Origin of the sequence: Rossellomorea aquimaris (genome assembly GCF_020171925.1) — a bacterium.
Taxonomy (GTDB): Bacteria; Bacillota; Bacilli; order Bacillales; family Bacillaceae_B; genus Rossellomorea; species Rossellomorea aquimaris_F.
This window is the reverse complement of sequence record NZ_JAIVAR010000006.1, coordinates 57,672-115,342: the sequence shown is the minus strand read 5'-3', so window position 1 is coordinate 115,342 and position 57,671 is coordinate 57,672. Positions and strand designations below refer to the sequence as shown.

The following is a 57,671-nucleotide window of genomic DNA, read 5'->3' as shown; positions in this document are numbered from 1 at the left end:
ACATAAAGGTTAAGACCCTCGGACAATGGTTGTTGTTCCGTACATCTGTAACGGCCTATCTTACAAGCCTGGAGCGCCAGGAACGGATAAGGTTCTTCATTCATGAGAATGAACCGAGAGTCGCTGCACGTTAACTAATAACCCTGTACTAAAAGGGGTTCGTCCTCTTTCCATTCGGCGTAGAGCACGTCCTTTGATGATTGAAAGCCATGTTTCTTAATTTCGCTCACGAGCCAATCTTCCTGCTTGTGGACGATCTTTAAGTTATCATATACGATTTCGCCATCCACAATCAGTGACAGTGGGAGGCTGACACGAGTAGGCGCGATGTTCAAGTCCGCTCTCTGTACGTTCTCATATATCGATTTTTTAATGACACTTAATGTCCCATTGGACTCGAGCAAGGCATACTCACACTCTCCTACCGAGAAAATATCCTTAGCCCTGAGAAGATGCTGAAGTTGATTTAAATCCAGGTGGTTCTTTTTTAATTGTTGAAAATCTATTTTACCTTTATTGATAATGATTGCAGGGGTCCCTTCCATGATATGGCGGAATCGCCTCGACTTCTGAGTGAAGAACTCTGTCGAGAATATTAAAAATCCCCAGATTGAGATGGCCGCAAGGATGGACCAGACGCTGATGTCTTTATCGTACAAGGAATTACCCACCAATTCCCCCAATATCAATGCGGAAATGAAATCAAACGCTGATATTTGGGTTATTTGTGTTTTTCCCAGTATTTTGGTTAAGATCAGTAATGCAAAATAGCCAACGACAAGTTCCACGGCTATTGACATAATTTCCATAGGATTCCCCTCCCATACACTCATTCATTATCGTCGATTTGACGATTGTTTATACTACGGTGAATGGGATTCTCCTGTTAAAAATAAAAGAGGTTGGGACATAACTAAGAGCTCTACAAATAAAGACGAACAAGATCAGTTCCAGTTTTTAATGCCGCTAATGATTTCCGTGCAAGACTTCGCTTTCCGCGGGCGGTAGGTGAGCCTCTAGCCGCTGGAGCTGGACACGTCTCACCTAACTCGCTTTTCCCGCAGGAGTCTTCGTTTTGCACTCCAATCAGCCGCCAGATAGATTTAAAATCTAATCGTAAAGTTATGCAAATAGTTAAAAACCCGAACTGATTTGCCCATTAACAGACAAATTAGTTCGGGTTTTACTATGTCTGAAACACTTTTGTCCCAGCCTCTTTTGGTTATGTTTGTGGAATTGTTTTGACCATCGTCTTATGAGGGATTCCGGCGTCCATGAATTCTTCAGAAACCACGACATATCCCAGTCCTTCGTAAAAGGGGATGGCATAGGTTTGAGCATTTAGCTTGAGGGTCGAGATGGATTGCGTTTTTGCGTACTGCTCGATGGCTTTCATGATTTCTCTCCCGGCACCTTTACCGCGCATATCCCTCAGCACACAGATTCTTTCGATCTTCCCGGTTCCATTCACCAGCCGGAATCGGCCAGCCCCTTTAGGGGAGTCTCCATCATACAAGACGAAGTGCGTCGATTCATCTTCAAATCGATCGATTTCTTCTTCTAGCGGGACGTTTTGTTCATGAACGAACACGTTTTTCCTGATTTCGAATACGTCACTTACCTGTGATTCCGATACTGCCACTTCTACTTTCAAATTCAACTATTCCTTTCCTAACCGGAATGTTTCATAAACAGTCCAGGATCCATTCTCAAGTTGATACAATAGATGGAAGCGGTCAACTGTTTCTTCATGATCGACTCCCAACATGCTCAGTGAACCATAAATATCAGAGTGCTCATCATTTGAAAGTTTTTGTGCAATCGTAATATGCGGGACAAAGGCAAATTCCGGTTCGTCATTCAACGCATCGCTTTTATGCATTTCGTTATGAAGGCCTTCCAGTTCAGCATTGGGCTCAACCTTGAAGTAGATGACATTGTTGACAGGCTGGAACGAACTGACTTTATATGCTTTCAACGTAAAAGGGTCGTATTTGTTTGCAATTGTCCTTAGCTTATCCGCAATTTCTTTAATCTGTTCATCATCAGCCGAGAACACATTTTTTAATGTCAAATGTGGTGGAATCAAAGCATAATGGGGATCATACCGTTTTCGATATGAGTTTGCTAAATCTTGAAGCTTTTTTGATGGGAAAATGACAACACCGTAATTCATTTTCTTCAATCCTCCTCTGTATGGATACTTCAACTTTGAAATCTTTTATTATAGTATAGCAAATTTTTCAAAAATTTAATATAGGGCGAACGGAAGGGAGTGCATTCAATTTTACCACTCATGATTCTCCAGATTAAGATGAAAAAAAATCCTGCGGCGTATGGTCTCTGAACATACGCCGCGAGGATCTATTCGCGGTCAGGGTGGATACCCGCTTAACCAAACATCATTTTCAATGCTCTTTTCAAATCAGGCTGCCAATACTTCCATGTGTGATCACCATCGAACTCTTCATAGAAAGCAGAGTAGTTCTTTTCCGTGAATACTTCATGAAGCTTGCGGTTCGGTGCCAGAAAATCCTTCACACTTCCGTCGGTCGTCTTCACTTCGGTTTCTTCATTGCCGATTACATGATAGATATTCAAAAGATGAGGCTCCTGGAAACGTTCAGCTTCGCCCAGTACTTTATCATCCACGAGGGGAGATTGCAGAATCACTTTTCCAAACGTATTGGGATATTTAAGTGCAGTCATCAGTGATACGGTCGCACCCAATGAGTCCCCGATGAGCGCTCTACCCATTCCCATGTGATAGGTTGGGTATGTCTCGTCCAGGTATGGGACCAGTTCATGGGCGAGAAAACGGATATACGCTCCATTTTGTTCCCCATCAGGATGGTATTTTCGCCTTCTGTCTTGAACGTCTTTATAAGGAACCCCCACAATGATCATATTCTCAATCTCTTTATTATCCAATAATTCATCTGCGAGGCGGGGGATTCTCCCCAGTTGGAAATAATCTTTCCCGTCTTGTGCGATCAATAATGAATATTTATATAGAGGAGAAAACGAGGCAGGCAGATATACCAACATCTTCATCTCCTCATCCAATTCTTTACTGTAGAGGTTTATTTCATTTATCGTGCCTCTATTCACTGTCATACGAACCCCTCCGATTTCTTTCGGTAACGTTTACAAAAAGATTGTATCATATTTGAGCGTCAAATCCCTTATGCAAAGTAAGGCGGGAATATTCTAAAAAGTGTTATAATTTTAGTGTAGACGTTAATGAAGGAAGGGGACCTACCATGCAAAAGCCGATTCATTCAAAAGAAGTCACCAAAGCTGCCATCAATAAACTGACAGAAAGGGGCGTATCGATCGAGGCCATCGCGGAAATCGTATTTGAGATGCAGTTTCCATATCATCGTGAACTGAAAATGGAAGACTGCATCGATAGCGTGAAGAAGGTCTTATTGAAAAGGGAAATTCAGCACGCCATTTTAGTGGGAGTCGAGCTTGATCAGCTTGCCGAGAAAAAAATGCTTTCGGAACCTCTTCAATCAATCGTTGAGACGGATGAAGGCCTGTTCGGGGTCGATGAGACGATCGCACTTGGTGCCGCTCTAGGTTATGGCAGTATAGCTGTCACGACCTTCGGACACTTGGATAAGAATAAAATTGGCATCATCCATGACCTGGACACGAAAAGAGGGAAGGGGGTACATACCTTCCTTGACGATATCGTTGCCAGTATCGCTGCAAATGCTTCCTCAAGGATTGCCCATCGTTTAAGGGACAAGGAGGAGAATATTTCTAGTGAAGATAAAAAGAAATTTGAAGATGAGGAATTAATCGGATAATACGCTGATATATAACAGGGAGACTGAAGGGAGCAACCGATTCTTCAGTCTTTTTGATGTGGACATTCATCTTCATGAGAAGGCTGAAATGGGCCGAAATGAAATCGCTTTATACATTTTGCATACAATCCCATTTCAATGTGGGAGCGAGTATAAGACGGAGTGGAGGCACTTGGTGGTGTTCATCGTGTAGTAAAAAACGTAATTTTTATAAAAGAAATGATAAGATTATGTATCCTGTTTGACAAGAATATTACAGTTTGTGATACAATTGATTACGGGAAAGTAGAAAATTTAATAGGGGGATTAGACTATGAAAAAACGCGGTTTATTCTTAAGCACTGCACTTCTTCTCATCCTATCTGCCGTACTGGCAGCATGTGGAGGCGGAGCAGGTGGTGGAAGCTCCGATGGCGATGAGAAAGTTGACTTCATCGGAATCGCTACAGGTGGAACGGGCGGTACATACTATCCGCTTGGAGGAACGTTCGCAAAGATCATTGAAGATGAAACCGGTATCAAAGCATCGGCTTCAACTTCAGGTGCTTCAGCCGAAAATATGGCTGCCATCAAAGATGGAAAAACAGAAATTGCATTCACACAAACAGATATAGCTTCATATGCATCCGAGGGCTCTCAGATGTTTTCCGATAACAAAGTAGAGAATGCACGTGGAATCGCTACTTTATATCCTGAAACGATTCAAATCGTAACGACGAAGGATTCAGGGATCAAATCGGTTGAAGATTTGAAAGGGAAAGTTGTCTCAGTTGGTGAAGCTGGTTCAGGTACATTGCTGAATGCTGAGCAGATCCTTGAGATCCATGGTATGAAACTTGAAGACTTAGAAGCTCGCAATCTATCATTCGATGATTCCACTACAGGAATCCAGGATGGAACGATCGACGCTGCATTCATCACATCAGGTACACCTACAGGTGCGGTAGAAGGTTTAGCTGCCACTGAGGATATCAGCATCGTCCCTGTTGACTCCGCTAAGATCGCAGAACTTATCGAGAAGTATCCTTACTATGCAGAGGATGAAATCCCTGCCGGCACTTACAGCAAAGTGGATGAGGCTGTTACGACTGTAGCGGTCCGTGCGATGTTAGTGACAAGTGCAGATATCTCGGAAGATGTCATTTACGATGTAACGAAAGCCATCTTCGAAAACACAGATCAAATCACTCATGCCAAAGGTAAATTGATCAAAGCCGAAAACGGCTTGAAGGGCATGGGGATCGAATTGCATCCGGGAGCAAAGAAATACTTTGATGAAAAAGGAATTTCAGCAGAATAATACACCCCGGCAAGAACAAAGGATAGGCCGCTTATCACGGTCTATTCTTTTGTTTTGAATTCATGAAAAAGGGGGCTCTTTATGATAAAGAGACTGGCAATGGGATTTCTCCTCCTTCTTCTTATTCTCTCATCGATCACTTTCATTCCCCTGCATTCGTTCCTCGTGATAGAACCACTGGATGAGGACGGGGAACCTGCTTACATCCCGATTGGGGAGGATGAAACCTTCTCGATCCGATATACACATTCCATCCATCTGTCCGAGGTGGAGGAGTTCTATCGCTTGACATCTTCTGATGAAATTCAACAAACAAAGTTGCTTTACGAGGATACCGCAATCGGCATGCCTTCAGATGCTGAAGGCGAGGAAGTATTCCAAAGGACATCGGATGGGAGGTACCTCATTACGAATATGGACAGGAGGTTCCCATTTATCGATATCCGGATTGGGCAAGTGGTCGCCAACCACCGCCTTGTTTTTCGCGGCGAAACGTACCCGTTAAAGGATTACTTTACAAAAGGGTCTATCGTAAGACTTCAGTTTAAGAAAGTATCACTATTCAGCAAATGGAAAGGAGTGGTTGTTGTTGGAAAAGGATAAAAAATTTGAATCACTCAGTGCAGAACAACAACAAGAATTACTGGAAAAATTCGACCCTGAATCTTCAACGAGGAAGCTGGAACATGGTCTGTTCAAATGGATTATATTCTTTGGTCTTCTGGCATTTTCATTGTTTCAATTAACAGCTAGCATTTTTCAATTCATCCCTAGGCAATTATTACTATCCATTCATTTAGGATTTGCATTATCCTTGGTCTTTCTTTTATTCCCAGCCAGGAAAAAGAATCTGAAATTGAACAAGCTGGCTTGGTATGATATCGTGCTGGCCGCGATATCAATCGGAGTCGGGGCATACTGGCCGATCATGCAGGACGATATCGTAAGCAGGGTCGGGATTATGACAAGCCTTGATTTTTATGTGGGACTTGCCGCGATCCTTCTTGTCTTGGAAGCGACAAGGCGTGCTGTAGGATTGCCGATTACCATCATCTCTTCAGCTTTCCTCCTGTATATGTATTATGGAAGGCAGATGCCGGGATTCCTTGCTCATCGAGGATATGATTTCGATGATATCGTCAAGACGATGTTCTTTACGTCAGAAGGTATACTCGGAACACCTTTGTATGTTTCGGCAACTTTCATTTTCTTATTTCTACTGTTTGGAGCATTCCTTGTGAAAACAGGGGTGGGACAATACTTCAATGACTTAGCTGTATCCATTGCAGGGAAGAGGACGGGAGGACCTGCGAAGGTTGCGATCTTCTCGAGCGCCTTGCAGGGGACGATTAGTGGAAGTTCCGTTGCGAACGTTGTCACATCAGGTTCCTTTACGATCCCGATGATGAAAAAACTGGGTTATCGCAAGGAATTTGCGGGCGGTGTAGAAGCAGCTGCTTCTACAGGTGGTCAGCTTATGCCGCCAATCATGGGGGCTGCAGCTTTCCTGATGGTTGAATTCATCGGGGGGATATCTTACTGGGATATTGCCAAAGCAGCGGCGATACCGGCTGTCCTGTATTTTACAGGCATATGGATCATGACGCATTTTGAAGCAAAACGTCTGGGACTCCGTGGACTTTCTGATGAAGAAATGCCGAACCGGAAAGAAGTTTTCAAGAAAATTTACTTGCTGCTTCCGATCCTAACCGTCATCATATTACTCGTAAGCGGCATGAGTGTCATGAGGGCTGCACTCTGGTCGATTGTGGCTACCATCGTCATCAGTTCGATTCGTAAGGATACAAGAATCGGTTTCAAGGATGCAGTCGATGCATTGGTCGACGGTGCCAGAACCGCTCTTTCCGTAGCCGTTGCAACGGCAGCTGCCGGGATCATTGTCGGTGTTGTAACAAAAACTGGATTGGGACTGACATTAGCCAATGGACTGGTTGACCTGGCGGCAGATTTGACAAATTCCGCTCAAGGTAAACTCCTGTTGACCCTTTTCTTTACGATGATTGCATCCATCGTACTTGGTATGGGTTCACCGACGACTGCGAACTATGTCATCACGTCAACAATCGCTGCGCCTGCCATCATTCTATTGGGTGCGCCTGAGCTTTCTGCACACTTATTTGTGTTTTATTTCGGTATCATTGCAGATATCACGCCTCCGGTTGCTCTTGCTGCATTCGCAGCAGCTGGTGTCTCAGGGGGGGAACCGATACGGACTGGGGTCAATTCGGCTAAATTGGCAATTGCGGCATTCATCATTCCGTATATGTTCGTCCTGTCTCCTGAATTGCTCATGATCGATACAACGATACCGCAATTAATATGGGTGATTTTCACGGCGGTGACCGGGATGATCGCGATCGGTGCTGGAATGATCGGGTACTGGTTCCGCAGATTATATGTGATTGAGAGATTCCTCTCCGTCGGTGCAGGATTGATGCTGATCTATCCGGAGGGTATGAGTGATATCTTTGGATTGATCGCTTTTGGCGTGTTGATCGCCATTCAATTCTTCATCAAGAGGGAAGACAAACTTCAGAAGCAGGCTACTGCATAAAAGAAAAGGATGGCGTCCCGTGACGCCATCCTATTTTTTATCCGGACAGTCATTATCGTTTTGATAACAGTTCATTAAATGATAGTTAAGTAATCATCATCTGTTTTTCTGTAAGGGTTCAATGGGGCGGCGGCCAGTATATTCTCGATTAGAAATATCCGGATTTGCCTTCGCAGGTGACAGTAAGCGGTGATTCTGTCTGAGTGTATCGTTTTCACGATGATCTTCCTGCAGGTGAAGTCCTGCTGTTCAGCCATGTAAATGATCTCAATGGTGGTTTGCTTGTTTAACGAATGAAAGAATAGTTTATGATTCATTATTTATGATCACCTTTCAAGGGAGTATCATCAGTATATGCGAACGTTCGTTCCTGTATACTTTGCATCAATAATTTTCGACAAAATTTTAGAAGAAATCATTGACTTTTCTTCAATCCCCGCTATAATAAAGTATGTAGTTAAGACGATCTGTTAGCTCAGTTGGGAGAGCATCACCTTGACAGGGTGGGGGTCGGGGGTTCAAGTCCCTCACAGGTCATATAAGAAAGCCGTGATTCCAGTGAATCACGGCTTTCTTACTTCTAGAGGATCTTTCATGGATTTAAATGAAAAGCTGTTATAGTGGGGTTCAGCCCAGTTCATTTAGTGAAGTCATAGCTGTTTTTTTATATGTAGGTCGTCTGACTTTAAGGAGTATTCACTTGTTTACTTGCTTATTTTGAAGAATCCTGTTATTCTATAGAAGAATTATTTTTGTCCGGTATACGAGGGAAGAACATGATTTGGTTTTCACCTGATATCGCAAGAATAGTAATACATTGTGTGGCAATCACACACTAGGAGGCATTTTTCATGGAAAATGGTAAAGTAAAATGGTTTAACGCAGAAAAAGGTTTTGGATTCATCGAAGTAGAAGGTGGAGACGACGTATTCGTACACTTCTCAGCGATCCAAGGTGAAGGTTTCAAATCACTTGACGAAGGTCAAGAAGTTTCTTTCGACATCGAACAAGGTGCTCGTGGACCACAAGCAGCTAACGTTGTTAAGAAATAATTGATTTTAAACTTCTCAAACAGGCCCATCATTTGATGGGCCTGTTTTTTTTTTGCAATCATTTTTATTTCTTCAGATCTTTTTTCGTTATTTCACTGCGAATATCTTTTTCCCTAGAAAATTCTGTATCCTGCGCTTTATTGTTGGGATATTTATTTTTTCTCTCTCGATTGTCATTTTTATTGGTCATGATGATCCCTCCACATTGAGTATGAAAAACATTCTTATCTTGCTCATGATAAACAGTAAATATTACGCCTTTAATACACTGAATATTTTTAAAATTATTTCTTTTTCTTCCGCACAACGATAAAATATAGGTATTACGACATTTGGTTTGGAGGAACGATGAATGAAAATGAAGGATTGCAGGGCCCTCGTAACAGGTGGTGCTTCCGGACTTGGCGAAGCGGTGGTCAGGAATATTGTTGGCAAAGGGGGAGGGGCACTCATCATCGATGTCAATGAGAAGAGGGGAAGGGAACTAGATCAAGAGCTAGGGGATCGTGTGAAGTTCCACTATGCTGACGTAGCAAACGAAACGGACGTGGAAAGGGCAGTGAATGATGCCATCGATTCGTTCGGTACCATCAATGCCGTGGTCAATTGTGCGGGTATAGCTCCCCCGGCAAGGGTGGTTTCAAAGGGCGGACCCCATCCGTTGGAACAATTTCGTAAAGTAATCGAAATCAATTTGATTGGTACATTCAATGTCATTCGTTTAGCCGCCGAAAAAATGCAGCTGAACGAGGTGAATGAATTCAGTGAGAAAGGTGTAATCATCAACACGGCATCTGTTGCCGCTTTCGAAGGTCAAATCGGTCAGGCGGCATATAGTGCTTCCAAAGCAGGAGTGGCAGGTATGACACTCCCCATTGCCAGGGAGCTTGCAAGGGATGGGATCAGGGTGATGACAATTGCCCCTGGCTTATTCGATACCCCCATGTTTGAGTCGTTGCCTGAGGAAGCTAGAACATCGCTAGGAAAGAACGTCCCGTTCCCGTCAAGGTTGGGTTCGTCTGCAGAATACGCACAACTGGTAGAAGCAATCATCGAGAATCCGATGCTGAATGGGGAGACAATCAGACTGGATGGTGCCATCCGCATGCAACCAAAGTAAAGAGGATTGAATGGGTAATCATTCATTATGGTTCATAGACCTCGGATGGAAGGGGGAAAAGGAAGTGGATCATCCATATTTAACGAAAGAACATGATATATTTCGAAGTTCTTTAAGGAAGTTCCTGCAGAAAGAGGCGTATCCTCATTATGAGCAATGGGAATCTGACAGGGGAATTCCAAGGTCATTCTGGCAGAAGCTTGGGGAACAAGGCTTTTTATGCCCTGATATTGATGTAGAGTATGGAGGCAGTGGAGCAGATTGGGGGTTCTCTGTGATCATAAACGAAGAACTGGAACGAGTAGGTTCCGGGTTGATCGGAATAGGTCTGCATAATGACATTGTCGTGCCATATATCAATGAATACGGTACAGATGAACAAAAACAAAGATGGCTGCCTTCTTGTGCAACAGGGGAAACGATCACCGCCATCGCGATGACTGAACCAGGGGCTGGCTCGGATTTGGCTGCAATCAAAACCACCGCCCGGTCAGAGGGTGAGCATTATATCCTTGATGGCCAAAAAACATTCATAACGAATGGGATACAATGTGACCTGGTCATCGTAGCCTGTAAGACGGACATTGATGCATCCCCCCCACATAAAGGGATCAGCCTCCTTGCAGTCGAGACGGATACAGTGGGTTTCTCACGGGGAAGGAAGCTTGAGAAGGTCGGTCTTCATTGTCAGGATACAGCAGAATTGTTCTTCCAAGAATGCAAAGTGCCGAAAAGTAATTTGATTGGAGAAGAAGGGAAGGGCTTTCAATACCTGATGAAAAAGCTGCAGCAAGAGCGGCTGGTCGTCGCCATCGCTGCCCAAACATCCTGTGAACGCATGTTTTCGCTCACACTGGATTATATAAAGGGCAGGGAAGCGTTCGGTAAAAGAATTAGTCAATTTCAGCATATACAGTTTAAAATGGCTGAAATGGCAACGGAAATCCAAATGGGAAGGGCGTTTCTTGATGGCTTGATCTCCGAACACATACAAGGAAGGGATATCGTGACAAAGGTATCCATGGCAAAATATAAATTGACTGAGACCTCAAGGAAGGTTGCTGGGGAGTGTATGCAGCTTCACGGGGGATATGGATATATGGAAGAATACGAAATAGCCAGAAGATACCGAGATGTCCCGGTGGCAAGTATATATGCCGGGACCAACGAAATCATGAAGTTGATCATTGCTAAAAACTTGGGGCTCTAAAGGAGGATGGGTATGAGAGAAGTAGTCATAGTTGAAGGGGTAAGGTCTGCGGTCGGAAGGAGAAACGGTGCTCTTAAGAATATGAGGCCAGATGACTTAGCGGCAGAAGTACTTAAGGAATTGGTGACAAGATCGGCAATCGATCCGTATATGATTGATGATGTCATTCTTGGTTGTGTGACTCAATCTGGCGAACAGGCGGGGGATATTGCCAGGGTGTCGGCATTGATTGCCGGCTTCCCGGATGAAGTACCTGGGACAACCATCGACCGCCAATGTGGCTCAAGCCAACAGGCAGTCCACTTTGGTGCTCAAGCAATCCTTGCGGGTGATATGGATGTCGTCATAGCTGGCGGGGTAGAGAGTATGTCCAGAGTGCCAATCGCATCGAATTATCAAGGGGCAGATTTCAGTGAAAAGCTGAAAGAACGACATGAGATCATCCATCAAGGGTTATCGGCAGAGAGGATTGCTGAGAAATATGGCTTAAGCCGTTCACAACTTGACCAGTTCGCGTACGATAGCCATCAAAAAGCGCTGAGGGCACAAGAAGAGAAACGTTTTATCAGAGAAATCCATCCCCTTGAAATCATAGGTGAAGATGGCAACGTATCCATCTTCGCTCAGGACGAAGGACCGAGGAGGGATACGACTGAAGCAGTCCTTAACTCGTTGAAGCCTGCATTCAAGGAAGACGGGATGATCCACGCGGGTAATTCCAGCCAAATCAGTGATGGGGCAAGCGCAATCCTTCTCATGAGTCGTGAAAAGGCAGATGAGCTAAGCCTGAAGCCAAGATTTAAGGTGCATACCCGTGTTGTGACCGGCTCGGATCCTACATTGATGCTGACAGGACCGATCCCTGCAACAAAGAAAGCACTTGAAAAATCTGGACTTTCACTGAATGAAATCGATGTATTCGAGGTTAACGAGGCATTCGCACCGGTTGCCCTCGCATGGTTAAATGAAACAGGAGCGGATCCTTCAAGATTGAATCCAAATGGCGGGGCGATCGCACTTGGACATCCATTGGGGGCAAGTGGGACGCGTATCATGGTGTCGATGATGCACGAACTCGAAAGGACCGGTGGCCGCTACGGGTTACAGACCATGTGCGAGGGTCACGGAATGGCAAACGCCACGATCATTGAAAGACTTTGAAGTAACTGAAAGATGAAAGAACTTCGTCCCAACAACAAAATGGGGGAATGACAGATACTCTGTCGTTCCCCCATTTTTAGGATTGTTTACTCATAATCTTAATAAAATCTTTAATAAAAGCATCATAATCAAGGGAAAGGTAGATATTTGCCTTCGTAAGGTCCTCCTCCCCTTCGATCGGGGCTTCTGATCCGACCCTGAAATTTGCAAGTGACTGACCCCTTGCCGCTCCAATGGATTGCACTGAAACCCTTCTAGTAAGAAATTGTCCCATCCCTGGATTCATTAACAGTGATAATGACACCACATCGTGAAGAGGGGCTCCCTGGATACCAGGAACCAATTTCTTATATGCCTCGTAATAATAGTCATACACTTCATCCAGGATGGAGATGAGCGCGCTTGAGGACTGATCCTGAATGGCTAAAATGTGTTCATGCTTCACAATGGCTTTATTGGTAACGTTCAAGGGTACGGAGTACACGTTATCGATTTCAGACATAACAAAATTACTTGCGATGGGGTCTCCATAGAAATTCGCTTCTGCAGCTTCGGTTACATTTCCTGGGACCAGAAAGGCTCCACCCATGACATAAAATCCTTTTACTTTTTTCTGGAATTCATTGTCAAGGATCATCGCTACTGCAAGTGAGGTGTTCCTTCCCACGTCTACAACGAAGACATCACTGTGTCTTTCTATAACCTTGAAGACTTCCGAAAAGTTGAGGAGCTCGCCTTTGATCGTGTCGGGAGGCCTGATTGGCCCAAGGCCGTCTTCTCCATGTATTTCAGGGTAATAAATGGGTGCCTCACCCGTGCATGACCTTGTGGCCCCCCCTATGATGGGGATTCCCTTTTGATTGGCCAGATCCATCAGATACGCCACATTATTAGTGGCTTGCTTTTTGTCTACGTTTCCATACCCCGAAACGACGCCCACTAAATTGATGTCAGGGTGTAACAAAGCATACATAATGGCGATACTATCATCTATACCTGGATCGCAAAACAGTAGAACGTTCTTCATAGCGTATCCCCTCTGCTCCATTTGTTCAATATATATGTCCCCTTACCCCACTTATGTCTGGGTCGGAAGTTCTAAACCATTAATAGATGGCATTTGATCATTCACAGATGATGATGAGACTAAGGCGCTGGCATGGAGGGGTAAAAGTGGATAATATGCAGGAATGAAGCTGATAATACTTATGACTAAGTATAAGAAAAGTGTCTGCTATAAAACTTTTTTCATGAAATGTAAGCATGAAAATTTATTTCGTATTATAATATATACGGTGAAAAAATGTTTTTTAGCAGTGAAAGGAAGGATATTATGTCTAAACAACAAATTGGTGTTGTTGGAGTAGGAGTAATGGGGAAAAGCCTTGCTCTGAATTTTGAAAGCAGAGGATACTCGGTTGCGATCTATGATGTTACTGAGGAAAAAGTGAATGAAATTCTGAAAGAACATAGTGATAAACAATTTACAGGAACAAGTGACGTTAAAGCATTTGTTCAATCATTGGAAACACCGAGGAAAATAATGATGATGGTACCTGCAGGTGAAATCACGGACAAAGCAATCGAGTCCCTGCTTCCTCACTTGGATAAAGGAGATATTTTGATCGATGGCGGAAATACCTACTTCGAGGACACGGTTCGTCGTAATAAAGCCCTTGAAGAGAAGGGGATCAACTTCATTGGAGCAGGGGTGTCAGGTGGTGAAGAAGGCGCCCTATACGGACCTGCGATCATGCCGAGTGGACAAAAAGAAGCGTACGATTTAATTGAACCATTCCTGACAGCCATCGCAGCAAAAGTAAACGGAGACGCATGCAGTACATATATCGGGCCAGATGGATCGGGCCATTACGTGAAAATGGTACACAACGGAATTGAATATAGTGATATGCAGCTTATCTGTGAAGCGTACTATTTAATGAAGAATGTCTTGGGGATCGAGGCTCAGGAGATGCATGAAATCTTCAAGGAATGGAATGAAGGGGAACTCGATAGCTACCTCATTCAAATCACCGCTGATATCTTTACAAAGGTCGATGAAGAAACGGGTAAACCGCTAGTGGAAATGATCCTTGATACTGCTGGACAGAAAGGTACTGGCAAGTGGACAAGCATCTCAGCATTGGAACTTGGAGTCCCGCTTTCCATCATAACGGAATCGGTTTTCGCCCGCTTTATTTCGGCAATGAAGGAAGAACGGGTGAAAGCAAGTAAAATCCTTAAAGGACCAAAAAACAATGAATTCCAAGGAAATAAAGAAGAATTTATTGAAATGATCCGAAAAGCACTCTATTTAAGCAAAATCTGTTCTTACGCTCAAGGGTTCGCCCAATTGCAATCGGCATCAAAGGAATACAACTGGAATCTGAAGCCTGGCGAGATCGCTATGATCTTCAGGGGTGGATGCATCATCCGTGCTGGTTTCCTACAAGAAATCAAGAAAGCGTATGATCGTGATGCAGAACTAACAAATTTACTTCTCGATCCTTACTTCAAAGAAATTGTTGAGAACTATCAGGATGAAGCACGTGAAGTCGTAGCAACTGCGATCAAGCTTGGAATCCCGGTTCCGGGGCTTGCAAGTGCGCTTGCCTATTATGATAGCTACCGTACAGAATCACTGCCTGCAAACCTCCTTCAGGCGCAGCGCGACTACTTCGGTGCCCACACGTATCAGCGTAAAGATAAAGAGGGGACATTCCATACCGATTGGTTAAATAAATAATCGGATATAAAAATAGCCCTGGACCGCGAAAACACGGCCCAGGGCTTTTATATATGCTCGAACAAGTTTACTCTTCGCTGGAAGAATCATCTTTAGTATGATGATTCTCTTCTTCTTCTCGCTGTTCCTTCTTTAAATCCTCCAAAGGGATGGCGTCGACGTGTTGTTCTTCTTCATGCATATCCATAATTCCTTTAGTGTCATTGTTTATCTGCTCTGGTTGGTCGTTTGTACGATCGTTCATTCGTTCCAGCTCCTTTTTAAAAAAATTAGAGGATTTAAATAAACAAGCTGACCTATTTTTTTCTTCATCGCAGTTATTTGAGGGGGATGGTAGACTGTACCCTGTTAGAGTAAGAAAAAACATAAAAAAAGAACAAACCCACAGAAGGGCTTGTTCTCTATTCTTATATTTTGATATCGATTTTTGCATTCTTTTTCAGTTCTTCTACATGCTTCACTAGTTGTTCCTGTTTCTTTTGCTGTTCTAGTTGGGTCTTGATCTGAGGTTTGACTTCTTCAAACTTAGGAGCTTTCTGGTCATCTCCCTGTTGACCGGCATATTGATCGTAGACTTTCTTCATTTCGTCTTCTGTTACTTCGTCTACTTTTATTTCCTTTTCAACATAGTTCGTATATTTGATGTTTTCGGCGACTTGTTTCTTTAACTCTTCCATTGTAAATCCTGCTTCTTTCATCGCCTTTTCGAATTCTTTCTCGGTCTTATATTGTTTCTTCACCTGATCCAACTGTTTGTTGATTTCTTCATCAGTGGCTTTGTATCCTTTTTCATCTGCTTGTTGCATGAGCAATGTTTGTCCGACAAGGCTATCAATTGTTTGTTTCTTGATTTGTTCGGCAGCCTTTTTACTTGTAGGGTCTTGTCCCATTTGCTGGAACTGCATTTGGGAAGAAGAAAGGATGCTATTGTAATCTTCACCTTTCAGCTTCTCATCATTTACGATCGCTACAACTTTATCTTTCTCAACTTTTTGCTTATCCATCTTTTTTTGCATTTCTTCCATTTGTTTCGCTTGTTCTTTTTGGTCAGCCTTTTGTTCAGTATTTGATTTATCGTCAGCCTGTTTTTTGGCTTCTTCTCCGTTTCCGCATGCAACCAGAGCAATGGCCATGATTGTAATCAGTAGAGCACTCATGAATTTTTTCATATTTTTTGTCTCCTTTCAAAGAGGTGATGTAAATAATCACTTAATGCGCATTCTATATGATTCTCATGAAAAAATAAACCTTTTTGGCTGATTTAATCACTTTGTAACAGCTCTGAAATACACCAATTTCTCGCCGGGTGTCTGGAAGGAACAGGTTCTGTATGGAAAAAACTAGTTCTTCAGACAAAAAAAGAGGCTGCTTACAACGGATCGACCGTGTAAGCAGCCCGTCAATATATTGGGGACCAAAGAATACTGTCAAACAACCTTCTAAATGGATTATAAGTTGTTTCAGGTGGGAGCTCAATCCATGAATAACCTTAGGAAGGCCAATAATCAATGCTCTATGGTCCTGATTCAAAGATGTTCTTTCATTTTTGTTGAAAAAAATAATTATAGGAATATTTTATGATAGAGAGGATCGATTGCCCGCTTAATCCATTGATTCATGCACGTATGGAAGAGGGTATAAATAGAAACCATTGATTTATTTCGCCTATTGAAAAAAACATCGAACTCGATTATTATGGATGAGAGCACAATGTATTGTGTCTATTGATAATAAAATAACTATATATTGATTCAGTTCATGATAATCTGTAAATGCGGTGTCTAGTAAGACTTAATAGGGAATCTGGTGGAAATCCAGAACTGTCCCCGCAACTGTATGTGACGACGAAATAAGGATTTGCCACTATCTGTTAGAAGATGGGAAGGCCTTAAAGTAGGATGAAGCACAAGTCAGGAGACCTGCCGTATTTATCACGTATGATCTTCTTCGGGAATTGGGGGGATAATACGAGGTTTGAAATAATAGATAGCCTAACTGTCTGTTAAATCATTTCATCGTATTTTCTATAAGCCCATCCTTAAAGGATGGGCTTTTTGTATCCTTTTCCTAAAGTCTTACGGTTGGATTGCATCAATACGGGAGGAATGAAAGAATGATTGAAATCACTAGGATTGAAAAAGAGGCATCAACCATTTCGGGGGATTTGATAAAAAGTCTGAGAGCTCACTTTCCTGAATTATACATGGACGAATTCGAGGAAAAAGTAGAGAGCTTAATCATGGTCAAAAAAGATTACACGGAAGAATATCTGATTGGACAAATGGTTTTAGCAGCCATTGAGAGAGTTTCTGCTGCAGAACCGGAGTGGACTTACGCAGCAGCATTTCTGCATCTCCAACAGCTTTACAGGTCGTCCAGTCGCTCCAGAGCAGGAGTAAAGCCATACACCTCATTTTACGAGTGCATTCGTGACCTTGTACATATGAATCTGTATGATCCTCAGTTATTGAATTGTTATTCGGAACAAGAAATCCGGCAGCTCGAAGCGATGATCGATCCCTCAAATGATAGGCTTTTCACTTATATCGGGATCCGGACGCTATCGGACAGATATTTGACGAAGACTCACGACGGCAAGTGTTTCGAACTTCCTCAGGAACGATTCATGATCATTGCGATGACGTTGATGATGAACGAAGAACGGGATAAAAGGCTATCATTGATAGAAGAGGCTTATTGGGCCCTTTCCAATCTTTACATGACCGTTGCAACACCGACCCTTGCCAATGCGGGGAAGAGTTATGGACAGCTTTCAAGCTGCTTCATCGATACGGTGGGTGATGATTTAAGAAGTATATTTGACAGCAACACGGATGTTTCCACGTTAAGCAAAAATGGCGGGGGAATCGGCATCTATCTTGGGAAGGTCAGGAGCAGGGGAAGTGACATCAAAGGCTTCAAGGGAGTCGGTTCCGGCGTGATTCCATGGATGAAGCAGTTGAATAATACGGCTGTCTCAGTCGATCAGCTGGGTCAGCGTCAAGGAGCCATCGCTGTGTATTTAGACGTTTGGCATAAGGATATCCAATCATTCTTGGATGTGCGGTTGAACAATGGGGACGAGCGTCATCGCACCCATGATTTGTTCACGGGCGTATGCGTTCCCGATCTTTTCATGGAGGCTGTTGATGAGAGAGGGGACTGGCATCTGTTCGACCCCCATGAAGTCAGAAATGTGATGGGCTATTCACTGGAAGATTTTTATGATGAACATGAAGGGGATGGATCATTCAGGGCGCGATACAGGGAGTGTGTGCAGAATGTAGATCTAACCAGGAAGACGGTCCCAGCCATCGATATCTTTAAAAGAATCATGATTTCGCAATTGGAAACCGGTACACCGTTCATGTTCTACAGGGATACGGTCAATCGCCATAATCCCAATTCGCACAAGGGGATGATCTATTGCAGCAATCTTTGTACCGAAATCGCCCAGAATATGAGCCCAACCTATCTAGAAGATGAATCCATCGTTGATGGGAAAATCATCTCAACGAAACAACCCGGTGATTTTGTCGTGTGTAATCTTGCTTCCTTATCCTTGGCGAAGGCCATCGGGCACAATGTGTTACCAAGATTGGTGAAGATTGCTGTCCGGTTATTGGATAATGTCATTGAACTTAATAAGATTCCTGTCCTTCAGGCTGAATTGACAAATAAGCGCTATAGGGGGATCGGACTCGGTACTTTCGGGTGGCACCATCTGCTCGCCTTGAAAGGGTTGCGATGGGAAAGTGATGAATCGGTGGAGTACTGCGATGCCCTATATGAAGAAATTGCATACCATGCCATTGAAGCGAGTCATTCACTTGCGAAGGAGAAAGGCGCATATCCATATTTCAAAGGCTCTGATTGGGAGAACGGTAACTTCTTCTCGAGTAGGGGATACGAAGGTGGACGGTGGGATGGGTTAAGGAAAGAAGTGGCTCAGTCAGGTATACGGAACGGTTATCTGATGGCGGTTGCTCCAAACTCATCTACTTCTCTTATTGCAGGTTCCACTGCAAGCATAGATCCCGTATTCCGTCATTTCTATTCCGAAGAAAAGAAGGATTATAAAATTCCGGTCACTGCACCGGATCTCTCTGATGCCACACGCTGGTATTACAAAACAGCGTATCATCTCGATCAGCATTGGAGCATCAGACAAAACAGTAGAAGGCAAAAACATATCGACCAGGGAATCTCGTTCAATTTCTATGTAAGAAATGATATCAGGGCCAAGGAGTTATTGGATCTGCATCTTGACGCTTGGAAATCCGGGTTGAAAACTACCTATTATGTCAGGTCCACTTCCGATACCGTAATAGACGAATGCGAAAGCTGTCATAGCTAAAGGGGGGGAAAGAGCAATGTCTACTTTACACAAAAGAGAGCTGCTGGATGCTTCAGCCCCGAATCAATCCACTTCCATCATCAACGGAAAGAGTTCAAATGTGTTGAATTGGGATGATGTGAGGTTTCCATGGGCGTACCCGAAGTACAAAAGAATGTTGGGAAACTTCTGGACTCCGTTTGAAATCAATATGTCTAAGGACATCAATCAATTTGAGTCACTTTCCCCGAAAGAACAAGATACGTTCCTGAAGACTATCGGATTATTGGCACTTCTTGATAGTGTCCAGACAGACTATGCCGGAAAAGTGGCGGACTACTTGACTGATTCAAGCTTGAATGCGTTGATGATCATCCTTGCACAGCAGGAAGTGATTCATAACCATTCATACAGCTATGTTCTCTCAAGTATCGTCCCTAAACAGAAACAGGACGAAGTGTTTAATTACTGGAAGACAGAACCAATCCTGCAAAAACGCAATGATTTCGTGGTAAAAGGTTACCAGGACTTTGCGGAAACACCGACGGTCGAAAATCTACTGAAATCCATTATTTACGATGTCATTTTGGAAGGATTATTTTTTTACAGCGGATTTGCTTTCTTCTATAACCTTGCACGAAATCAAAAAATGGTGGCCACCAGCACGATGATCAATTATATCAACAGGGATGAGCAGCTCCATGTCGGCTTGTTCGAGAAGATATTCAAAGAAATACTGACGGAATACCCTGATTGTAACACCGAAGAGCTTATGGAATTTGGACAACGGACATTCATGGAGGCGGCAGGCTTGGAAATCGAGTGGGCGAAGGAAATCATCGGGGATGATATTGAAGGGCTGTTGATGAATGAAGTGGAGTCTTATATTAAATTCATGGCAAACAAGAGATCGAAACAGCTCGGGTTCCAGCCGCCATTTGATGGTCATCAGCATAACCCATTGAAATGGATCATCGCCTACCAGGAGGTCGACTTGGGAAAGACCGATTTCTTCGAGCAGAAATCGAGACAATACACAAAAACGACAGATGCCAATGGATTTGACGACTTATAAAATGAATACTCTCTTTCTACTTTACTATTAATAATAATGGATCATTCTTGCATTGAAAAAGGTGTGATTAGTGATGGAGTGTAGACTTTCTTGATTAATGGTTAAAAAATGCTCCTTTGTTCGTTGATTGGAGCGGAAGTGCGCGGAAAGCGGGCACCTGGCGTGCAAATCAACCACTATTCCCCGGTTCACAAGAGCAGTTTTTACGAAAATAGCCCTTTGAGAAATCTTCTCCGAATTCTTGATATTCGGTTTATTATTACCTCTTTCGGGAATATAGAAACTAACGTTAAGAGAGGAGAGATTTTACAAATGGCTAATTCTTCTACAGACAAAATGGAACATAAGGTAGACGACACATTATCACGTATGTCTCAGGACAAGAAAGAAGAAATCATGTCAAACTTCGATCACTTCAAGGAATACTTAGGAAATAAAGTCTCACTAGCGGATAAACTCGGTATGAACGAAGAACAACAGGCAAAGGCAGCACAAAAAGTAGGGGATTACCTAGCAGCACATGAAGAACCAAAGAATAGGGAAGAAAAATTATTGTATGAATTATGGAAAGCAGGCAACGAAGATGAACAGCACATGCTTTCACACATGCTCGTAAAGCTCGTCCATTCAGAGTCATAAAGACATACGAAAGGCGCCTCACACACAGAGGCGCCTTTGTGCTTTTTAAGCACTTGGTATACTAAGGGACAACCATTTACCTTTTAATCTCATACCTCAATTCTCAATATGAATGGTTTCTTCCAATTCCACCTCGACATTTCCTTTGATTGCCCTTGTGATCATGCATGATTGTTCAGCTTTAACGGCAAGTCTCCGTGCTTTGCTCATTTCTTTTTCTGTACACTCTTTTGAAAGAACGAGAGTGGGTCTGTGGATGATTTTCTTATAAGTAATGATCCCTTTCTCCACTTCTACAATTCCTTCCGACTCCATGGATAGTGATTCCTTTTGAATATTGCTTCTTTCAAGCATTGCGGCAAGTGTGATGATGTAACATGTTGCAGCGGCACCGAGTAGCATTTCATCGGGATTTGTACCGATTCCAGGTCCATCCATTTCAGGGGGGATGGAAATCTTGCTGCTTAGAGTCCCGGATTCCAACGTTCCTACATCATTGCGGAGTCCAGGCCAGTTCGTCTTAATATGGAAAGAATGTTGAGCCATGTGTGTCTCTCCTTTTAGTCAATTTATGTGACTAGGATATCCCAGAAAGGGCAATCCGGCAAATCAAAGGGACTCCACTTTGTAAGCAGAGTCCCAAAAGGATGATCAACCTTGATGTACGCATCTGTAGCAACAGATGAATTATAAATTTGTCCTGACATTCCATAGTTCAGGGAAGAAGCGGTGATCCAGTACCTTCTTCAAGTAACTTACGCCGCTCGAGCCTCCAGTTCCTATTTTATGCCCAATAATCCGTTCAACTGTTTTCATGTGACGGAATCGCCATTGCTGCAGCCAATCTTCCAGATCGATCAGCTTCTCGGCCAATTCATACAAGTCCCAGTATGTTTCTGTGTTTCGGTAAACTTCCGTCCAGGCGGCAAGCACGGTATCGTTTTCCCTGTATGCTATTGTGAAGTCCCTTGTTAATACCTCTTCATCGATCTCGAAGCCTGCCTTTGACAGGGCACGTATCGATACATCGTACAGTGACGGTGCTTCAAAAGCCTCCTTCAAATCGGCCAAAAGAGCCGGGTCCTTTTCATAAATCTTTAAAACGTGCGGCGTCTTGTAACCCAATGCGAATTCAATCATGCGATATTGATAAGATTGAAAACCCGATGCCTGCCCCAAATCATCACGGAATTGAATATATTCGGATGGTGTGAGTGTAGATAATACGTCCCATGCATGGATGATTTGGGATTGGATCTTAGACACGCGCGATAGCATTTTAAATGCCGGTGACAAGTCACCCGTTTCAATCGATTGAATGCTCGTCCTTAACTCATGGAGAATCAATTTCATCCATAATTCACTAACCTGATGAATGATGATGAATAACATTTCGTCGTGATGCCCGGATAATCTTTTTTGGCTTGATAACAATGTGTCCAGATGCAGATAATCACCATAGGTCATATTGTTGATGAAATCAGTATGTACATTCTCATTGCCAATGGATTGCTCATTCTTCTTTGACACCTTCATCTTCCTTTCTATCTATCAGAGTGACCTGTGAAAACACTTCCATTACTACTTCTAGAAAGGGAATATAAATCCCTTTCAATTACGAGAAGTGAATAGTGATTGGAGGATAAGGTCCTTTATTTCTGAACCTCGATGGCCATTAACATGATTGAATCTCAAATATTGGGGAACATATATGTATCCTTTGTGAGTAAGGAGTAAAACGAAATGAAGTTATTGGTATATCCGAAGGAAGTCATAGGAAGATTCTTCAAGGAGCGCTTCTTTGATCAATCGGCACAACTGGCTTACTATTTGCTTTTATCCATTTTTCCGTTTTTATTATTTGTGTTTTCATTGCTGAGTTATCTCCCGATTTCAGAGACGAATGTGCTTCTCCTTATCAAGCCGTTCGCTCCGGAGAAGTCATATTCCATCATCCATGACAACGTAGAAAGGATCTTATATAACCAGCGTGGAGATGTCTTATCCATCTCGATCATCTTTACATTCTGGCTTGCTTCAATGGCCGTACAGTCAATGGTCCGATCGTTGAATCAGGCATATAAAATCGAACGGAAAAAGCCGTTCTTCATCGCATTATTTTACGACTTGTTATTGACCGTGGGGTTCATGGTCCTGATTTCTTTTTCACTGGTGGTTCCAGTAGTGGAGGAATATATACGGCATGCCAGGTTTACGAGTGGGAAATTGCAGGGAGAATGGAGCCAGCTATGGGTCATGGGGAAGTGGGGGCTAAGCTCGATCTTTATGCTATTATTGTTCATCTTCCTTTACATGGTAGTCCCTAGTAGGAGGATTTCATTTATGCATGTTCTTCCAGGTGCATTGCTGGCCACATTTGGTTGGCAAGGGGTATCATGGTTGTATGGGACTTATGTTAAACTGAATGATTATACCCAATTCTATGGACAACTGGGAAGCGTCATTACGCTTGTTGTATGGTTTTATATTTCTTCCACCATCTTGTTGATCGGCGGGCTACTGAACGGAAGTGTAGCGGACCGGAATTGATAGAAAAGATTAAACCCTGGAAATGGTCATTTCCAGGGTTTAATGATGTTATACTGCGTTTTCATCCTTCATCATTGAAACGAGTTTCTTTGATATGGCCAGAAGAATCAGGCCAAGGATGATTGCCACTGTACCGATTGTCGAAAATATTTCCAAGTATCCGAGTGTTGCAGTTAAGGAAGCGAGTTGACCTGCAAGCAGGCTTGCAACCCCGATCGCGGCCATCCATACCCCCATCAGAAGCGAGGCAATCTTTACTGGTGCCACTTTGCTGACTAGGGAGAGGCCAACAGGAGAAAGGAACAGCTCCCCTAAAGTATGAAATAGATAGGTAAAGATGATGAACAAGATATTTGCGCGACTGACGATGTTCTGTTCGTCGGATCCTGTTTGAAGCACGGCGGGTATCAGAATCATGAAACCGATCCCCAGAAGGATCATGCCGAACCCCATCTTGGTCGTCATATTCAAGTCCCCACGTTTTGAGTGGGAAAGCTTTAACCATAGTCCAGATATGATAGGGGCTAGAATGATGATGAATAAAGGGTTGACCGATTGGAACCAGGCAACAGGGATTGTATATCCGAATACGTCCCGATCGATGAAGTTCTTTGTATATAATGTGAATGAACTACCTGCTTGTTCGAACCCCGCCCAGAAAAATACAACGAAACAGGCAAGAATCAAGATTGCACGTGTACGCTGCTTTTCTTTCGTAGAAAGAGGCACGTTTTCATTCTCATTGGACTCCTCGACCAATTGCTTATTCGGTTTCAGTCCGACTTTTCCGAGATATCTCTTACTGAGGGAACTGAATATGATCTGTCCTGTGATCATCCCTATGGAAGACGCCAAGAACGCCCATTTGAAGCCATAATGCATCGTCCCGTCCCCAAGTGGTCTCAGAAAAAGATCTTCAGCTAGGAATCCTGCGATCAACGGAGCGAAAAATGCGCCGAGATTTATTCCCATATAGAAAATCGTGAATGCTGCATCCTTCCGTTTATCATTCCTTGGATACAATTCACCAACAAGCGTAGAGATATTCGGTTTGAAAAAACCGTTCCCAAGTACCAGCAGCCCGAGCCCGATATATAGCCCGATCTGTGAATGGGTGAGGAAGATGGTGAAGTCTCCACACGCCATCGTGATTCCGCCTATTGTAATCGCTTTACGCAATCCGATATACCTGTCAGTCAACCAGCCTCCAAGAATCGGGGTGAAATAAACAGAACCTGTATAAATGCCGTATATGGATAATGCTTGGGCAGGCTCAACACCCAATCCCCCACTCACAAAGGCAGTCGTTAAATAAAGGACCAATAATGCCCTCATCCCATAGTAGCTGTACCTTTCCCAAAGCTCAGTGAAGAATAGCAGATACAGTCCTTTTGGATGTTTTTTTCCTTGAGGTAATGAATCCAGCGTTGAAGAATTCAAACGAATTCCCTCCCATTCGAAAATGATAAATCCTACTTTAATGTTTCTCTTAAGCGTAGAAAATATGTTAAAGATGGACAGTTTTTTTCCTATACGTAACAGTCATTTGTAGAAAGACTACAGGAGGCGATATAATATGGTTGAAAGGGAGGGAGTCAAATGACTACATATCCAGATACATCCAAAACGATCCAACTCATCAAGGAGCTTGTGGAAATCCCAAGCCCGTCCGGGAATACGGAAAGGATCATGAAATTCGTAGAAGAATATCTATCTGACCTGGAGGTGGAGATGGCGAGGACACGAAAAGGTGCCCTTGTCGTAACGATTCCGGGAAAGAATTCGGAGAGTCATCGTATGCTCACGGCACATGTTGATGCCTTGGGGGCCATGGTTAAAGAAATTAAGGGGGACGGGCGCCTGCGTTTGTCTATGATCGGGGGATTCAGATGGAATGCCGTCGAAGGTGAATATTGTCAGATTGAGACTTCAAGTGGCAAAACATATTCCGGAACCATCCTGATGCATCAAACTTCTGTGCACGTATATAAAAATGCAGGAGAAGCAAAACGGGATGACATGAACATCGAAGTACGCATCGATGAGAAAGTGAGAAATGCAAAGGAAGTACGGGAGCTGGGCATTGAAGTAGGGGACTTCGTCTCATTCGATCCGAGGGCGGAAATCACTGACAGCGGTTTCATCAAATCCCGTCATCTTGATGACAAAGCCAGTGTCGGAATGCTGCTCACGTTGATCCGTCAAATCAAGAACTCGGGAACAGTCCTCCCCTATACGACTCATTTCCTGATCTCCAACAATGAGGAAATCGGCTATGGAGGGAACTCCAATATCCCACCTGAAACCATTGAATACCTGGCGGTTGACATGGGAGCGATCGGGGATGGGCAATCGACGGATGAATATACCGTATCCATCTGTGCGAAAGATTCAAGTGGCCCATATCATTACGGACTAAGAAAGCACTTAGTTGAATTGGCCGAGAAAAATTCAATCGATTATAAAGTGGACATCTATCCTTTTTACGGTTCAGATGCTTCTGCTGCAATCAGGGCAGGATTTGATATCGTCCACGGCTTGATCGGGGCAGGGATTGACGCTTCCCACGCGTATGAACGTACGCATGAATCCTCCATTATGCACACAGAAAACTTGCTTTGGCACTATGTGCAATCAAAAATGGTCATTGAATGAACCAATAAAGCCTTTCTTGTATTCACAAGAAAGGCTTTATTGGTTCATCATGACACTCGAATCGTTATTTTGTTGTGTTTCGCCCAGTTGAAGAGTATTGTTTGTTTTAAAGTCGGTTCCAACTGTTCACCCGAGTCCATGCCTACTGGGAAAAGCGAAGTTCTGCACGGAGCCGGGCAACGGTGATGACCAAAGCCAATGTTTAAGGACAATCGTATAGGGAAGAAAAATAGAAGTCGGAGGTTGTCCTAGATCAAATTAGGAGGTATTTCTCTTATCAAAGCACGGTGGATAAGGTAAAATAGAAACAATAAATAATTTACTAACTATCAATGTGAGGGTATGACTGATGAATACATACAATCTTTTAGAAAGTATAAAATTAAAAACTGTATATGGACAATTGCCTAGTGAAATAAAGGATCTCTATGTGGATTCGAGAAAGGTAACGGAAGGCAGTGTGTTCATTTGTACGAGAGGTTACACGGTGGATGGCCACGATTTCGCCGCAAAAGCGGTAGAAAACGGTGCGACTGTCGTCATTGCCGAGAAGCAGCTTGATATCGACTTGGATAAGGCCGCCCTTGTGGTGGTGAGGGATTCTTTCAAGGCGCTTGCGCAGCTTTCAAATAAGTATTATGACTACCCATCAAAGAAGCTGAACGTCATCGGTGTTACCGGAACGAATGGCAAGACGACCGTGACGAATCTTATTCATTCGATGTTGAGAATGGATCATCAAAAAGCCGCTCTGTCTGGTACGATTGGATTTAATTTGGACGGAGAGCTTCTTCCGAGTGAAAATACGACTTGTGATAACCTGACCAATCAGCAGATGCTGAATCTTGCAGTGGAAAGGGATATCCAGAACTTCATCCTAGAAGTTTCTTCCCATGGCTTGAGCCTGGGCCGTCTATGGGGAGTGGATTTTGACGTTGTGGCATTCACAAACCTCAGCCACGACCATTTGGACTACCATGAAACGATGGAGCACTACGGGTATGCAAAGGGATTATTGTTTTCCCAGTTAGGCCAGGACCTTGAAACGCCTAAATACGTTGTACTGAATGCAGATGACGAATGGTATGATCGATATCGCTATATGACGCCTCACGAAGTGATCAGTGTCTCACTTGAGTCAAGTGCTGACTTCAAAGCGGAGGATATCGAGTACGCTAACGATAAGACGACATTCACATTGCAATCCCCAGAAGGGTCTTACCATGTTGAAATGAAGCTTCTTGGTCAATTCAATGTGTATAACATCCTTACTAGCATGGCTTGTTTATATGCAAGGGGAATGAAGGTGGAAAGGCTGGTGGAAATCATCCGTGAGCTCCCGCCTGTCAGCGGAAGGATGGAGAAGGTGGAGATGGACGCCCCGCTGTCTGTTTACATCGATTATGCCCACACACCGGACGCAATTGAGAAAGCCATTGAGTCAGTCTTCCCGTTCAAAGAAAATAAGATTATTTTCCTAGTCGGGACCGGTGGGAATCGTGATAAATCGAAGCGCCCGACGATGGCGGAAAAAGCATCGAAAGCCGACTATGTCATCTTAACGACAGATGACCCTCGCTATGAGGAGTACGACAGCATCCTTCAGGATCTCGAAAAAGGCATGCAACACGATCAATATGCATTGATCGGAGACCGGGCGGAAGCCGTCAAACATGCAATCGAAGTCAGTGAACCGGGTGATATCATCATCTTTGCCGGTAAGGGCCATGAGGATTATCAAATTGTTGAGAATACCAAATACCCTCACAGCGATAAAAATATCGCCATTGAGGAAAGTAAAATAAAGTATAGAGCAGGTCACTGAGCTTGCCGTAAACAAAGGGACCAATGATTAACATTGGTCCCTTTGTTTCAAGAATGTTCAGATATTTGCGTAGACTTCCATGCTTGTTTCTGCTACATTTGAATTATTACGAAATTATGTAAAAGAAAGAATGAAAATCATGAAATTAACATTGTATTTAAATGACTATGAAACTGAAAAGCTATTTTCTTATCTAAGGTGGCTGTTTGTCCTACTATCCGTCATCCTTTTTTATGTGCCTCCTTTTTCTGAGAATGTTGCTACGAACAAGGATGTATTTCCATACTTGCTCGCTTCTGGTTGCTTGTATATGCTCATCACCCAAATTGCATTATTCCGGATGAAAGATGATAAAAAACATTTGAAAATGGTGTTGAAGCTAGGAATTGCTTTCGATTATATCGCCTTGATTTGGTTAATGGCCCTCTCAGGCGGGATTCATAGTCCATTATATCCGATTTCAATTTTATTCGTCCTTCATGCCACCATTTACTGGAGAACACGCGGTGCATTCATTTCAATGCTGATGTTCAGCGGTGCGTATATCATCATGGGCTATTTCATGGTAGATCTCGCTCAATTCGAGAATTATTATCCCGCTGCGCTCAATTTATTCTTCCTTAGCATCATTGGGCTATTCGGGGCATTGATCATGCTGAGGGAACGTACCCATTATATCCAGAAAGAAGCGTATCATGACCTTGTGCATCGCGACTACCTCTCAGGGTTATTCAATCATCGTTCCTTTCAGGAAAAGTTGAAACAAAATTGTACTTCTGGTAAGCGCTTCTGTTTGCTCCTTGGGGATATTGATGATTTTAAAAAGGTGAATGATGAACAGGGGCATCAAAAAGGAGACGAAGTCATCAAGGCTGCCGGTGAAATATTTGAGAGCATCTGTGACCGCTACAACGGACAAGCATTTCGTTATGGCGGTGAAGAGTTTGCATTGATGTTTCCTGAGAAAACCATTCCCGAAATGAAAGGCTTGATGGATGAACTATTCGCTACCTTTGCTAAAACCACGATACTTCCACTTTCGATGAGCTTCGGCGAATCTTGCTCGGATGAGGGAAATGTTCCGGAAGAGTTGCTATCGCTCGCTGATCAAAGGCTCTATAAAGCAAAGCAAGCTGGAAAGAAGAGGGTCTGTCTGAGGAACGGGGAATTGTTCGAGGGAGTTACCGAATCGCCAACACCCTATCTCGTTTCAAACTGATAGCTCTTTAGAAAAGAACCAAAACGGGGTTTGGTACAAAAAAGAGCACGAACTAAAGGATTTCTCCTCTTAGTTCGTGCTCTTCTTGTAATTAAATGAACATTCCGGCAATCGCCGCACTCAATAATGAGGCGAGTGCACCGGCAATGACTGCTTTGATGCCAAGACGGGCAATGTCACCTCTACGGTTAGGTGCGAGGTTTCCAAGTCCACCAAGTAAGATACCCAATGAGGAAATGTTTGCAAATCCACAAAGTGCAAATGAAATGATGGCAACCGTCTTATCAGACAAGCTTCCGATTTCTGGAGCGAAAGCAGAGTAAGCTACGAATTCATTCAGTACAAGCTTTTGACCGATGAAGTTACCGGCCATGACTGCTTCATTCCATGGTACACCGATTGCAAATGCAAGTGGTGAGAATAAATAACCAAGAATCAATTCGAGGGATAGATTCTCTGCACCGAATAGCCCGCCGATGCCGCCAAGGATCCCATTGATCAATGCAACCAATGCGATGAAGGCAAGTAGCATCGCACCGATGTTCAGTGCCAATTGGAGACCGACGCTTGCGCCATTGGCAGCAGCATCGATCACGTTCGTTGATTCTGTATCCGCTTCCATGTCGAACTCTGCAGGCTCTGGTTTATCATCTGTTTCTGGGACGAATAATTTCGCCATGACTAGTCCCGCAGGAGCTGCCATGAAGCTTGCAGCAAGCAAGTATTCAAGAGGGACACCAAGTAACGAATATCCAATTAATACGGAACCGGCAACAGATGCAAGTCCTCCGGTCATAACCGCGAATAGTTCAGATTCTGTCATTTTTGAAAGATAAGGACGAACGACCAGTGGTGCTTCTGTTTGTCCTACGAAGATGTTCGCAGCTGCTGACATTGACTCAGCTTTGCGTGTTCCTAATAGCTTGGATAATGCACCACCAAGAATCTTAATGAAGAACTGCATGATCTTCAAATAGTAAAGGACTGAAATCAAAGCCGAGAAGAATATGACAACTGGCAGGACATTAAGAGCAAATACAAATGCGATATTTGATTCCTTCGTATACAACCCACCGAATAGGAAATTGATCCCTTCGTTAGAGTAATTGATGATTTGGTTGACTCCCATTGTCAAAGCTTCTAATCCATTCTGTCCCCAAGGAGTCTTAAGGACTAGAAATGCAAACAACAATTGTATGGCAAGACCGCCGAGAACCGTTCTGAAGTTGATTTTCTTCTTGTTGGAAGAAAACAGGAAAGCGATTCCAAGGACGACCACTATACCTACGATACCCCATAAATACTGCATTCTTTTCACCTCATTAATTATAATGTAACAAACTTGATGCTTTCGGTTTTTTATTTTACAATTCTTTCAGAAGTCTGACAACCTACATTTAAAGGTTTTTCGAAAAGTTGTACGAACAAGTTCGTCACTAGTATGCGCTATAATAACGTTTTCATGAAAGGGGATTCAAAATTGAAGATCAGAAAAAATTTCTTGGAAGGTCTGGAACAAAAAGTATACATCTATGAAAATAAGAGAGAAGAACTGATATTAATCGCGATCCCTGATCTAGAATGGTCCTTTTCTATTACATATGAAGAGGAAGATCCTAAAGGGCAGCTGATGCAGTCGCTTAAAAAGCTGATTGGGGAAGAAAGTGCAGACGTGGTGAGCGAAAGGATCCTGCAGTGGACGAGGGAGATGTAAGCGAGCCGCCCCCGCTTTTGGTTCATCCAGCTCCGGCGGCTAGCCCCTCGAGGTCATAAGTCAAGAAACACAAAAAGGCAAAGAGCGCCTTTGTGTGTTTCCCGTCTTATGCTTGTCGGGGCTGAGCGAGCCGCCTCCGCTTTTGGTTCATCCAGCTCCGGCGGCTAGAGGCACATGGCATAAGCCAAACCGGTCAAGAAGGCAAAGGACGCCTTCCCGCCCGGCTCGTCTTATGCCACCCGCCTCTATCCAAGCCGCCTCCGCTTTAAGTATTGCATTCTCTTTTCACAAGGAATATGATGGGAAGGGAAGACTGACGAGAAAGGATTATTTGAATGAAAAAAGACTTTAAAGATGAGGTTCAATCAAGAAGGACCTTTGCGATTATATCCCACCCTGATGCAGGGAAAACAACATTGACGGAGCAGCTACTATTGTTCGGAGGAGCGATTAGGGCAGCTGGTACGGTAAAAGGTAAGAAATCCGGGAAGTTTGCCACTTCCGACTGGATGGAAATTGAAAAACAAAGGGGGATCTCGGTTACGTCCTCCGTGATGGCATTTGATTATGATGATTACCGGGTAAACATTTTGGATACCCCGGGTCACCAAGACTTTTCAGAAGATACGTATAGAACGTTGATGGCGGTCGATAGCGCCGTCATGATCATTGATTCCGCGAAAGGGATCGAAGCCCAGACACTTAAGCTATTTAAAGTATGCCGGATGAGGGGGATCCCGATCTTTACGTTCATTAACAAGTTGGATCGTCAGGGACGTGAACCTCTTGAGTTGTTGGAAGAGCTTGAAGAAGTACTTGGCATTCAATCCTATCCAATGAACTGGCCGATCGGCATGGGGAAGGAATTCCTCGGGATCTACGACCGGTTCCATAATAGAATTGAGCAGTTCCGCGTAGAGGAAGAAGATCGTTTCATCGCATTGGACGAAGATGGTGAAATCGATGGAGAACATCCAATGAAGGATAGTAACCTCTACAACCAAACACTGGAGGATGTCCTGCTCCTTAATGAAGCAGGGAACGAGTTCTCCAGGGACCGCATAGCCAGCGGAGAACTGTCGCCTGTATTCTTTGGGAGCGCGTTGACTAATTTTGGCGTGCAGACGTTTCTGGAAACATATCTCCAATTCGCACCATCACCGCAGCCTAGGAATTCGGATATTGGCGCAATTGAACCGACAAACGATGAATTCTCAGGGTTCATCTTTAAGATTCAGGCTAATATGAATCCAGCTCACCGTGACAGGATTGCCTTCCTGAGGATCTGTTCTGGGCAGTTTGAAAGAGGGATGTCGGTCAATCTGCCCCGTACTGGGAAAAATATCAAGCTTGCACAATCAACCCAATTCCTGGCAGACGACCGGAGTACGGTCAATGAAGCGGTAAGTGGTGATATCATCGGGATTTATGATACAGGAACCTATCAGATTGGTGATACGCTCATCGAGGGCAAAAAATCATTCCAATATGAGAAACTTCCACAGTTCACCCCTGAGTTGTTTGTCCGGGTTACGGCTAAAAACGTGATGAAACAGAAGCATTTCCAAAAAGGGATCCTTCAGCTAGTGCAGGAAGGTGCCATCCAGTATTATAAAACGCGTACGGAAGATATCATCTTAGGAGCGGTCGGACAGCTTCAGTTTGAAGTTTTTGAACACAGGATGAGAAATGAATACAATGTCGATGTCCGGATGGAGCCGATCGGTTCAAAAATTGCAAGGTGGATCGAAAACGAGGAAGATGTAAAAGAATCAATGTCAAGTTCTCGCAGTATGCTAGTGAAGGACCGCCACGACAACCTTGTCTTCCTATTTGAGAATGACTTTGCGATGAGGTGGTTTGCGGACAAACACCCTGATATCAAATTATTTAGTTTAATGTAGGATATAGAGGGATAGACCTTTTCAATTTGAATTGAAAGGGTCTTTTTTTATGACTAAAGAAGGGATATTGTTGGTAATAAACAGTAGTAAAGGCTTATTATGGATATAAAAGAAAATGGAAATAGAGGTGTTCACTTTTGAATTCTTTTTGCCCGAATTGCGGTATCACCATGGATTTTCATGATGCTGGAAATCTTTATTTATATAATCAGCATAGTGATCGATTACCATTTGAAGGCTTCACACCGTTTGGCACACATTCGTTTGTCATGCCATATGACAATCTGGAAAAGCTCTCAAGAGAGCTGCAGCCATATTCAGAAAAGTTGAATGATGAAGGATGGACATGCAGTATTTCTCCTTCAGAAAGACCTGGCGATTACTACTCTGTGAAAGAATTCATTAATCGAGTGAAACACAGGGACATGATTGGCATCATCCAGAAAGGGGAGTTTGTCAGTTACTTGCAGCCAATCATCAGCCTTCAGGATGATCGCTTGTATGGTTACGAGAGCTTGCTCAGAAGTGCTGACTCCAGCGTAAGCTTCCATCCTGGGGAGTTATTCCATGCGGCTTCCGTCACTGGATTTCAATCCATGCTGGATCAACGCGCAAGAAAAGCGGCGATTGAAAGCAGGATCGGAAATATTGAGCCTGGAGTAAAGAGCTTCATTAATTTTCTTCCGTCAACCATCTACAATCCTGAGTTCTGCTTAAAACATACCTTCCAAATTGTAGACAAGTATGATGTCAATCCGGAAGATCTTGTTTTCGAAGTAGTTGAAACGGAAAAAATAGATGATATCAATCACCTCAAGGGCGTTTTGGATGTATATAAGCGAGAAGGAATGAAGGTGGCGCTCGACGACGTTGGCGCCGGGTTCGCAACGATTGAGATGCTTTCATTGCTTCAGCCAGATTATGTGAAAATCGATCGTTCTTATATATCCGGATGCGATGGGGATGTTGAGAAACAATCATTTTTGAAGCAAGTATGTGCCACGGCACAGGATCTTGGGATTGCGGTTTTGGCAGAGGGGGTTGAAAGGAAAGAGGAACTCTCACTTTGCAAAGAGATCGGAGTGAAGTTCGCACAAGGCTATTTAATCGGTAAGCCTGACATACGCGCAAAGAGCCCATTGAAACAACTTTTTGTATAGTCATAATCAGTTGATGTATGCTCCATGAAATCATGGAGTTTTTTTAATTTATGATTGACATCTATCATGTACATGATAAAATGAGTCTACAAACGATTACTTTAGTGCATAAAAGCTTAAAAGCGTTTAAGTGCGAAAATATATGATTGTCCCGAACAACTCAGTAAGGCATTCTTTGACAGCAACCAGAGACTAAGCGGAAGGTGAAAGCTTAGGTCATGGATGACCCCAATTACATTGTTCACAGGAGTTCTTCCAAGCCGGCGGATGGACTTGTAAACAGGGACAAACCTTCTACAAGCGGGAGATCATCAATCGAACTATCCTCACAAAAGCTGGGGAAAAAACGTTGATTCTCCAATTAGGGTGGTACCGCGGAGAAACTCTTCGTCCCTATACCAGGGATTGAAGGGTTTTTTTCTTTTTTACCTAATTTATGCACTATCCCGGATTGACTATGGTACCCGTCGAAACGGCATGCTAAATGATAATTGACATTAAACATTAAACATCCCCATTAAAGGAAGTGACATCAATCATGTTAAATATAAAACCTGTGCAGCAACCGAAGTTGATGGAGGCAATTGCCATCTTACTATTCATTCTTTCGACCATCAGTATAAGCATTATCAAGCTAGGTGCACCTCCGCATATTCCCATCATCATTTCGTTATTCATCTTGATGATGTATGGCTTTTATCGCAAGCTAACATTTAAAGATATCGAAGAAGGGATGATTGAAGGTGCACGCGGAGGCCTAGGTGCCATACTATTGTTCATGTTCATCGGACTTCTGATCAGCAGCTGGCTGCTCAGTGGTACAATCCCGACACTCATGTTTTATGGTTTTGACATCGTTGTTCCTCAATACTTTTATGCGATCACATTTTTATTGACTGCGTTAAGTGGAATCATGATCGGAAGTTCATTGACGACCGCTGCCACCATCGGAGTCGCTCTCATGGGTGTTGGAGAGGCGATGGGCGTGTCCATGGCCGTAACCGCTGGTGCGATCGTATCCGGGGCATTCTTTGGAGATAAGATGTCGCCTCTATCCGATACGACAAATCTTGCGTCATCCATTGTAAAAGTGGATTTATTCACCCATATCAGGAATATGGCCTGGACAACCGTCCCGGCATTCATCATCACTCTTGTCGTATTCCTTATCCTATCTCCTGGGTCTCAGGAGATCGATTCAATGAAATTAGATGAACTCCAGAGCGGGTTGATGCAGACAGGACTGATTCACTGGTATAGCATTATCCCTTTGCTCCTGCTCTTAATACTGATTGCATTCAAGGTCCCGGCATTGCTTGCACTCTCAATCAATGTTGTCATCTCCATTGGGATATCCGCGTTTCATTCTTCAGTGGGTATCAAGGATCTTTTTTCAGTATTATTTGCAGGATTCACATCGGAAACGGGTGTAAAAGCGGTAGATTCACTCTTAACGAGAGGCGGCATCGAGAGTATGATGTTCACCATCTCATTGGTGATTCTCTCATTGAGTTTAGGAGGACTTTTGTTCAAGCTTGGCATCATCCCGGTACTGCTTACTAATATCTCTTCTGTCATTGGATCTGCAAAACGCACAATCCTTGCAGCCGCCCTTTCCGCCATCGGGATCAACCTTGTAGTAGGAGAACAGTATTTATCCATCTTACTGACAGGGGAGGCATTTCAGAAGCAATTCAAGAAGTTGGGCTTGCACCCTAAGAACTTATCGAGGACCCTGGAAGATGCAGGGACTGTCGTAAATCCATTAGTACCTTGGAGCGTATGTGGGATTTTCCTGACCGATGTACTAGGAGTGTCGACGTTGGATTATCTTCCGTTCGCTGTATTCTGTATCGTCTCCCCGATCATTACGATCCTATATGGCATGACGGGTTGGACAATCAAGCGCGAGTCATCGGGTACGAAGCCAGCAGTGAATTAAAGGGGATTGAAGGAAGTAAAAAGACTGTTCCAGCTACTAAACAACTTTCTAAAGAAAGAAATGGTTGTTTAGTTAAGACGGAACAGTCTTTTTTTCTGTGCTTTGATAAAACTCGGGGAACGCCCTACCCACAATATATTTTCCAACTTGAAGAAACACGAGATGCAGGGCAGGAAGGACAAAGATGGAGTATGGATTTTTTAATCTTAAAATACCTTGGTTCACCATCAAGATTTCGATTGTCGTAAGAAACACAAGGGTCATGATTGTATATGCTAGGTCGTTTCTACGGTAGTAAATGTTCAACATATAAAAATACGTTGAAAAAAACAAATACAAACCATTACCTGCAATCATATCTTTCTGTACGGAGTCGAAAAACCCCATCGGGAGCCCGTATAATCCTATTAGCGATGACAGGATCCAACCAGCTGTCTGCGTCAGTGTCATCATCGCTAAATAGAGGGTCACTAAATGGATGTAATGGTAGGGCTTCGAATTAAGATGTCTCCACCATATTTTAGAAAGAATGATGGTCAAAACCAAGAAAAAAATCGTATAAATCGATTTCCACCAATGATGTTCGTATATGTCTAAATGTAAGAACAAGGTTTCAATGAGGAAAAATAAACCTATAATGAAGAAGATCCATCTTTTTCTAATCTGAAAAACGACAATGAACACGATTGCGACGGGTACTGCGAGAGCTTGCGAAATGATGGATCCGACAATGCTGTCATTGTAATCGCTTATCAGGATGCCAGGTCTATACTCATAGCTTTCCAGAAGAATGAATATGACAAATTCGAAAAGATACGCGACTCCGCAAATAAAGAGCCAAAATAATAAAATAAGAGAAGCATTTTCCCGGTTTTTGACCAAGGTGTAACCTAACAGACCAACGCTGATAATGACCAAAGCTATAAAAGGAACCCAGTTTGGCATAATGATACTCCTTACTTACATGAATATCATTAGTGTTGACTAATAAGCTGAAATTATTATTGGTGTCGAATGTGTGAATTTTTAAGCGTGAAGAAGGTTAATGATTGAAGGTTGCAGAAGAAGGATTTATAGTAAAACTAACCATCATTCAAAAGGATTGCCGAGAGAGATTCATTCTTACATAGAGGAGCCCTGAGAAAGGAGATCAGCACCATTGAGAATCAGTGATTTTTCAATACGTCGACCGGTTTTTACGGTTGTAACGATGCTATTAATATTGATATTAGGGGGAGTTTCGTTAGTCAGGATCCCCCTGAAGCTCATCCCGGAATTGAGTCCCCCTGTCGGAGTGGTGGTGACCAATTACCCTGGAGCCAGCCCGCAGGAAGTAGTGGAAAAAGTGACAAAGCCGCTTGAAGAAAATCTTTCCACCCTCCCAGGGATGAAGAATATTCAATCCACCTCGAGGGAAGGGTCGAATTTCATCTTGCTTGAATTTTCCTGGAGCACGTCGATTGATGAAATCGAGAACGATGTGCTTCAAAGGATTGACCAGTCCCCTCTGCCAGACGGCGCACAGAAACCAAGGTTTTTAAAGTTCGATCCAGCTCAATTCCCGATCATTCAAGTCTCACTCAGGGAAGAAGGGAATGCGAACAATCTTAAAGCGCTTTCCGAGAAGCTTAAATTGGAGCTGACACGTGTAGAAGGTGTTGCAAATGTGAATGTGTCGGGTTCATTTAATGATGAGATTGTCATCGAATTGGATCAGGAGGCATTGAAGAAGAATGTTCTTAACCAGTCGGATATCGTCAATTCCATAAGGGCCAATAACATTACGTCCCCAGGTGATACGATTGAAACAGATGGGAAGTCGCTTACCACGCGCGTTGTCAGTCAGTTGCAAAACCTCGATGACATGAAAGGACTCGTTGTCGGGATCAACCCCAAAACAGGGAAGGAAGTATCATTATCAGAAGTAGCGAGTGTCGAAAGGAAGGAAGAAAGCACTTCGACTTCGACACGAGCAAATCAGCAGCCAGCTGTATTATTCAGTGTCCTTCAACAATCTGATGCCAATACCGCTTCTGTTTCCAAGTCCTTTCAGAAAGAATTGGATCGATTGCTGGACCAAGAACAGTATAAATCGATCAAAGCCAACGTCTTATTCGATCAAGGAGATTATATTACAGAAGCGATCGGTAATATAGCCAATTCGTTATTGATTGGCGGTGCTTTTGCGATGTTGGTGTTATTCTTATTTCTGCGAAACGTTAAAAGCCCTTTGATCATCGGTGTTGCCATCCCTTATTCTGTCATCGTGACATTTGTGCTGATGTTCTTTGCGGATTTCACGTTGAATATCATGACTCTAGGGGCTTTGGCACTTGGCATTGGGATGCTTGTCGATAATGCCATCGTTGTCATCGAAAATATCTACAGACATTTAGCGATGGGGAAAGATGCCCGGACTGCTGCGAGTGACGGCGCAAAGGAAGTGGGCGGGGCCATCACCGCGTCAACGTTGACGACGGTAGCAGTCTTCCTGCCGGTTGTATTCATCTCGGGACTATTGGGTGAGTTATTCACAGAATTCGCTTTGACCATCTCGTTTAGCTTGATTGCCTCTTTAGTAGTGGCACTGACTGTCATCCCGATGCTCGCAAGCAGGCTCTTAAAGAAACCAAAAGGAAACCTCGAAGCAAGGCGCAGACGCTCTAAGACACGCAAGCAATTCACCCTAAGCATAAAATGGGCTTTAAGGCACAGATTCGTCATCTTGTTCATCACCGTCCTCACATTGGCCGTGGGAGGATATGGGCTCACGACCGTCGGAACTCAATTTCTTCCACCGACGGATGAAGGATTCTTCAACATGAGGGTGGAGCTTGAGAACGGCACGTCGATCGATGAAACGAATAAAACAGTCGAATCGATTGAGAAAAATCTAAAAGGCCAGGAAGACGTGGAGGTGTTTGTGAGTCTTGTAGGGACGACACAGGAAGAATCGTTCAGGGGTTCAGAAAAAGCGAATGTCGCTGAAGTGTATGTGAAGATGAAACCACTGAAAGAAAGAACGCGATCCATCTTTGAATTTGCAGATGATATTAAGCCTGAAATTGAAAAAGCGGCCAGGAAGGTAAATGATTCAGCAGAAATTTCATTTAACCTTCAGTCGACTTCCGGTACAAGCCCTCAGACATTGACATTCAACGTACGGGATACCGACCCGGGGAGGCTCGATCAATCTGTCGACCGACTGTATCAATCATTAAAAGGGATGAAAGACGTCACTGCAATCAGTACGGACAAGATGGAGACAGTAAAAGAGGTACAAATGGCTGTTGATGAGGATAAGGCGCTTAAGCAAGGACTCACTCCGGCTCAAATCGGCAAAAACGTCCAAGACATCACAAGAGGGGTGATGGCAACTCAGATCGTGACAAAGGATTCAGATGTTCTCAGCGTATTCGTTCAATATGATCGGAACATTACCGAGAATCTGGATTCTTTGAAGAAGCTGCTCATCCCAAATGGCAAAGGAAAATATATCTCACTTGACTCTGTGGTGGACTTCAAGATTTCAGATGGTCCAGTCAGTATACAAAGAATCGACCAGCAACATGCCGTTCAGTTCGATTTGACTTATTCTTCGTCAACGAATCTCGGATCGATTTCAAAGAGGGTGGATGAGCAGATAGAGAAACTGGATCTTCCAGGTGCAACCCAGGTGACGTTCAGCGGTGATCGAGAGCTGCTCGAAGACTCCATTGATGACATGGCCCTCGCATTGGGGCTTGCGATCGTCCTCGTATATTTAGTCATGGCCGCACAATTCGAGTCATTTAAGTATCCGTTTGTCATCATGTTCACCGTACCACTGATGGTAATAGGGGTGGCAGTGGCATTGACACTCACTCAAACACCGATTAGTATCTCGGCCATCATAGGTGTCATCGTTCTGGCAGGGATCGTGGTGAATAATGCCATCGTGATCGTGGATTACATCAATCAGCGAAAAGAAACGGCAGCAAACAGTTTCGAGGCGATCGTTGAAGCTGTCCAAGATCGAACGCGCCCTATATTGATGACCGCCCTTACTACCATCCTTGGCCTTCTCCCTTTGGCACTTGGGTTGGGGGAAGGGACAGAAATCAATCAGCCGATGGGGATTGCAGTAATTGGTGGGCTTGTCAGCAGTACGTTACTAACCATTTATGTCATTCCTGTCGTTTACAGTTTCTTTGATAAGGAAACAAGGCGGATGAAGACAAAGAAAAAAGCATCCTTCAAGTTCTAATATTAATAAAGCTTACCCGGATCAAGATTCCATCACGAACTTCATCCTGGGTGAGCTTTTTCATTCTGAATCGTGGAAGTTTATGTGTAAAGGCAATAATTGAATACCCGTGAAACAGAGGGTGTCTCCATGACCAACTAATCGGCGAAGCTTTTCAGTCATATGCACCCTAACTTGGCCATATGATGAGTGTAAGGCACGCCTTCGAACAAGATCCATATAACTTAAAGGCGAAGAGTCGTAATAAATGGGAGAAGAATGGTAAAAATAATTGAAGATACACCCATAGGAGGACTACCCGAGATGCTACTTTCCCTTGAAGTACATACCTGCCAGTCATCACAACCTCATACAAGCTTCTTAAAGATGTATCAGAAGTATTTATTTCTAATAAGGCGATCTTTATGATGAAATCCATTACGAAAACGGAAGGGATCCTTTGGAGTATCGCCCTCCCAGGATTTCCTCAATTACTTGTCGGCCTATGGTTCAAGGGGACATTATTCGTTTTACTTGAAATCATCATCAATGTTAAGAGTCGATTTAACGAAGCAATCATGTATAGTTTCCTGGGAGAAACTCATAAAGCTGCAGCGGTTATTGATTATCAGTGGCTCATGTTTTATCCCTGTCTGTACATGTTCGCGATGTGGGATGCGTATAAAATTGCTCAGACCACGGAAGAGAAATACGCCTATCTGCCTTTTGTTATGTCAGCCTACCTGGTTACCGTCGGTCTCATGTATTCACCAAGGGTATACGTATTCGGGAAATTCATCGGACCCATCTTTTTTCCGATGATCTGTGTCATCCCTGGGGTTTTTATTGGGTTAGCGCTTCGTGAGCTACTGCTTAGGGTGCGGTAAGGAAATATCTTTACGGATTAGAAAAGATAAGGTAAAATAAAAGTATAAAATCATACGTTTTCTACCTGTCAAAGGGGAGTAGCTATAGGCCTCGGCCTAAACAAAGTCGTCAATTCATGGAATATTCCATCGGCTTTGTTGGCATTATCCAAGATGCTAAGCAAGACCTTTGCCTTTATTAGGCAAGGGTCTTTTTTATGTTTATAAAATTCCTTGCCGAACGGAAAACTACTTTCGATAACAGGAGGGACTTTATTTATGGATGCATCGATGTTGTTAGAGTATGGGTGGGTATTACTGATACTGGTAGGACTTGAAGGGATCCTTGCTGCCGATAATGCAGTGGTCATGGCTGTCATGGTGAAACACCTGCCACCCGAACAACGAAAAAAGGCACTATTCTATGGACTTTTCGGGGCGTTTCTGTTCAGATTTTTAGCACTCTTCATGATTTCTTTCCTAGTGGACGTCTGGCAAGTCCAGGCAGTAGGAGCAATCTATTTATTCTACGTGGCCATCAATCATTTTATAAAGAAAAAGCGAGATGAGGGTGCCGTGGATGGAGAGGAAATCAATGCTAAGGGATCTGGTTTTTGGACGACAGTCCTGAAAGTGGAACTGGCAGATATAGCGTTCGCCGTGGATTCCATGTTAGCCGCCGTTGCACTTGCCGTTACCCTTCAACCTACAGGATGGTTTCATATCGGAGGAATAGACGGAGGTCAATTCACTATCATGTTCCTTGGGGGGATCATTGGATTAGTCATCATGAGATTTGCTGCGACCTGGTTCGTAAAACTACTTGAGAAGTATCCGACACTTGAATCCACTGCCTTCCTGATCGTAGGATGGGTAGGAGTGAAGCTAGCCGTCTTCACGCTTGCACACCCCGAGGTAGCATTACTGGATCAACATTTTCCAGAATCAAAAGTTTGGAAGTCAGTTTTCTGGAGTATCCTGATCCTCCTCGCGGCAGGAGGCTATCTACTCTCTAAAAAGAAAGCGGCGAAGGCAGAAGGAAAAGAATTGGAAACAGAATAAACGGTAAAAGATGAGCCGATGGTGCAATTATTGCATCATCGTTTTTTTTTATTAAATGCCCGCCACGGCAGGGTTGATGAGCATTTTCACTTTTGCGTTTTTTAAAAGATTTAGACTTTTTTCATGAAACCCCCTTAAACAAAATCGTTTTAACGTAAACCTTTTAATAGAGCGATCGCTTACAAAAAAAATTAGAGGTGCTACATATGACAAAACAAAAACAATTAAAAATCATGAAATCCACACTTGCAGTATTGCTTGCAAGTTCAGTTACGTTCTCAGGAACTGCTGCTTTTGCGAACTCAGACAGTGAAGAGTACGATACCGTAACGGTTGAACAGAACGACTCAGAAGAGACGAACGTGCAGGTAAATGACGAGGCAACGATGGACTCTGTAAAGGATGAAATCGAAAAGATGGAAGAGTCGACAGAAGCTCCTTCTTTATTGCCTGGGGACTTCTTTTACTTCGCAAAGCTTGCTCTTGAAAAGGTGAAACTTGCTTTCACGATGGACGACAGCAAAGAAGCTAAGTTACTGGCAGAATATGCTGCAGAGCGTTTAGCGGAAGCCGAAGCTTTATTCCAGGACGGAAAAGAAGAGGAAGCGATCGAAGCAATCAATAAAGCGATCGAGATGATGAATTCGGTAGATGAAAAATGGTCGGAAGATACTGAAGAAAATGCTGAAGATAACAGCGAAGCAACAGAAGAAGATACAACAACCGAAGATGATCAGTCAAAAGAAAATGATTCTGATGATACTTCAGCTGAAGACGAAACAGAAGTAGAAGACGGCGAGCAGTCTGATGATGATACACAATCTGAAGAGACAGACCAAGAATCGACAGATGCAGATGACGAATCAGAAGAATCGACAGATGAATCAACTGAAGAAGATACCGACAATGAAGAAATGAAGGAAATGATGGCTCAGAATATTGTGGCTTTAAGTGCTGCAATGGAGAAGGTGAAAAATCCTACAGCCAAGGCTGCTTTACAGAAAAATATTGAAAAGAGCTATGCGAAATTAGCTGCAAAGCTTGCTAAATTCGAAGAAAAATGGGCTAAGGAAGAAACAGAAGAATCATCAGAAGAAGAAACAGAAGAACCAACAGAAACAACGTCTGAAACGACAGATTCAACTGATGTTCCATCAGAAGAAGTGAATGAAGATTCAAAAGAGCAGACATCAACTGAAGATTCATCTAGTGAAGAATCAACAGAAGGTAAAGAAGAAAGTGAAGCAACACCTGCACCAGCTAAGCATGAAGAAAAGAATGAAATGAAAGTAGAGCGTAAAGCTGAAAAGCAACAAGTGAAAGAACAACGCATCGAAAGAAAAGAAGAAGCAAAAGCTCAACATGAAGAAAGAAAAGAAGAGAGAGAACAAGAGAAAGAAGAAAGAAAACAATCCAAAAAGCATGATGAAAAAGGTGAAGGCCATAAACAAGAACATCATGAAAATGGAAAAGGCCAAAACGGAAACGGACATAACTAATTGTTCTACTGTAAAGAGAAGTTTGAATCATCTTGCACGATGATCAGCTCGTCATCATCAGTCTGAAGGGGAACACTCAAGCGGATATCACCAGTTTATAGTAAACTAAGGGAAGCGTATGTTTATTGGAATTGGTGAATAACCGATGGAGAGGGCCCCTTCCTCTCTATTTTCCATTGAAAAATGGCGACTACTTAGTATAATAGTTTGCAGAGTGGGGTGAGACTGATGCTGAATTTATTATTATTTCTACTAACAAAGAAAAAGAATAACTCATCGCTGGAAGACGCTGTCATCGAGATTCAACAAGGTGATGAGGAGTTGCTCAATAAGATAATAGATGATTATAAACCGTTTATAAAAAAAACCGTCTCTTCTGTTTGCAAGAGATATATATACGAAAGTGATGATGAATTCAGCATCGGCCTCATAGCTTTTCATGATGCCATCTTTAGCTATAATCAAGAGCGTGGTGCGTCCATGATCAGCTTTGCAGAAGTGATCATCAAACGGAAGGTCATTGATTACATCCGTAAAAATGGGAAGTTACAGGATATCAGCATTGATCGGAATCTGCTGGATGATGAGGATGAAACCGGCGCTTTGACGATTGAGCAAGTCGTTTCCGTCGAGGAATATGAAAAACAGGAAGACAGCTTGAAAAGAAGAGAAGAAATCATCGCTTTTCAAGATCAGCTTACTCACTATAAACTGTCATTCATGGATCTTGTCGACCAGTCACCGAAACATGAGGATGCCAGACTGAATGCAATTCAGATTGCAAGGACAGTCGTCACGTCAACCGACTTAATGGATTACCTGATTGAAAAAAAACGTTTACCGATAAAAAAACTAGAGAAACAGGTGAACGTCAGCAGAAAGACGATTGAGAGAAATAGAAAGTACATAATTGCCATTTCATTGATCATGGCAGGGGATTATGTGTATTTAAAGGATTACTTAAAAGGGCGTGTAGATAGATGAAAAAAGGGATCATTATGGAAATAAGACGTGATGTACTCATTATGATGACGCCGGACGGACAGTTTATGAATGGAAAAAGAACACCCAACTTGGACTATGCCATTGGAGAAGAAATCCATTTCCAACCTCTAAGGCAATCCAGCAGAAATGCTGTGAAGGGGAAATGGAAGAATTGGAAGGCCACAGCATCCATTCTGACAGCAGCGATTTTCATGCTAGCCTTTTTTGCGAGTACAATCTTTAATGGGAATAAAGCTTATGCGTATGTGTCAGTTGATATCAATCCAAGTCTGGAGCTTTCGTTAAATAAAGAACAAGAAGTCATAGACATTACGCCATTTAATGATGACGGTGAAATCCTCTTAAAGAAGCTAAAGGATTGGGAGCACGATGATGTCCGGGAAGTGACGGCAGATATCCTCAGTTTGAGTGAAAAAATGGGATACTTGAAAAAGGGGCAACATGTGTGGATGACATCGACGTTCACCAAAAAACCTGAAAAAGAAATGCGCTCTTCACTTGTGGAAGGACTCACAGCATTTGTAAGTGAATATAATCAACAGCACAACGCCGAGATCATCATGGAAGAAACGACGGAAGCAATCCGTGAAAAAGCCATCCAAAAAGGCGTCACTGCAGGAAAACTTTTAAAAGATGAAGCAGAGAATGAAAAGAAAAAGACGCATGAATCAACGGTCGGTGATGAACCGAACCAAAAAGCAGACAGCGATTCTAAGCCAATCCAAGAAAAGCCGGTATTAAATAAGGATGACAAACGTACGGATGAGCAACCTGAGTTGAAACCTCAGCCGGATTCGAAAGTGCATGAAAATCAGCATAATCAAAATGGTCAAAAAAATAAGGATAAACAACGATCAGAAAATCGTGAAAATCCAAATAAGGGACGATCAACATCTACGCCTAAAGGCGACGATCATCCGAATCAAGGCACGAACGAAAAGGTAAACTCATCGCAAAACCATGATTACAAAAAAGATGACCACGACAATAAAGAAAATGAACATAAGAAAGAGCAACAAAAAGAGAAACAAAATAATGGTCAACATAAAGGGAATGACGGTAACGGAAAAAACAAAGACCGTTGATCCATTTCTATAGACCCGTTAAAAAAGAAAGGTAAATCCCATGAACAGGGGATTTACCTTTTTGTTTTTAATATGTAAGTCGGCCAGGGTAGATCCCGGCCGGGTAGTATCCACATTATTTAGTTTGTCCGCCAAGCTGTGATTGAGCCTGCTGTACAAGGCGTTTCGTTATTTCTCCACCGACAGATCCGTTAGAACGTGCCACAGTGTCAGATCCGAGTGTCACACCAAATTCTTGAGCAATCTCATATTTCACTTGATCAAGATACTGCTCAACACCTGGCACCAATAATTTATTGCTGCTTCTAGCCATGATGAGTTCCTCCTTTTCGTTTACGTGAAGCATTACTGCTTCCGTATGAGTAGTATCCGTCAATTCAATGGTTTAATAAGTGGAAATTATTTATTGGATTAGCGGTCATTGGAAAGAAAGCGGAAATAAAAAAATGGAATATCCCATTTTTACTTTCTTTCCATGCTTGTTTTATTTAATATAGATTTAGCAAGGAATTATGTTTGAAAGGGAAGTACATATGTGGTTTACATTACGGTCCAGAATAAATAAGTTGACGCCAGCTCAAGTGATAGTCGCATATTATCTTCTTGCAGTGACCGTCGCAACGATATTATTAAGTCTGCCAGTTGCACACAAGCAGGGAGTCGATTGGAACTTTATTGATGCGGTATTCACTTCGGTAAGTGCAGTGAGTGTCACCGGCCTTACGGTTGTAAATACGGCAGATACCTTCAGTACGACCGGGATCTTCCTTCTGATCTTCGTCCTTCAGTTCGGTGGAATTGGGGTCATGGCAGTAGGAACGTTCTTCTGGCTGCTTGTAGGAAAGAAGATCGGTCTTAAAGAACGTCAATTAATCATGACTGATCAAAATCAGACCAATCTATCCGGTCTGGTGAATTTGCTAAAGCAAATTCTCCTCCTGATCATCATCATTGAAATCATAGGGGGCATCACCTTGGGAGTGTATTTCCTGGGGTATTATCAAACGTGGCAGGAAGCATTCATTCACGGATTATTCGCATCAGTCAGCGCGACAACAAATGCGGGTTTTGATATAACCGGACAATCTCTAATTCCATTCAGCCACGACTATTTCGTGCAGTTTGTTACAATCATCTTGATTACAATGGGTGCCATCGGATTCCCGGTTCTCATCGAGACAAAAGATTTCCTGATGAATAATAAACGTAGCAAGCATCATTTCTCTTTGTTCACCAAAATTACGACCTTGACATTCGGGTGTTTGTTACTATTTGGAACAGTGATGATCATCCTTCTTGAATATAACCATTTTTTTAGTGGTATGGTTTGGCATGAGTCCTTTTTTTATGCTTTATTCCAGTCGGCCTCAACCCGTAGCGGAGGCCTGTCAACGATGAATGTTGCTGAGTTTTCAACATCTACTCTTTTATTGTTGAGCGGGTTGATGTTTATCGGAGCCTCCCCGAGTTCCGTTGGGGGTGGTATAAGAACGACGACACTGGCACTGAACATTTTATTTATCTTTCATTTTGCAAGGGGAAACCAGACGATCAAAGTGTTCAGAAGGGAAATCCATGAGCAAGATATCATCAAGTCACTGGTTGTGACCATTGTTGCGGTGTTCATGTGTTTTGTTTCCGTCATCATCCTAACGTTATCAGAGGAGCATACACTGATTGAAATCATATTTGAGGTGGCATCCGCCTTTGGTACAACGGGATTGTCCCTGGGGATTACTTCCGAACTCTCGACCTTGGGGAAATGTGTCATTATCCTTTTGATGTTCATAGGTCGAGTGGGAATCCTATCGTTCCTGTTTATGATTGGGGGGAAGGAGAAAACGGCAAATTACCACTATCCAAAAGAGAGAGTGATTATCGGCTGATTAAACGGTGTTATATTGACACCGTTTTTTTTTTTGTCCCCTTTTAAACTTTGCAGTCAATGTGCATCCATGTATGTATAATTCAATTAACCCCGTTCATTTTAATACAGAATAAGGAATATCAAAGATTACCCACAGTGCTATTATAATGGGCAGCGAGGCGGCCCAAGCGAGAATGGGATTTTTATGATGGATGATGAGCATGGTGAACATCATGACCGTGAAGACAAGATCCCACCCGAAATGCCACCCGTGATGATACGTCATGATGCCAAATGCATATGTCATGCCTTCAGTGATCGCATAAATACCGCTCCATAAAAGCACCCATAAAATCTTTTTGGGAAGCGTATCAGGCAGGCGCCCGATAAATATGGCAACAGTGGAGGTATATTGTATCAACATTTTTAATAAAGCGATGATTGTGTGGTTCAAATGTAAGCTTTGTGAAATGAAATCACTTGACTGAAACTTCCACATCGGATAGTCAAATAAAAGAAATTGAGAAAGCAGGTCCCCGATGATGAAGAAAAGCATCGTAGGGTAGAAAGTAGGGAACTCCTTCCAATTACCAAACCTCCAACCCAGGAATGTATAAAAGAGTAAAAAGACAAGTATCATTTTATTTCCTCATTCTATTTTTTTTTAGTTTTCGGTAAAAGACTCCATTTATTCATTCTTTTTGCTGTATTAGCTAGGGGATCACGGGGGAAAGTAAAGGTACAAAGGAGCTGATTTAGATGGCAAAACGTAAAGCACAGCATGACGCCGCTGAAAAGAATAATAAAACTCCACTGAAGAATAAACAAGAAACCGAATTTGCTGCAGAATACACACATGGTGAAGATGCAAGCAAAAGGAAAAATAGGAATTCCGCCAAAGGGATGAAGGGCAGAAGCTGATGAAAAAGAAAAAAGAAGTCCCACGTGAAGAATTTGGTCAGGAATTCGGAGATGTCAATGCAGCCAAACTCATCGAATCTTCAATGAAGGATCATGCAAAACGAAAAGAAAGCAAGAAAAAGTGCTGAGCGATCTCGCTCAGCACTTTGTTTTAGTTGGACACAAGCTCCTTCTCAATCATGAACAGGGTGGATTGACCCGTTGATGGTTCGAAGTAAGCAAGTACATAGTGTTCCTCGCCATTTCGTGACACAATGGACTCCAGGAGTGTGTGTTTATATAGTTCCTTTTCCGAAAGGTTCAACTCCATGTATTCATTCCCGGCTATCTGTGGTGTTTGCAATAGTTCCTGATAGATGGATGAGCGTTCTTCCTTTGTCAATTCATGTGTCCACCAAGGCTTACGAGGCTTGTACCTTTGATTGTTTAAATAGTCAAGCTTCATAAGGCTTTCGATGACTTCCATATTGAAAGATCCATGTGAAGAAAGGAATTCATGCAGTCTCTTGAATAGGTCTTCCAATTGATGGCCGATCCTAGACCATCCACGGCTTTCCCAATAGGAACCGAATGCTTGAAAGAAGTCAAATGGCGTTTCAAAGCACTCCGTAACAAGGTATTCTATGGTTCCATCCATTCGATGATCATTCCAATACTTCTCAAGTACATCTTCAACCTGTTTGATTCTTAGGATGTCATCAAATGATAATACATTGTTACCAAGTATTTCATATGGAGAGTGATTCATATAGATGTAATTGTGATCATTTGCCCTTATTCTAAGTCCTGTTCCTCTAAGCATTTTCAAAAAGCCCAATTGAAGTTCTTCAGGGCGCAGCTCAAACACGTCATTAAAGGTTTTCCTGAATGAATGATAATCTTCTTCGGGAAGACCTGCAATCAAATCCAGATGCTGGTCGATTTTACCGCCATCCTTCACCATGGTGACCGTCCGGGTGAGCTTCTTGTAGTTTTGTTTCCTCATGACAAGGTCATTTGTTTCATCATTGGTTGATTGTACGCCGATTTCAAACCTGAACAATCCAGCAGGGGCCTCTTGGTTAAGGAATTCGATGACTTCAGGCCGCATGATGTCTGCGGTTATTTCAAATTGGAAAACCGTTCCTGGTAAATGTTCGTCTATCAGGAAACGGAACATCTCCATTGCATAACTTCTGCTGATATTGAATGTACGGTCAACGAATTTTATCGTCTTCGCACCATTTTTCATCAAGAAGCGGATATCATCCTTAACTTTCTCCCTGTCAAAGTACCTTACACCAACTTCAATGGAAGACAAGCAGAATTGACACCTGAAGGGACAGCCCCTGCTCGTTTCAATATAGGTTACCCTCTTTGATAGATGGGGAAGATCTTCCTCAAACCTGAATGGCGATGGGACCTCACGCAGATCGATTTTGTTTTGTTGTGGTTTGACCACCGGCTTATCACCTTCCAAGTAAGCAATCCCATGGACTTGTGACCAATCTTCATCACCATGCGCCTGATCCAGGAGCTGTTTTAACGTTTCCTCTCCTTCCCCCAACACAATGAAATCCACTTCGCCCCTCAAGCGATCGAGCCAATAGGGAACATCATATGTCACCTCTGGACCGCCAAGGACAATCTTCACATCCGGGAGGATTTTTCTCAGAACTTGAATTACTTTGATCGTCTCTTCGATGTTCCAGATATAGCAACTGAATCCAATGATATCCGGTTTTTTTGAGAAGAGATCGGTCGCGATGTTGAGAATAGGGTCCTTTATTGTATACTCTGCCAGTTCAGCTTGATATTCAGGCTCTATATAGGCTTTTAAACAACGTATCGCAAGGTTTGTATGGATATACTTTGCGTTTAACGTACTTAATACGACTTTCTTCATTAAAAATAACTCCTTCTTTTCCTGTATCATTCGAAAATAGAATAGTTGGATGATTTATTTTGATAGCATAAGCAGAAGACTGCTTTCCCCATTTTATCCGAGCTAGCGAAAAAGCTCAATATTTGTCTAAAAGTAATTCGAAATTAATGGATGAATAAGAAGGATTTCAGGGAAAAGTTCCGAATTATATAATAAGAATAATGCCACGATTAGACATTTGATGCTAAGAACGTACAAAGAACTCGATAGCTGTAAAAAAAAGGGACTGACCCATTCTATATGGGTCAGCCCTTTATCGGTGTATATAGGGTAGAAGCAGGCAAAGGGTTACTTGAAAAAAGTTCCCAATCTGCTTTTCCCAAACCTTTAAATGAACGGAATATGAACGGCGCACCAAAGTAAGATACCGTCATGCTTCACTGACAGCAGCTGACGGAATTACCTTGTTTTAACTTCCCTTCTCGATAGGACCTTTTGAAGCTTTGTAGACTTCAACTCGATGATTGGCTGTGTTATGGAAGTGAAGAACTTCGTCGAAAAAACCATCGTCAGAAGGAGCGATACAGCCAGCAATAGTAAAATGCCCGTTCGGGGCTCGATGCTATCCTTTAAATCACTCACCCTGAACAGGCGGATGATAAATCCGTGAAGCAGGTAGACATAGAGTGTGTATCTTCCCCAGTTCGTAAAGAATTGCTCTTTGCTCGGTACGAACGAATAGAAGCTGAAGATCATTACGATATTGAGTGAATAGACGATGGCCCTGACTCCAAGGCTGGTGACATCATTCCATTTGAACTCTCCATATGGCTTAGAGCCGAGCAACCATTTATCTGAGAACTCTGGAATGTAGTACATCCCTAGGAAAACAAGAACGACCATCACCCCTGCCATCACACGGGCCTTGCTTGTCTTAAAATACCTGAACTGTTCCTTATCCATGTAGTACCCCATCAAGAAGAATGGAAAGAATACAAACGTTCTTGATAGACTTAAATAGTTTGAAATCTCATCTACGAATCCAATCAGCAACCCAAGACCGAATGCCACGGACAATCCCACGACAGGCTTGAATTTAAACCATTTAATGAACACATATAAGAGTGCGTTCCAACAGAAAAGGCTGACAAGGAACCATAAGGACCAATGAGGATTCAACGGATCCAGTTCAAAAGTCGATTTATCATATAAGAAATGGTAATAAATGGTGTATATCAACTGGAACAAGATATAGGGAAGTATGAGTTTTTTTGCAAGCTTGCCTATATATCCTTCTTTGTAGAATCCTTTAGCAAATAATCCAGCTACCAATATAAATGCTGGCATATGAAAGGTATAGATGGTCTTGTAAAGTGAGAGGACGACAGGATCACTCTCAATATAAGACCGTATTAAATGCCCGAAGACAACTAAGAAAATCAAGATAAACTTTGCATTATCAAAGTAAGAATCACGTTGTTTCATTCATCATCACCGTCTTTTTTCATTCGAATTCTATGCTAGTTAAGTTTCTACCCTAGGATACAATGCAGGAAACCTGATTTTCACTGTTAATTATCACCAAAAACCATTGGTGTTATTCGAAGATTATAGTAGTTGAGACTTAAGTCGTCTCTTAACAATTTAGGGGGATGTAGATATGACTAAAAGCAGTAAGCTGGAAAGCCGAGTTTCTAAGGAAGAATGTCATCCTATCGATAGGGAAATTTGCTTAGCGTCACCGATGGCTATGGTTGTCATCAATGATGGGATGAAGATATGTTATGCGAATGAGGAAGCGTGCAAAACATTGAAGGCTGAGCTCGTATCATTGACAGGGAAGCTGTTCAGCTCTTTTTTTTCTTCCGTGCCATCCCCGATCGTTGCACATTATCAAGAGGTGATGGAGTCCGGACAATCCCTTGAAGACGAATCACTCATGAACACTGATGACGATCAAATCATCCACATTGAATTACTTCTAAGAAAATCCACCATTTCTACTAGTGCTTATTTATATTTTAAAGATGTGACTAAATCGAAGGAAAATGAACGGAAGGATCATTTGAATGTTCATTTGCTTTCTAATATTTTTCAAAATGCAACCGAAGGAATCGTCCTGTTCGACCTAGACGGAAACATCAATGATCTGAATCACGCTTTCTCCAAACAAGTAGGGCTGTTCAAGAGAGATATTATTACGCGCAATATTCGTTCGTTCATACCGGAAAACGCTCATTATAAAATAGAAAAGATCAAAGAGCTTCTATTAAATAACAGGAAAGCAAGAGGGGAAATACCGATCAAAGGGAAGAATGGTATATCCATCGTGGAATTCACAACGAGTCCTTTTGTCCACCATAAGCTTCATATGGCGATCCTGAGGGATGTAACGGAAAAGAGACAAATGGAAATCCAGGTGAAGCGGAATGAAGAATTATTTAAAGGACTCTTCGAAGAAGCAATCGATGCTATCGTCCTTTGGGACCAGGACGGAAGAGTCTTAAAAGCAAACGCATCTGCACTGAAGACCTTTGAGTGTTCCCTTTCCGAACTGCTTTCAAAGAAGATAAAAGATTTCGTTTACCCACTTGAAAGTCAGAAGTTCGATCATGTCATGGAGCAGTTATATAAAAGTGGCGCAGTAAGGGACGAAGTGCTCTTCCTGATGCCGAACAATCAATTAAAGCATTTAGAATTCACTTCAAAGCTCCATTCAGTGGATGGGTACAATATGACGATTTTCAGGAATGTCAGCGAGCGCTATCAAATGGAAAAGGAATTGAGGGAAAGTGAAGAACGATTCCGGAAGATCTTCGAGGGGTCCCTGGATGGTTTGTTCCTGACGAACCATCATTATGTTGTGGTAGATGCGAATCCTGAAGCAAGTAAGATCTTTCATCTTGATAAAGAGCAGTTAATAGGAAAAGACGTCAGGGAAATCCTGAACATAGAGCAGGATGATGAAACGTATCAAGAATATCTGATAAAATTGAAGGAAGAGGGGCAGTCCAGTTTTCTAAAGACATTCAGGCTGCATGATGATCGTGTCCAGTATATCGAACTATCATCTAAGTATAACCTCCTGTCCAATCTGAATCTTACAATCATCCGCGATATCACGGAACAGATCGAAATGCAGGAGCAACTGAGAAAATCAGATACTCTCAGTGTAGTAGGGGAGCTAGCGGCTGGAATCGCTCATGAGATCAGAAATCCGATGACAGCGTTAAAAGGGTTCATACAGCTGTTGGAGAATAGCGTGGGTCAAGACCATGAAATGTATTTCAATGTCATCACATCGGAATTGCAAAGAATTGAATCGATCATCACGGAATTCCTTGTACTTGCAAAGCCTCAGGCTGTACAATATCAGGAAACAAACCTGATCAAGATCATGAAAGACACCGTAGAACTATTGAGCGCCCAGGCAACGATGCACAATGTTCAATATGACGAAGTGTATCAAGAGGGATTGCCTCCCGTCTTTGCGGAACCGAATCAACTTAAGCAAGTATTCATTAATATCATAAAGAATGCAATTGAAGTGATGACACAGGGAGGCGTTATCACGATTGGAATACATGAAACACAGGATGACTGTATCCATATTGAAATAAGGGATCAAGGAAGTGGGATTTCGCGGGATAAAATCAAAAAACTCGGAGAACCTTTTTACACGACAAAAGAACGTGGAACGGGGCTTGGGTTAATGGTTAGTTTCAATATCATCAAAGAACATAATGGAAGGATCGAGGTAGATAGTAAAATTGGGGAAGGGACGGTCTTTCACATCTATCTTCCAAAGATGTAAATGGAAGGAGCTTGAGTTATTATGTCAGAAGAAACCATGTTCATGGATAGCCCAGTCGGTAAATTAGAGATAAAGGCTGACCTGGAGAACCTTTTATTGGTGAGATTTGCTCAAGAAGATGCCAAGTTGACGGATACGAATCATCCTGTCCTGCATGAAGCAAAGAAACAAATTCATGAATATTTCAACGGGGACAGGACAGAGTTTGAGCTTCCTCTTAAATTAGAAGGGACCGATTTCCAGCGTGAAGTATGGGCGGCGTTAAGTGAAATTCCATTCGGCAGGACATGCTCCTATCAGGATATAGCCGAACGCATCAATCGTCCCAAAGCGGTCAGGGCAATCGGGCAAGCGAATAAAGCCAATAAATTCCCGATCATCATCCCTTGTCATAGAGTGATCGGAAAGGACAAATCACTAACAGGATATGCTGGGAGGCAAATTGATAAAAAAGAGATCCTCCTGTCACTTGAACATTCTAATTAAGCCATGCTGTAGCATCTTTTCAAGGAAAAGATGCTTTTTTTATTGCACTACTAACGTGTGAATGAATCCGGATTGAAAAAAAGGTATTGTAAAATTCTTCTATTTAGATTAGTATCTAATTAGATGCTAATCTAAATAGAAGGGGTGATTGTATTTGCAACTGGAAAAACAAGTGGCTTTCCATAAAACAATGGGAGATCCAACTCGTATCAAGATTATCTCTTTATTATCGGCAGGTTCACTTCATGCAGGAGCCATTGCCGGGAAACTTGGTTTGACGGCACCAACAATTTCGCATCATCTCAATAAACTGAAAGAATGCAACCTTGTTTTCTCGAGAAGGGATAAAAATACAATTTATTATTTCTTGAACAAAAAAGTTATATCGCACCATGCAAGTGTACTAGAAGATTTCACGAATGAAGAAGGAGGCAAAGTTGAAATGAGCGATAAAATAATGAAGGAAAAACAAAAAGTAATGAATAATTTCATCGAAAAAAATGGAAGGTTCAAATCTATTCCAGCGCAGCAAAAGAAGAAACTTTTCCTGCTTGAACACATGGTGGAAGGGCTTAAGGTGGGGGTAAAGTACAGTGAGAAAGAGATCAATGAATATATTAAACAGTTTCACGATGATTTCGCTACACTAAGAAGGGAATTCATCATTCACCATTTCATGTTCAGGGAAAATGGAATATATGAGGTGAACCCAAGGGAAATGTGGAATTCAACACCATTGTATAAAGAATCTTAGAAGATCCCCCTTTAGCAAGGAGGATCCAATCCTATCTATTTTTGCGGGGATGACAATCGATTAGCGCTTAAGTGATATCCATGGGGGTAAGATGGGAGCCCCATGGACTCCCCGTTGTAAACAGTGAAAGCAGTCAATGCTTAGAATTAGCAAACGTGAACAATCCCGTTATGCTCTCTTTAAAGTCGGGATACAGCACGCCATTTTCAGTGATGATGGCCGTAATCAGTTCATGGGACGTTACATCAAAAGCAGGATTATAGACGTCGATTCCTTCAGGAGCCATTCTCTCACCGTTGATTTCCGTCAGTTCTTCAGGCGGACGTTCCTCAATCGGAATGCGATCTCCCGAATCAACGGAAAGATCAAATGTCGAGGTAGGTGCTGCAACATAGAAAGGGATATTGTAATAGTTACACAGTATCGCTAGCATCGACGTTCCGATTTTATTGGCCGTATCCCCGTTTGAAGCAATTCTGTCTGCCCCTACGATGACCGCCTCTATATTCTTTTCCTTGATCGTATGTGCTGCCATACTATCGGCGATGAGTGTCACTTCCACGCCTGATTGCTGCAATTCCCAAGTGGTCAATCTTGAACCTTGCAGGACGGGACGAGTCTCACAGGCATATACATGAAAGTTTTTCCCTTTTTCGGATCCGAGATGAAAGGGGGCCAATGCTGTCCCGTATTTACTTGTTGCGATTGAGCCTGCATTGCAGATCGTCAAGATGTTCCTTTTGTCCCTAAGCAGTTGAAGTCCATGTTCACCGATTTGTTTGCATACCACCTCATCTTCTGAATGAAGCTCAATGGCAGTGTGAAGGAGGATGGTTTTTGCTTCGTTCACTGATGTTGATTTATGCACAGCCCTTTCCATGGCATCGAGTGCCCAGCCCAAGTTGACGGCAGTGGGGCGTGATGAGTATAAGTACGTTTTATTCACGTTGAACTCTTCCATGAACGAAGGGAGATCATCCGCATCAGATTGAATGGAAGACAGTGCAAGTCCATACGCAGCGGTAATTCCGATTGCAGGGGCTCCCCTTACCTTCAGTGTGATGATGCTATCGTAGAAATCGCTCAACTCTCTTAATTCCAAGTATTCGATTATATGAGGAAGTTTTTGCTGATTTAAGATCAACAGGTGATCTTCCTTCCACTGTAGTGAAGTCGGGATGCTCATTGTATTTGTCATGAATGATCCCTTCCTTGCGATACATTTTTTAGGACCGTATCGATCAGTTCTTCCATGTTCGCGATGGTATGACGGCGAAGGATCAGTTCCCTTCCTAATGCAAGGCTGCATAATTTAGCGCTATACCGATATTCCCTGTCATCAATGGAGTCGAGGTCCGCGACATGGGCTAGCCCGATTGTCCTTCTGATCAGCTCGCATCCACCGAAACCGATGCTATCCCTGAATGCTTTTTCAAGAATATATTCCAAGTATCCATCCACTTTGGTATAGGCGTCCCCGCTCTCTTTCCAAAGGATTGAGAATTGCTCGCTGAAAACTTTCCAAGTATTTGTGATGTGAAAGATGATTTCATCCCTGGCCTCATCTGCATCCCTTGCGATTACTTGGAAGATCAGGTTCGCCAGGAATTGGCCGATATCGAATCCGATCGGACCATAAAAAGCAAATTCAGGATCGATCACCTTTGTCTGATTTTTGTCCGCAAAGATGCTTCCTGTATGAAGATCGCCGTGGAGCAGGGCTTCGGTTTCAGTGACAAAGCTTTTTTTGAGCTTGGCAACCTCAAGTTTGAGGTTGAAATCGTTCCACAGATCATTGACAGCAGGCAGCAATTCTTCCTCGAAGTCATTTGAATCACTATTGAAGAATGGATCGGTAAACACGAGATCCTCCGTTATTTTGCATAGTTCAGGGTTCGAGAAGGCTTTTACATACTCTTTCTTCTTGAAGGGATGAAGTGCATAGTCAGAAGTGTGGTACAGAGTGTTCGCCAGGAAGGTCCCGATATGATCGGATAAATGCGGAAAATCTTCCCCTTCTATTAGGGCTGACCGCAATATCCTAAGAGAACTGAGATCTTCCATCACTGTAATGGCAAGCCGATCATCTGAATAAAACACTTCCGGTACGAAGTCCTTCGCATGAATTCGTTGAAGCTTCAAGGCATTCGCTTCGATCCTGGCGCGTTCAATCGTCAATGGCCAGCTTTCTCCAACCACTTTGGCATAAGGCAATGCCTGCT

General features: G+C 42.8%; 53 protein-coding genes, 1 tRNA gene and 2 riboswitches (2 of these 56 cut by a window edge). Of the genes, 34 read left to right on the top strand and 20 right to left on the bottom strand.

Annotated elements, in window-relative coordinates:
* Nucleotides 1–134: the 3' portion of an MBL fold metallo-hydrolase gene (locus LCM10_RS17115; RefSeq protein ID WP_224877500.1), read on the top strand. The gene continues 763 nt to the left of window position 1, outside the view; the window shows 134 of its 897 coding nt (coding positions 764–897); the start codon falls outside the window, past its left edge; the stop codon is at nt 132–134.
* On the opposite strand, the gene LCM10_RS17110 is transcribed toward LCM10_RS17115, so the two are convergent.
* The 4 genes from LCM10_RS17110 to LCM10_RS17095 all read right to left on the bottom strand — a co-directional run bounded on the left by LCM10_RS17110 (nt 135) and on the right by LCM10_RS17095 (nt 3,117).
* Nucleotides 135–809, bottom strand: a complete 675-nt coding sequence (locus LCM10_RS17110) for a DUF421 domain-containing protein (protein WP_224877499.1) — start codon at nt 807–809, stop codon at nt 135–137.
* Nucleotides 810–1,222: 413 nt separating this feature from the next.
* Nucleotides 1,223–1,654: a GNAT family N-acetyltransferase gene (locus tag LCM10_RS17105; RefSeq protein ID WP_224877575.1), complete on the bottom strand. Its 432-nt coding sequence runs from the start codon at nt 1,652–1,654 to the stop codon at nt 1,223–1,225.
* Between the two features lie 6 nt (nt 1,655–1,660).
* Nucleotides 1,661–2,176, bottom strand: a complete 516-nt coding sequence (locus tag LCM10_RS17100; RefSeq protein WP_224877498.1) for a YjcG family protein — start codon at nt 2,174–2,176, stop codon at nt 1,661–1,663.
* A 215-nt stretch (nt 2,177–2,391) separates the two neighbouring features.
* Nucleotides 2,392–3,117 (bottom strand): alpha/beta hydrolase, encoded by a 726-nt coding sequence (locus tag LCM10_RS17095; RefSeq protein ID WP_224877497.1) that lies wholly within the window; start codon nt 3,115–3,117, stop codon nt 2,392–2,394.
* A 146-nt stretch (nt 3,118–3,263) separates the two neighbouring features.
* On the opposite strand from LCM10_RS17095, the gene LCM10_RS17090 reads away from it, so the two are divergent.
* The 4 genes from LCM10_RS17090 (at nt 3,264) to LCM10_RS17075 (ending at nt 7,693) form a co-directional block, all read left to right on the top strand.
* Nucleotides 3,264–3,818 (top strand): phosphatidylglycerophosphatase A, encoded by a 555-nt coding sequence (locus LCM10_RS17090; protein WP_224877496.1) that lies wholly within the window; start codon nt 3,264–3,266, stop codon nt 3,816–3,818.
* 313 nt (nt 3,819–4,131) lie between these two features.
* Nucleotides 4,132–5,118: a TAXI family TRAP transporter solute-binding subunit gene (locus LCM10_RS17085; protein WP_224877495.1), complete on the top strand. Its 987-nt coding sequence runs from the start codon at nt 4,132–4,134 to the stop codon at nt 5,116–5,118.
* 81 nt (nt 5,119–5,199) lie between these two features.
* Entirely contained in the window at nt 5,200–5,721 is a 522-nt protein-coding gene (locus LCM10_RS17080; RefSeq protein WP_224877494.1) for a DUF1850 domain-containing protein, read from the top strand.
* The gene (locus tag LCM10_RS17075; protein ID WP_224877493.1) at nt 5,708–7,693 is read left to right on the top strand and encodes a TRAP transporter permease; all 1,986 of its coding nucleotides are present in this window, start codon (nt 5,708–5,710) and stop codon (nt 7,691–7,693) included. The genes LCM10_RS17080 and LCM10_RS17075 overlap by 14 nt, the downstream gene beginning before the upstream one ends.
* Nucleotides 7,694–7,767: 74 nt before the next feature.
* Here LCM10_RS17075 and LCM10_RS17070 read toward each other — a convergent pair whose 3' ends face one another.
* Nucleotides 7,768–8,010, bottom strand: a complete 243-nt coding sequence (locus LCM10_RS17070) for a hypothetical protein (protein ID WP_224877492.1) — start codon at nt 8,008–8,010, stop codon at nt 7,768–7,770.
* A gap of 147 nt (nt 8,011–8,157) precedes the next feature.
* Here LCM10_RS17070 and LCM10_RS17065 point away from each other — a divergent pair.
* Both LCM10_RS17065 and cspD read left to right on the top strand, forming a co-directional pair.
* Nucleotides 8,158–8,230: transfer RNA gene (locus LCM10_RS17065), tRNA-Val, on the top strand.
* Between the two features lie 314 nt (nt 8,231–8,544).
* Nucleotides 8,545–8,745 (top strand): cold-shock protein CspD, encoded by a 201-nt coding sequence (gene cspD / locus LCM10_RS17060; RefSeq protein WP_032089110.1) that lies wholly within the window; start codon nt 8,545–8,547, stop codon nt 8,743–8,745.
* Nucleotides 8,746–8,809: 64 nt separating this feature from the next.
* On the opposite strand, the gene LCM10_RS20695 is transcribed toward cspD, so the two are convergent.
* The gene (locus LCM10_RS20695; RefSeq protein WP_263621546.1) at nt 8,810–8,935 is read right to left on the bottom strand and encodes a hypothetical protein; all 126 of its coding nucleotides are present in this window, start codon (nt 8,933–8,935) and stop codon (nt 8,810–8,812) included.
* A 162-nt stretch (nt 8,936–9,097) separates the two neighbouring features.
* Between LCM10_RS20695 and LCM10_RS17055 the strand changes: the two genes are divergently transcribed.
* The 3 genes from LCM10_RS17055 to LCM10_RS17045 all read left to right on the top strand — a co-directional run bounded on the left by LCM10_RS17055 (nt 9,098) and on the right by LCM10_RS17045 (nt 12,236).
* Entirely contained in the window at nt 9,098–9,865 is a 768-nt protein-coding gene (locus LCM10_RS17055; protein WP_224877491.1) for a 3-hydroxyacyl-CoA dehydrogenase, read from the top strand.
* 64 nt (nt 9,866–9,929) lie between these two features.
* Nucleotides 9,930–11,075, top strand: coding sequence for an acyl-CoA dehydrogenase family protein (locus LCM10_RS17050; protein WP_224877574.1), 1,146 nt, complete (start codon nt 9,930–9,932; stop codon nt 11,073–11,075).
* Nucleotides 11,076–11,087: 12 nt separating this feature from the next.
* Nucleotides 11,088–12,236, top strand: coding sequence for a thiolase family protein (locus LCM10_RS17045; RefSeq protein ID WP_224877490.1), 1,149 nt, complete (start codon nt 11,088–11,090; stop codon nt 12,234–12,236).
* A 76-nt stretch (nt 12,237–12,312) separates the two neighbouring features.
* Here LCM10_RS17045 and LCM10_RS17040 read toward each other — a convergent pair whose 3' ends face one another.
* The gene (locus tag LCM10_RS17040) at nt 12,313–13,263 is read right to left on the bottom strand and encodes a nucleoside hydrolase (RefSeq protein WP_224877489.1); all 951 of its coding nucleotides are present in this window, start codon (nt 13,261–13,263) and stop codon (nt 12,313–12,315) included.
* A 306-nt stretch (nt 13,264–13,569) separates the two neighbouring features.
* On the opposite strand from LCM10_RS17040, the gene gndA reads away from it, so the two are divergent.
* Nucleotides 13,570–14,982, top strand: a complete 1,413-nt coding sequence (gene gndA / locus LCM10_RS17035; RefSeq protein WP_224877488.1) for an NADP-dependent phosphogluconate dehydrogenase — start codon at nt 13,570–13,572, stop codon at nt 14,980–14,982.
* A gap of 67 nt (nt 14,983–15,049) precedes the next feature.
* Here gndA and LCM10_RS17030 read toward each other — a convergent pair whose 3' ends face one another.
* Both LCM10_RS17030 and LCM10_RS17025 read right to left on the bottom strand, forming a co-directional pair.
* Nucleotides 15,050–15,226, bottom strand: a complete 177-nt coding sequence (locus LCM10_RS17030; RefSeq protein ID WP_224877487.1) for a hypothetical protein — start codon at nt 15,224–15,226, stop codon at nt 15,050–15,052.
* 163 nt (nt 15,227–15,389) lie between these two features.
* Entirely contained in the window at nt 15,390–16,151 is a 762-nt protein-coding gene (locus LCM10_RS17025; protein WP_224877486.1) for a SurA N-terminal domain-containing protein, read from the bottom strand.
* A 589-nt stretch (nt 16,152–16,740) separates the two neighbouring features.
* Nucleotides 16,741–16,924, top strand: a riboswitch (cobalamin riboswitch).
* Between the two features lie 171 nt (nt 16,925–17,095).
* Here LCM10_RS17025 and LCM10_RS17020 point away from each other — a divergent pair.
* The 3 genes from LCM10_RS17020 to LCM10_RS17010 all read left to right on the top strand — a co-directional run bounded on the left by LCM10_RS17020 (nt 17,096) and on the right by LCM10_RS17010 (nt 21,032).
* Nucleotides 17,096–19,339, top strand: a complete 2,244-nt coding sequence (locus LCM10_RS17020) for a ribonucleoside-diphosphate reductase subunit alpha (RefSeq protein WP_224877485.1) — start codon at nt 17,096–17,098, stop codon at nt 19,337–19,339.
* Between the two features lie 16 nt (nt 19,340–19,355).
* Entirely contained in the window at nt 19,356–20,393 is a 1,038-nt protein-coding gene (locus tag LCM10_RS17015; protein WP_224877484.1) for a ribonucleotide-diphosphate reductase subunit beta, read from the top strand.
* Nucleotides 20,394–20,705: 312 nt separating this feature from the next.
* Nucleotides 20,706–21,032 (top strand): DUF3243 domain-containing protein, encoded by a 327-nt coding sequence (locus LCM10_RS17010; protein ID WP_224877483.1) that lies wholly within the window; start codon nt 20,706–20,708, stop codon nt 21,030–21,032.
* Nucleotides 21,033–21,128: 96 nt separating this feature from the next.
* Here the strand turns inward: LCM10_RS17010 and LCM10_RS17005 are convergent, their stop codons facing one another.
* Both LCM10_RS17005 and kynA read right to left on the bottom strand, forming a co-directional pair.
* Nucleotides 21,129–21,578 carry an OsmC family protein gene (locus LCM10_RS17005; RefSeq protein WP_224877482.1) on the bottom strand — a complete coding sequence of 150 codons (450 nt, stop codon included), beginning with the start codon at nt 21,576–21,578 and terminating at the stop codon, nt 21,129–21,131.
* A gap of 141 nt (nt 21,579–21,719) precedes the next feature.
* Nucleotides 21,720–22,568, bottom strand: a complete 849-nt coding sequence (gene kynA, locus LCM10_RS17000; protein ID WP_224877481.1) for a tryptophan 2,3-dioxygenase — start codon at nt 22,566–22,568, stop codon at nt 21,720–21,722.
* Nucleotides 22,569–22,775: 207 nt separating this feature from the next.
* Here kynA and LCM10_RS16995 point away from each other — a divergent pair, with 207 nt between their 5' ends.
* Complete coding sequence (locus LCM10_RS16995; protein WP_224877480.1) at nt 22,776–23,582, top strand: YihY/virulence factor BrkB family protein; 807 nt, start codon at nt 22,776–22,778, stop codon at nt 23,580–23,582.
* A gap of 48 nt (nt 23,583–23,630) precedes the next feature.
* Here LCM10_RS16995 and LCM10_RS16990 read toward each other — a convergent pair whose 3' ends face one another.
* Nucleotides 23,631–25,022, bottom strand: a complete 1,392-nt coding sequence (locus LCM10_RS16990; protein WP_224877479.1) for a peptide MFS transporter — start codon at nt 25,020–25,022, stop codon at nt 23,631–23,633.
* A 159-nt stretch (nt 25,023–25,181) separates the two neighbouring features.
* Between LCM10_RS16990 and LCM10_RS16985 the strand changes: the two genes are divergently transcribed.
* From LCM10_RS16985 to LCM10_RS16975, 3 genes are all read left to right on the top strand, one after another.
* Nucleotides 25,182–26,237, top strand: coding sequence for a M42 family metallopeptidase (locus LCM10_RS16985; protein ID WP_224877478.1), 1,056 nt, complete (start codon nt 25,182–25,184; stop codon nt 26,235–26,237).
* A gap of 349 nt (nt 26,238–26,586) precedes the next feature.
* On the top strand, nt 26,587–28,062 hold the full coding sequence (locus LCM10_RS16980; RefSeq protein WP_224877477.1) for a UDP-N-acetylmuramoyl-L-alanyl-D-glutamate--2,6-diaminopimelate ligase: 1,476 nt from the start codon (nt 26,587–26,589) through the stop codon (nt 28,060–28,062).
* 139 nt (nt 28,063–28,201) lie between these two features.
* Complete coding sequence (locus LCM10_RS16975; protein ID WP_224877476.1) at nt 28,202–29,281, top strand: GGDEF domain-containing protein; 1,080 nt, start codon at nt 28,202–28,204, stop codon at nt 29,279–29,281.
* Between the two features lie 91 nt (nt 29,282–29,372).
* Here the strand turns inward: LCM10_RS16975 and LCM10_RS16970 are convergent, their stop codons facing one another.
* On the bottom strand, nt 29,373–30,590 hold the full coding sequence (locus tag LCM10_RS16970; protein WP_224877475.1) for a NupC/NupG family nucleoside CNT transporter: 1,218 nt from the start codon (nt 30,588–30,590) through the stop codon (nt 29,373–29,375).
* Between the two features lie 171 nt (nt 30,591–30,761).
* On the opposite strand from LCM10_RS16970, the gene LCM10_RS16965 reads away from it, so the two are divergent.
* The 4 genes from LCM10_RS16965 to nhaC all read left to right on the top strand — a co-directional run bounded on the left by LCM10_RS16965 (nt 30,762) and on the right by nhaC (nt 36,001).
* Nucleotides 30,762–30,995 carry a YueH family protein gene (locus tag LCM10_RS16965; protein WP_224877474.1) on the top strand — a complete coding sequence of 78 codons (234 nt, stop codon included), beginning with the start codon at nt 30,762–30,764 and terminating at the stop codon, nt 30,993–30,995.
* A gap of 335 nt (nt 30,996–31,330) precedes the next feature.
* On the top strand, nt 31,331–32,899 hold the full coding sequence (locus LCM10_RS16960; RefSeq protein ID WP_224877473.1) for a peptide chain release factor 3: 1,569 nt from the start codon (nt 31,331–31,333) through the stop codon (nt 32,897–32,899).
* Nucleotides 32,900–33,036: 137 nt separating this feature from the next.
* Nucleotides 33,037–34,059 (top strand): EAL domain-containing protein, encoded by a 1,023-nt coding sequence (locus LCM10_RS16955; RefSeq protein ID WP_224877472.1) that lies wholly within the window; start codon nt 33,037–33,039, stop codon nt 34,057–34,059.
* A 538-nt stretch (nt 34,060–34,597) separates the two neighbouring features.
* Nucleotides 34,598–36,001 (top strand): Na+/H+ antiporter NhaC, encoded by a 1,404-nt coding sequence (gene nhaC / locus LCM10_RS16950; RefSeq protein WP_224877471.1) that lies wholly within the window; start codon nt 34,598–34,600, stop codon nt 35,999–36,001.
* Between the two features lie 72 nt (nt 36,002–36,073).
* Here the strand turns inward: nhaC and LCM10_RS16945 are convergent, their stop codons facing one another.
* Nucleotides 36,074–36,946 (bottom strand): hypothetical protein, encoded by an 873-nt coding sequence (locus LCM10_RS16945; protein WP_224877470.1) that lies wholly within the window; start codon nt 36,944–36,946, stop codon nt 36,074–36,076.
* A 214-nt stretch (nt 36,947–37,160) separates the two neighbouring features.
* Here LCM10_RS16945 and LCM10_RS16940 point away from each other — a divergent pair, with 214 nt between their 5' ends.
* The 6 genes from LCM10_RS16940 (at nt 37,161) to LCM10_RS16915 (ending at nt 45,743) form a co-directional block, all read left to right on the top strand.
* Nucleotides 37,161–40,247: an efflux RND transporter permease subunit gene (locus LCM10_RS16940; protein ID WP_224877469.1), complete on the top strand. Its 3,087-nt coding sequence runs from the start codon at nt 37,161–37,163 to the stop codon at nt 40,245–40,247.
* 407 nt (nt 40,248–40,654) lie between these two features.
* A complete protein-coding gene (locus LCM10_RS16935; protein WP_224877573.1) occupies nt 40,655–41,113 on the top strand; it encodes a hypothetical protein in 459 nt (152 codons plus the stop codon).
* 61 nt (nt 41,114–41,174) lie between these two features.
* Nucleotides 41,175–41,271, top strand: a riboswitch (yybP-ykoY riboswitch).
* 100 nt (nt 41,272–41,371) lie between these two features.
* Nucleotides 41,372–42,154 (top strand): TerC family protein, encoded by a 783-nt coding sequence (locus LCM10_RS16930; protein WP_224877468.1) that lies wholly within the window; start codon nt 41,372–41,374, stop codon nt 42,152–42,154.
* A gap of 206 nt (nt 42,155–42,360) precedes the next feature.
* Nucleotides 42,361–43,653 carry a DUF5667 domain-containing protein gene (locus LCM10_RS16925; protein WP_224877467.1) on the top strand — a complete coding sequence of 431 codons (1,293 nt, stop codon included), beginning with the start codon at nt 42,361–42,363 and terminating at the stop codon, nt 43,651–43,653.
* Between the two features lie 228 nt (nt 43,654–43,881).
* Complete coding sequence (gene sigI, locus LCM10_RS16920; RefSeq protein ID WP_263621544.1) at nt 43,882–44,637, top strand: RNA polymerase sigma factor SigI; 756 nt, start codon at nt 43,882–43,884, stop codon at nt 44,635–44,637.
* Between the two features lie 14 nt (nt 44,638–44,651).
* Nucleotides 44,652–45,743, top strand: coding sequence for an anti-sigma factor domain-containing protein (locus tag LCM10_RS16915; RefSeq protein WP_224877465.1), 1,092 nt, complete (start codon nt 44,652–44,654; stop codon nt 45,741–45,743).
* Between the two features lie 115 nt (nt 45,744–45,858).
* On the opposite strand, the gene LCM10_RS16910 is transcribed toward LCM10_RS16915, so the two are convergent.
* On the bottom strand, nt 45,859–46,056 hold the full coding sequence (locus LCM10_RS16910; protein ID WP_224877464.1) for an alpha/beta-type small acid-soluble spore protein: 198 nt from the start codon (nt 46,054–46,056) through the stop codon (nt 45,859–45,861).
* Between the two features lie 220 nt (nt 46,057–46,276).
* Between LCM10_RS16910 and LCM10_RS16905 the strand changes: the two genes are divergently transcribed.
* A complete protein-coding gene (locus tag LCM10_RS16905) occupies nt 46,277–47,629 on the top strand; it encodes a TrkH family potassium uptake protein (protein WP_224877463.1) in 1,353 nt (450 codons plus the stop codon).
* Between the two features lie 96 nt (nt 47,630–47,725).
* On the opposite strand, the gene LCM10_RS16900 is transcribed toward LCM10_RS16905, so the two are convergent.
* Nucleotides 47,726–48,250 carry a hypothetical protein gene (locus LCM10_RS16900; RefSeq protein ID WP_224877462.1) on the bottom strand — a complete coding sequence of 175 codons (525 nt, stop codon included), beginning with the start codon at nt 48,248–48,250 and terminating at the stop codon, nt 47,726–47,728.
* Between the two features lie 119 nt (nt 48,251–48,369).
* Between LCM10_RS16900 and LCM10_RS16895 the strand changes: the two genes are divergently transcribed.
* A complete protein-coding gene (locus tag LCM10_RS16895; RefSeq protein ID WP_224877461.1) occupies nt 48,370–48,531 on the top strand; it encodes a hypothetical protein in 162 nt (53 codons plus the stop codon).
* Nucleotides 48,531–48,659 carry a hypothetical protein gene (locus LCM10_RS20690; protein WP_263621543.1) on the top strand — a complete coding sequence of 43 codons (129 nt, stop codon included), beginning with the start codon at nt 48,531–48,533 and terminating at the stop codon, nt 48,657–48,659. The genes LCM10_RS16895 and LCM10_RS20690 overlap by 1 nt, the downstream gene beginning before the upstream one ends.
* Before the next feature lie 23 nt (nt 48,660–48,682).
* On the opposite strand, the gene LCM10_RS16890 is transcribed toward LCM10_RS20690, so the two are convergent.
* On the bottom strand, nt 48,683–50,416 hold the full coding sequence (locus tag LCM10_RS16890; protein ID WP_224877460.1) for a B12-binding domain-containing radical SAM protein: 1,734 nt from the start codon (nt 50,414–50,416) through the stop codon (nt 48,683–48,685).
* Nucleotides 50,417–50,854: 438 nt separating this feature from the next.
* Nucleotides 50,855–51,880 (bottom strand): acyltransferase family protein, encoded by a 1,026-nt coding sequence (locus LCM10_RS16885; RefSeq protein ID WP_224877459.1) that lies wholly within the window; start codon nt 51,878–51,880, stop codon nt 50,855–50,857.
* Nucleotides 51,881–52,055: 175 nt separating this feature from the next.
* Here LCM10_RS16885 and LCM10_RS16880 point away from each other — a divergent pair, with 175 nt between their 5' ends.
* The 3 genes from LCM10_RS16880 to LCM10_RS16870 all read left to right on the top strand — a co-directional run bounded on the left by LCM10_RS16880 (nt 52,056) and on the right by LCM10_RS16870 (nt 55,449).
* The gene (locus LCM10_RS16880; protein ID WP_224877458.1) at nt 52,056–54,209 is read left to right on the top strand and encodes a PAS domain-containing sensor histidine kinase; all 2,154 of its coding nucleotides are present in this window, start codon (nt 52,056–52,058) and stop codon (nt 54,207–54,209) included.
* Nucleotides 54,210–54,230: 21 nt separating this feature from the next.
* The gene (locus tag LCM10_RS16875) at nt 54,231–54,695 is read left to right on the top strand and encodes a methylated-DNA--[protein]-cysteine S-methyltransferase (RefSeq protein ID WP_224877457.1); all 465 of its coding nucleotides are present in this window, start codon (nt 54,231–54,233) and stop codon (nt 54,693–54,695) included.
* Nucleotides 54,696–54,849: 154 nt separating this feature from the next.
* Complete coding sequence (locus LCM10_RS16870) at nt 54,850–55,449, top strand: metalloregulator ArsR/SmtB family transcription factor (RefSeq protein WP_224877456.1); 600 nt, start codon at nt 54,850–54,852, stop codon at nt 55,447–55,449.
* A 133-nt stretch (nt 55,450–55,582) separates the two neighbouring features.
* Here LCM10_RS16870 and mtnA read toward each other — a convergent pair whose 3' ends face one another.
* Nucleotides 55,583–56,647: an S-methyl-5-thioribose-1-phosphate isomerase gene (mtnA, locus tag LCM10_RS16865; protein WP_224877455.1), complete on the bottom strand. Its 1,065-nt coding sequence runs from the start codon at nt 56,645–56,647 to the stop codon at nt 55,583–55,585.
* Nucleotides 56,644–57,671 carry the 3' portion of an S-methyl-5-thioribose kinase gene (gene mtnK, locus LCM10_RS16860; RefSeq protein WP_224877454.1) on the bottom strand. 178 nt of this gene lie beyond the right edge of the window, so the window shows 1,028 of its 1,206 coding nt (coding positions 179–1,206); its start codon lies beyond the right edge, outside the window; it ends in the stop codon at nt 56,644–56,646. Before mtnK ends, mtnA begins: the two co-directional genes overlap by 4 nt.

Excerpts from the sequence above, each read along its gene's own strand:
- LCM10_RS16885 (WP_224877459.1), bottom strand. The coding sequence starts at position 51,880 with ATGAAACAACGTGATTCTTACTTTGATAATGCAAAGTTTATCTTGATT.
- LCM10_RS17110 (WP_224877499.1), bottom strand. The coding sequence starts at position 809 with ATGGAAATTATGTCAATAGCCGTGGAACTTGTCGTTGGCTATTTTGCA.
- LCM10_RS17030 (WP_224877487.1), bottom strand. The coding sequence starts at position 15,226 with ATGAACGATCGTACAAACGACCAACCAGAGCAGATAAACAATGACACT.
- LCM10_RS17045 (WP_224877490.1), top strand. The coding sequence starts at position 11,088 with ATGAGAGAAGTAGTCATAGTTGAAGGGGTAAGGTCTGCGGTCGGAAGG.
- LCM10_RS20690 (WP_263621543.1), top strand. The coding sequence starts at position 48,531 with ATGAAAAAGAAAAAAGAAGTCCCACGTGAAGAATTTGGTCAGGAATTC.
- LCM10_RS17005 (WP_224877482.1), bottom strand. The coding sequence starts at position 21,578 with ATGGCTCAACATTCTTTCCATATTAAGACGAACTGGCCTGGACTCCGC.
- LCM10_RS16945 (WP_224877470.1), bottom strand. The coding sequence starts at position 36,946 with ATGCCAAACTGGGTTCCTTTTATAGCTTTGGTCATTATCAGCGTTGGT.
- LCM10_RS17085 (WP_224877495.1), top strand. The coding sequence starts at position 4,132 with ATGAAAAAACGCGGTTTATTCTTAAGCACTGCACTTCTTCTCATCCTA.
- LCM10_RS16875 (WP_224877457.1), top strand. The coding sequence starts at position 54,231 with ATGTCAGAAGAAACCATGTTCATGGATAGCCCAGTCGGTAAATTAGAG.
- sigI (WP_263621544.1), top strand. The coding sequence starts at position 43,882 with ATGCTGAATTTATTATTATTTCTACTAACAAAGAAAAAGAATAACTCA.
- gndA (WP_224877488.1), top strand. The coding sequence starts at position 13,570 with ATGTCTAAACAACAAATTGGTGTTGTTGGAGTAGGAGTAATGGGGAAA.
- LCM10_RS16925 (WP_224877467.1), top strand. The coding sequence starts at position 42,361 with ATGACAAAACAAAAACAATTAAAAATCATGAAATCCACACTTGCAGTA.
- LCM10_RS17080 (WP_224877494.1), top strand. The coding sequence starts at position 5,200 with ATGATAAAGAGACTGGCAATGGGATTTCTCCTCCTTCTTCTTATTCTC.
- LCM10_RS16900 (WP_224877462.1), bottom strand. The coding sequence starts at position 48,250 with ATGATACTTGTCTTTTTACTCTTTTATACATTCCTGGGTTGGAGGTTT.
- LCM10_RS16985 (WP_224877478.1), top strand. The coding sequence starts at position 25,182 with ATGACTACATATCCAGATACATCCAAAACGATCCAACTCATCAAGGAG.
- LCM10_RS16890 (WP_224877460.1), bottom strand. The coding sequence starts at position 50,416 with ATGAAGAAAGTCGTATTAAGTACGTTAAACGCAAAGTATATCCATACA.
- LCM10_RS17090 (WP_224877496.1), top strand. The coding sequence starts at position 3,264 with ATGCAAAAGCCGATTCATTCAAAAGAAGTCACCAAAGCTGCCATCAAT.
- nhaC (WP_224877471.1), top strand. The coding sequence starts at position 34,598 with ATGTTAAATATAAAACCTGTGCAGCAACCGAAGTTGATGGAGGCAATT.
- LCM10_RS17020 (WP_224877485.1), top strand. The coding sequence starts at position 17,096 with ATGATTGAAATCACTAGGATTGAAAAAGAGGCATCAACCATTTCGGGG.
- LCM10_RS17055 (WP_224877491.1), top strand. The coding sequence starts at position 9,098 with ATGAAAATGAAGGATTGCAGGGCCCTCGTAACAGGTGGTGCTTCCGGA.
- LCM10_RS16960 (WP_224877473.1), top strand. The coding sequence starts at position 31,331 with ATGAAAAAAGACTTTAAAGATGAGGTTCAATCAAGAAGGACCTTTGCG.
- LCM10_RS16975 (WP_224877476.1), top strand. The coding sequence starts at position 28,202 with ATGAAATTAACATTGTATTTAAATGACTATGAAACTGAAAAGCTATTT.
- LCM10_RS16880 (WP_224877458.1), top strand. The coding sequence starts at position 52,056 with ATGACTAAAAGCAGTAAGCTGGAAAGCCGAGTTTCTAAGGAAGAATGT.
- LCM10_RS16995 (WP_224877480.1), top strand. The coding sequence starts at position 22,776 with ATGAAGTTATTGGTATATCCGAAGGAAGTCATAGGAAGATTCTTCAAG.
- LCM10_RS17025 (WP_224877486.1), bottom strand. The coding sequence starts at position 16,151 with ATGAAAAAATTCATGAGTGCTCTACTGATTACAATCATGGCCATTGCT.
- LCM10_RS16930 (WP_224877468.1), top strand. The coding sequence starts at position 41,372 with ATGGATGCATCGATGTTGTTAGAGTATGGGTGGGTATTACTGATACTG.
- LCM10_RS17100 (WP_224877498.1), bottom strand. The coding sequence starts at position 2,176 with ATGAATTACGGTGTTGTCATTTTCCCATCAAAAAAGCTTCAAGATTTA.
- LCM10_RS16905 (WP_224877463.1), top strand. The coding sequence starts at position 46,277 with ATGTGGTTTACATTACGGTCCAGAATAAATAAGTTGACGCCAGCTCAA.
- LCM10_RS17010 (WP_224877483.1), top strand. The coding sequence starts at position 20,706 with ATGGCTAATTCTTCTACAGACAAAATGGAACATAAGGTAGACGACACA.
- LCM10_RS20695 (WP_263621546.1), bottom strand. The coding sequence starts at position 8,935 with ATGACCAATAAAAATGACAATCGAGAGAGAAAAAATAAATATCCCAAC.
- LCM10_RS17040 (WP_224877489.1), bottom strand. The coding sequence starts at position 13,263 with ATGAAGAACGTTCTACTGTTTTGCGATCCAGGTATAGATGATAGTATC.
- LCM10_RS16935 (WP_224877573.1), top strand. The coding sequence starts at position 40,655 with ATGAAATCCATTACGAAAACGGAAGGGATCCTTTGGAGTATCGCCCTC.
- kynA (WP_224877481.1), bottom strand. The coding sequence starts at position 22,568 with ATGAAGGTGTCAAAGAAGAATGAGCAATCCATTGGCAATGAGAATGTA.
- LCM10_RS16970 (WP_224877475.1), bottom strand. The coding sequence starts at position 30,590 with ATGCAGTATTTATGGGGTATCGTAGGTATAGTGGTCGTCCTTGGAATC.
- cspD (WP_032089110.1), top strand. The coding sequence starts at position 8,545 with ATGGAAAATGGTAAAGTAAAATGGTTTAACGCAGAAAAAGGTTTTGGA.
- LCM10_RS16895 (WP_224877461.1), top strand. The coding sequence starts at position 48,370 with ATGGCAAAACGTAAAGCACAGCATGACGCCGCTGAAAAGAATAATAAA.
- LCM10_RS16980 (WP_224877477.1), top strand. The coding sequence starts at position 26,587 with ATGAATACATACAATCTTTTAGAAAGTATAAAATTAAAAACTGTATAT.
- LCM10_RS16915 (WP_224877465.1), top strand. The coding sequence starts at position 44,652 with ATGGAAATAAGACGTGATGTACTCATTATGATGACGCCGGACGGACAG.
- LCM10_RS16910 (WP_224877464.1), bottom strand. The coding sequence starts at position 46,056 with ATGGCTAGAAGCAGCAATAAATTATTGGTGCCAGGTGTTGAGCAGTAT.
- LCM10_RS17095 (WP_224877497.1), bottom strand. The coding sequence starts at position 3,117 with ATGACAGTGAATAGAGGCACGATAAATGAAATAAACCTCTACAGTAAA.
- LCM10_RS17070 (WP_224877492.1), bottom strand. The coding sequence starts at position 8,010 with ATGAATCATAAACTATTCTTTCATTCGTTAAACAAGCAAACCACCATT.
- LCM10_RS17015 (WP_224877484.1), top strand. The coding sequence starts at position 19,356 with ATGTCTACTTTACACAAAAGAGAGCTGCTGGATGCTTCAGCCCCGAAT.
- mtnA (WP_224877455.1), bottom strand. The coding sequence starts at position 56,647 with ATGACAAATACAATGAGCATCCCGACTTCACTACAGTGGAAGGAAGAT.